This window comes from Microbacterium saccharophilum (assembly GCF_007992455.1).
Taxonomy (GTDB): Bacteria; Actinomycetota; Actinomycetes; order Actinomycetales; family Microbacteriaceae; genus Microbacterium; species Microbacterium saccharophilum.
Map to the genome: position 1 here is coordinate 1 of NZ_BKAH01000013.1, position 56885 is coordinate 56885.

At 71.7% G+C, this 56885-nt stretch carries 55 protein-coding genes and 1 tRNA gene (1 of these 56 running past the window's edge); 13 read left to right on the plus strand and 43 right to left on the minus strand.

Going from position 1 to position 56885, the window contains the following annotated elements; all coding sequences use genetic code 11:
* Positions 1 to 191 precede the first annotated feature (191 nt).
* Together adhE and MSA03_RS11765 are read right to left on the minus strand one after the other, a co-directional pair.
* Positions 192 to 2915 carry a bifunctional acetaldehyde-CoA/alcohol dehydrogenase gene (gene adhE, locus MSA03_RS11760; protein ID WP_147051141.1) on the minus strand — a complete coding sequence of 908 codons (2724 nt, stop codon included), beginning with the start codon at positions 2913 to 2915 and terminating at the stop codon, positions 192 to 194.
* Positions 2916 to 3105: 190 nt separating this feature from the next.
* Positions 3106 to 3480: a hypothetical protein gene (locus MSA03_RS11765; protein WP_170245498.1), complete on the minus strand. Its 375-nt coding sequence runs from the start codon at positions 3478 to 3480 to the stop codon at positions 3106 to 3108.
* A gap of 1 nt (position 3481) precedes the next feature.
* Between MSA03_RS11765 and MSA03_RS11770 the strand changes: the two genes are divergently transcribed.
* Positions 3482 to 4099 (plus strand): MFS transporter, encoded by a 618-nt coding sequence (locus tag MSA03_RS11770; RefSeq protein ID WP_170245500.1) that lies wholly within the window; start codon positions 3482 to 3484, stop codon positions 4097 to 4099.
* Positions 4100 to 4356: 257 nt separating this feature from the next.
* Here the strand turns inward: MSA03_RS11770 and MSA03_RS11775 are convergent, their stop codons facing one another.
* The 3 genes from MSA03_RS11775 to MSA03_RS11785 all read right to left on the minus strand — a co-directional run bounded on the left by MSA03_RS11775 (position 4357) and on the right by MSA03_RS11785 (position 7461).
* Positions 4357 to 5382, minus strand: coding sequence for an FUSC family protein (locus tag MSA03_RS11775; RefSeq protein WP_147051144.1), 1026 nt, complete (start codon positions 5380 to 5382; stop codon positions 4357 to 4359).
* Positions 5383 to 5623: 241 nt separating this feature from the next.
* On the minus strand, positions 5624 to 6406 hold the full coding sequence (locus MSA03_RS11780) for an ABC transporter permease (RefSeq protein WP_147051145.1): 783 nt from the start codon (positions 6404 to 6406) through the stop codon (positions 5624 to 5626).
* The gene (locus tag MSA03_RS11785; protein WP_174799882.1) at positions 6403 to 7461 is read right to left on the minus strand and encodes an ABC transporter ATP-binding protein; all 1059 of its coding nucleotides are present in this window, start codon (positions 7459 to 7461) and stop codon (positions 6403 to 6405) included. Before MSA03_RS11785 ends, MSA03_RS11780 begins: the two co-directional genes overlap by 4 nt.
* 62 nt (positions 7462 to 7523) lie before the next feature.
* Here MSA03_RS11785 and MSA03_RS11790 point away from each other — a divergent pair, with 62 nt between their 5' ends.
* Both MSA03_RS11790 and MSA03_RS11795 read left to right on the plus strand, forming a co-directional pair.
* Positions 7524 to 8513, plus strand: coding sequence for a helix-turn-helix transcriptional regulator (locus tag MSA03_RS11790; protein WP_147051146.1), 990 nt, complete (start codon positions 7524 to 7526; stop codon positions 8511 to 8513).
* A 36-nt stretch (positions 8514 to 8549) separates the two neighbouring features.
* Entirely contained in the window at positions 8550 to 9212 is a 663-nt protein-coding gene (locus tag MSA03_RS11795; protein WP_147051147.1) for a DNA alkylation repair protein, read from the plus strand.
* A 178-nt stretch (positions 9213 to 9390) separates the two neighbouring features.
* Here the strand turns inward: MSA03_RS11795 and MSA03_RS11800 are convergent, their stop codons facing one another.
* From MSA03_RS11800 to MSA03_RS11815, 4 genes are all read right to left on the minus strand, one after another.
* Positions 9391 to 10668 (minus strand): MFS transporter, encoded by a 1278-nt coding sequence (locus tag MSA03_RS11800; protein WP_147051148.1) that lies wholly within the window; start codon positions 10666 to 10668, stop codon positions 9391 to 9393.
* 276 nt (positions 10669 to 10944) lie between these two features.
* Positions 10945 to 12312, minus strand: coding sequence for an HNH endonuclease signature motif containing protein (locus MSA03_RS11805; RefSeq protein WP_147051149.1), 1368 nt, complete (start codon positions 12310 to 12312; stop codon positions 10945 to 10947).
* 75 nt (positions 12313 to 12387) lie between these two features.
* Positions 12388 to 12987, minus strand: coding sequence for a DUF305 domain-containing protein (locus MSA03_RS11810; RefSeq protein ID WP_147051150.1), 600 nt, complete (start codon positions 12985 to 12987; stop codon positions 12388 to 12390).
* Positions 12984 to 15134: a heavy metal translocating P-type ATPase gene (locus tag MSA03_RS11815; protein WP_147051151.1), complete on the minus strand. Its 2151-nt coding sequence runs from the start codon at positions 15132 to 15134 to the stop codon at positions 12984 to 12986. The genes MSA03_RS11810 and MSA03_RS11815 overlap by 4 nt, the downstream gene beginning before the upstream one ends.
* Before the next feature lie 562 nt (positions 15135 to 15696).
* Here MSA03_RS11815 and MSA03_RS11820 point away from each other — a divergent pair.
* Positions 15697 to 16212, plus strand: coding sequence for a hypothetical protein (locus MSA03_RS11820; RefSeq protein WP_147051152.1), 516 nt, complete (start codon positions 15697 to 15699; stop codon positions 16210 to 16212).
* A gap of 44 nt (positions 16213 to 16256) precedes the next feature.
* On the opposite strand, the gene MSA03_RS11825 is transcribed toward MSA03_RS11820, so the two are convergent.
* Positions 16257 to 16931, minus strand: a complete 675-nt coding sequence (locus MSA03_RS11825) for a phosphatase PAP2 family protein (RefSeq protein WP_147051153.1) — start codon at positions 16929 to 16931, stop codon at positions 16257 to 16259.
* Between the two features lie 114 nt (positions 16932 to 17045).
* On the opposite strand from MSA03_RS11825, the gene MSA03_RS11830 reads away from it, so the two are divergent.
* The 3 genes from MSA03_RS11830 (at position 17046) to MSA03_RS11845 (ending at position 18533) form a co-directional block, all read left to right on the plus strand.
* Entirely contained in the window at positions 17046 to 17444 is a 399-nt protein-coding gene (locus tag MSA03_RS11830; RefSeq protein ID WP_147051154.1) for a nuclear transport factor 2 family protein, read from the plus strand.
* Positions 17445 to 17852: 408 nt separating this feature from the next.
* Positions 17853 to 18056, plus strand: a complete 204-nt coding sequence (locus MSA03_RS11840) for a hypothetical protein (RefSeq protein WP_147051156.1) — start codon at positions 17853 to 17855, stop codon at positions 18054 to 18056.
* A gap of 27 nt (positions 18057 to 18083) precedes the next feature.
* Positions 18084 to 18533, plus strand: a complete 450-nt coding sequence (locus MSA03_RS11845; RefSeq protein WP_147051157.1) for a hypothetical protein — start codon at positions 18084 to 18086, stop codon at positions 18531 to 18533.
* Positions 18534 to 18828: 295 nt separating this feature from the next.
* On the opposite strand, the gene MSA03_RS11850 is transcribed toward MSA03_RS11845, so the two are convergent.
* Complete coding sequence (locus MSA03_RS11850) at positions 18829 to 19101, minus strand: DUF1905 domain-containing protein (RefSeq protein ID WP_147051158.1); 273 nt, start codon at positions 19099 to 19101, stop codon at positions 18829 to 18831.
* A 214-nt stretch (positions 19102 to 19315) separates the two neighbouring features.
* Between MSA03_RS11850 and MSA03_RS11855 the strand changes: the two genes are divergently transcribed.
* Complete coding sequence (locus MSA03_RS11855; protein ID WP_218028818.1) at positions 19316 to 19783, plus strand: tetratricopeptide repeat protein; 468 nt, start codon at positions 19316 to 19318, stop codon at positions 19781 to 19783.
* A 20-nt stretch (positions 19784 to 19803) separates the two neighbouring features.
* On the opposite strand, the gene MSA03_RS11860 is transcribed toward MSA03_RS11855, so the two are convergent.
* Entirely contained in the window at positions 19804 to 20031 is a 228-nt protein-coding gene (locus MSA03_RS11860; protein ID WP_147051159.1) for a hypothetical protein, read from the minus strand.
* A 175-nt stretch (positions 20032 to 20206) separates the two neighbouring features.
* A tRNA-Pro gene (locus MSA03_RS11865) sits at positions 20207 to 20280 on the minus strand.
* 113 nt (positions 20281 to 20393) lie between these two features.
* Between MSA03_RS11865 and MSA03_RS11870 the strand changes: the two genes are divergently transcribed.
* The 3 genes from MSA03_RS11870 to MSA03_RS11880 all read left to right on the plus strand — a co-directional run bounded on the left by MSA03_RS11870 (position 20394) and on the right by MSA03_RS11880 (position 22115).
* Entirely contained in the window at positions 20394 to 20978 is a 585-nt protein-coding gene (locus MSA03_RS11870; protein ID WP_147051160.1) for a GNAT family N-acetyltransferase, read from the plus strand.
* 67 nt (positions 20979 to 21045) lie between these two features.
* Positions 21046 to 21744 carry a lysoplasmalogenase gene (locus MSA03_RS11875; protein WP_231478590.1) on the plus strand — a complete coding sequence of 233 codons (699 nt, stop codon included), beginning with the start codon at positions 21046 to 21048 and terminating at the stop codon, positions 21742 to 21744.
* 2 nt (positions 21745 to 21746) lie between these two features.
* On the plus strand, positions 21747 to 22115 hold the full coding sequence (locus tag MSA03_RS11880; protein ID WP_174799884.1) for an RNA-binding S4 domain-containing protein: 369 nt from the start codon (positions 21747 to 21749) through the stop codon (positions 22113 to 22115).
* Positions 22116 to 22121: 6 nt separating this feature from the next.
* On the opposite strand, the gene MSA03_RS11885 is transcribed toward MSA03_RS11880, so the two are convergent.
* Both MSA03_RS11885 and MSA03_RS11890 read right to left on the minus strand, forming a co-directional pair.
* Positions 22122 to 22526, minus strand: coding sequence for a ribosomal maturation YjgA family protein (locus tag MSA03_RS11885; protein WP_244946410.1), 405 nt, complete (start codon positions 22524 to 22526; stop codon positions 22122 to 22124).
* A complete protein-coding gene (locus MSA03_RS11890; RefSeq protein WP_147051163.1) occupies positions 22523 to 23419 on the minus strand; it encodes an NUDIX domain-containing protein in 897 nt (298 codons plus the stop codon). Before MSA03_RS11890 ends, MSA03_RS11885 begins: the two co-directional genes overlap by 4 nt.
* A 173-nt stretch (positions 23420 to 23592) precedes the next feature.
* Here MSA03_RS11890 and MSA03_RS11895 point away from each other — a divergent pair, with 173 nt between their 5' ends.
* Both MSA03_RS11895 and MSA03_RS11900 read left to right on the plus strand, forming a co-directional pair.
* Positions 23593 to 25413: a ribonucleoside triphosphate reductase gene (locus MSA03_RS11895; protein WP_147051164.1), complete on the plus strand. Its 1821-nt coding sequence runs from the start codon at positions 23593 to 23595 to the stop codon at positions 25411 to 25413.
* The gene (locus tag MSA03_RS11900) at positions 25386 to 26114 is read left to right on the plus strand and encodes an anaerobic ribonucleoside-triphosphate reductase activating protein (protein WP_028495955.1); all 729 of its coding nucleotides are present in this window, start codon (positions 25386 to 25388) and stop codon (positions 26112 to 26114) included. The genes MSA03_RS11895 and MSA03_RS11900 overlap by 28 nt, the downstream gene beginning before the upstream one ends.
* Positions 26115 to 26120: 6 nt before the next feature.
* Here MSA03_RS11900 and der read toward each other — a convergent pair whose 3' ends face one another.
* The 28 genes from der to MSA03_RS12040 form a co-directional block, all read right to left on the minus strand.
* Complete coding sequence (gene der / locus MSA03_RS11905; protein WP_028495956.1) at positions 26121 to 27662, minus strand: ribosome biogenesis GTPase Der; 1542 nt, start codon at positions 27660 to 27662, stop codon at positions 26121 to 26123.
* Entirely contained in the window at positions 27659 to 28360 is a 702-nt protein-coding gene (gene cmk / locus MSA03_RS11910) for a (d)CMP kinase (RefSeq protein ID WP_028495957.1), read from the minus strand. Before cmk ends, der begins: the two co-directional genes overlap by 4 nt.
* Complete coding sequence (locus MSA03_RS11915; RefSeq protein ID WP_147051165.1) at positions 28353 to 29471, minus strand: prephenate dehydrogenase; 1119 nt, start codon at positions 29469 to 29471, stop codon at positions 28353 to 28355. The genes cmk and MSA03_RS11915 overlap by 8 nt, the downstream gene beginning before the upstream one ends.
* Positions 29472 to 29484: 13 nt before the next feature.
* A complete protein-coding gene (locus MSA03_RS11920) occupies positions 29485 to 30276 on the minus strand; it encodes a pseudouridine synthase (RefSeq protein ID WP_147051166.1) in 792 nt (263 codons plus the stop codon).
* Positions 30273 to 30896: an SMC-Scp complex subunit ScpB gene (scpB, locus tag MSA03_RS11925; RefSeq protein WP_147051167.1), complete on the minus strand. Its 624-nt coding sequence runs from the start codon at positions 30894 to 30896 to the stop codon at positions 30273 to 30275. Before scpB ends, MSA03_RS11920 begins: the two co-directional genes overlap by 4 nt.
* Positions 30886 to 31719, minus strand: a complete 834-nt coding sequence (locus tag MSA03_RS11930; RefSeq protein ID WP_147051168.1) for a segregation and condensation protein A — start codon at positions 31717 to 31719, stop codon at positions 30886 to 30888. Before MSA03_RS11930 ends, scpB begins: the two co-directional genes overlap by 11 nt.
* A complete protein-coding gene (locus tag MSA03_RS11935) occupies positions 31703 to 32536 on the minus strand; it encodes a ParA family protein (RefSeq protein WP_051526247.1) in 834 nt (277 codons plus the stop codon). The genes MSA03_RS11930 and MSA03_RS11935 overlap by 17 nt, the downstream gene beginning before the upstream one ends.
* 132 nt (positions 32537 to 32668) lie before the next feature.
* A complete protein-coding gene (locus tag MSA03_RS11940; protein ID WP_147051169.1) occupies positions 32669 to 33280 on the minus strand; it encodes a vitamin K epoxide reductase family protein in 612 nt (203 codons plus the stop codon).
* Between the two features lie 68 nt (positions 33281 to 33348).
* A complete protein-coding gene (xerD, locus tag MSA03_RS11945; protein WP_147051170.1) occupies positions 33349 to 34272 on the minus strand; it encodes a site-specific tyrosine recombinase XerD in 924 nt (307 codons plus the stop codon).
* Positions 34269 to 34907 carry an NUDIX domain-containing protein gene (locus MSA03_RS11950; protein ID WP_147051171.1) on the minus strand — a complete coding sequence of 213 codons (639 nt, stop codon included), beginning with the start codon at positions 34905 to 34907 and terminating at the stop codon, positions 34269 to 34271. Before MSA03_RS11950 ends, xerD begins: the two co-directional genes overlap by 4 nt.
* Complete coding sequence (gene pyrG / locus MSA03_RS11955; RefSeq protein ID WP_147051172.1) at positions 34900 to 36597, minus strand: CTP synthase; 1698 nt, start codon at positions 36595 to 36597, stop codon at positions 34900 to 34902. Before pyrG ends, MSA03_RS11950 begins: the two co-directional genes overlap by 8 nt.
* 6 nt (positions 36598 to 36603) lie before the next feature.
* Positions 36604 to 38307 carry a DNA repair protein RecN gene (gene recN / locus MSA03_RS11960; RefSeq protein ID WP_147051173.1) on the minus strand — a complete coding sequence of 568 codons (1704 nt, stop codon included), beginning with the start codon at positions 38305 to 38307 and terminating at the stop codon, positions 36604 to 36606.
* Positions 38304 to 39236 carry an NAD kinase gene (locus tag MSA03_RS11965; RefSeq protein WP_147051174.1) on the minus strand — a complete coding sequence of 311 codons (933 nt, stop codon included), beginning with the start codon at positions 39234 to 39236 and terminating at the stop codon, positions 38304 to 38306. The genes recN and MSA03_RS11965 overlap by 4 nt, the downstream gene beginning before the upstream one ends.
* Positions 39237 to 39332: 96 nt before the next feature.
* Positions 39333 to 40460 (minus strand): DUF418 domain-containing protein, encoded by a 1128-nt coding sequence (locus MSA03_RS11970; protein WP_244946411.1) that lies wholly within the window; start codon positions 40458 to 40460, stop codon positions 39333 to 39335.
* A complete protein-coding gene (gene argF, locus MSA03_RS11975) occupies positions 40439 to 41362 on the minus strand; it encodes an ornithine carbamoyltransferase (RefSeq protein ID WP_028495969.1) in 924 nt (307 codons plus the stop codon). The genes MSA03_RS11970 and argF overlap by 22 nt, the downstream gene beginning before the upstream one ends.
* On the minus strand, positions 41359 to 42609 hold the full coding sequence (locus MSA03_RS11980) for an acetylornithine transaminase (RefSeq protein WP_147051175.1): 1251 nt from the start codon (positions 42607 to 42609) through the stop codon (positions 41359 to 41361). Before MSA03_RS11980 ends, argF begins: the two co-directional genes overlap by 4 nt.
* Complete coding sequence (gene argB / locus MSA03_RS11985) at positions 42606 to 43505, minus strand: acetylglutamate kinase (RefSeq protein ID WP_147051176.1); 900 nt, start codon at positions 43503 to 43505, stop codon at positions 42606 to 42608. The genes MSA03_RS11980 and argB overlap by 4 nt, the downstream gene beginning before the upstream one ends.
* A complete protein-coding gene (gene argJ, locus MSA03_RS11990) occupies positions 43502 to 44659 on the minus strand; it encodes a bifunctional glutamate N-acetyltransferase/amino-acid acetyltransferase ArgJ (protein WP_147051177.1) in 1158 nt (385 codons plus the stop codon). The genes argB and argJ overlap by 4 nt, the downstream gene beginning before the upstream one ends.
* Positions 44656 to 45705, minus strand: a complete 1050-nt coding sequence (gene argC / locus MSA03_RS11995) for an N-acetyl-gamma-glutamyl-phosphate reductase (protein ID WP_147051178.1) — start codon at positions 45703 to 45705, stop codon at positions 44656 to 44658. The genes argJ and argC overlap by 4 nt, the downstream gene beginning before the upstream one ends.
* Positions 45706 to 46708: 1003 nt before the next feature.
* Complete coding sequence (locus MSA03_RS12000) at positions 46709 to 47683, minus strand: NAD-dependent epimerase/dehydratase family protein (RefSeq protein ID WP_147051179.1); 975 nt, start codon at positions 47681 to 47683, stop codon at positions 46709 to 46711.
* A 58-nt stretch (positions 47684 to 47741) separates the two neighbouring features.
* Positions 47742 to 49322 (minus strand): hypothetical protein, encoded by a 1581-nt coding sequence (locus MSA03_RS12005; protein WP_147051180.1) that lies wholly within the window; start codon positions 49320 to 49322, stop codon positions 47742 to 47744.
* Positions 49304 to 50074, minus strand: coding sequence for an ABC transporter ATP-binding protein (locus MSA03_RS12010; RefSeq protein WP_147051181.1), 771 nt, complete (start codon positions 50072 to 50074; stop codon positions 49304 to 49306). The genes MSA03_RS12005 and MSA03_RS12010 overlap by 19 nt, the downstream gene beginning before the upstream one ends.
* Before the next feature lie 76 nt (positions 50075 to 50150).
* Complete coding sequence (locus MSA03_RS12015; protein ID WP_147051182.1) at positions 50151 to 51224, minus strand: alpha/beta fold hydrolase; 1074 nt, start codon at positions 51222 to 51224, stop codon at positions 50151 to 50153.
* A complete protein-coding gene (locus MSA03_RS12020) occupies positions 51221 to 52066 on the minus strand; it encodes a hotdog fold domain-containing protein (RefSeq protein WP_147051183.1) in 846 nt (281 codons plus the stop codon). The genes MSA03_RS12015 and MSA03_RS12020 overlap by 4 nt, the downstream gene beginning before the upstream one ends.
* A gap of 163 nt (positions 52067 to 52229) precedes the next feature.
* Positions 52230 to 54740, minus strand: coding sequence for a phenylalanine--tRNA ligase subunit beta (pheT, locus tag MSA03_RS12025; RefSeq protein ID WP_147051184.1), 2511 nt, complete (start codon positions 54738 to 54740; stop codon positions 52230 to 52232).
* Positions 54740 to 55780: a phenylalanine--tRNA ligase subunit alpha gene (gene pheS / locus MSA03_RS12030; protein WP_028495980.1), complete on the minus strand. Its 1041-nt coding sequence runs from the start codon at positions 55778 to 55780 to the stop codon at positions 54740 to 54742. Before pheS ends, pheT begins: the two co-directional genes overlap by 1 nt.
* 40 nt (positions 55781 to 55820) lie before the next feature.
* A complete protein-coding gene (locus MSA03_RS12035) occupies positions 55821 to 56735 on the minus strand; it encodes an amino acid ABC transporter permease (protein ID WP_147051185.1) in 915 nt (304 codons plus the stop codon).
* A protein-coding gene (locus MSA03_RS12040; protein WP_028495982.1) for an amino acid ABC transporter permease crosses the window boundary here: on the minus strand, positions 56732 to 56885 show its 3' portion. 497 nt of this gene lie beyond the right edge of the window; only the last 154 of its 651 coding nucleotides appear in the window; the start codon falls outside the window, past its right edge — the gene reads right to left on this strand; its stop codon occupies positions 56732 to 56734. The genes MSA03_RS12035 and MSA03_RS12040 overlap by 4 nt, the downstream gene beginning before the upstream one ends.

Consider the following 56885-nt stretch of genomic DNA (forward strand, 5'->3'; position numbering starts at 1 on the left):
GATCCCTTCGATCGCCCCGCGCAAGGTTGTCGCATGCAGAACCCGTCGGAATGCCTTCATCGTCGTCGGGATCTCCTGTGCGGGTGGGGTGCTGTCATGCGCTCCTCGGAGCGTAGCGGAGGCTGGAGCCGCCGCCCGCGCGCGCACGCAGAAGGGCCGGGGATGCTCCCCCGGCCCTTCTGGCGCCTTGACTACGCGCGCTGCGTGTCGCGCTTGGCGGGCTTCACCGCGGCCTTCACCACGGCGATCGTGCCAGTGACGGCTTCGGCCTCCGTGTGCGTCGTCTTGCGCTGGGCGCGGACCTCGTCGAACGACGTGCCGTAGTACGCGGCCTCCATGAGAGTGCGCATGTCGGCGAGCATCGGCATCCGCGGGTTGGCGGGTGCGCACTGGTCCTCGTAGGCGGCCATGGCGACCTCGTCGAGGCGACCGATGAAGCTCGCCTCGTCGACGCCCTGCTGCTGGAACGACCGCTCGATGCCGACCTTGTCGCGCAGCTCCTCCACGGCGCGGGCGTAGCTTTCGACGCCCTCCTCCGGGGTGGATGCCGGCAGGCCCAGGTGTGCGGCGATCTCCTGGAAACGCTCCGGGGCGACGTAGCGCTCGTACTTCGGCCAGCTGGTGAGCTTCGTGGGGATGCGGCCGTTGTACCGGATGACGTGCGGCAGGTAGATCGCGTTGGTCCGGCCGTGCACGAGGTGGAACTTCGATCCCGTGACGTGGGCCATGGCGTGCACGATCCCGAGGAACGCGTTGCCGAAGGCCATGCCCGAGATCGACGCGGCGTTGTGCATCTTCTCGCGGGCCCGGATGTCGGCGGCATCCGTGCTGTTCGGCTTCGCCTTCGCGCTGCGCTCGATGTTCTCGAAGATCAGCTTGATGGCGTGCAGGCACAGGCCGTCGGTGTAGTCGTTCGCGTAGACCGACACGTACGCCTCGGTGGCGTGCGTGAGGGCGTCGAAGCCGGCGTCGGCGACGAGGAACCCGGGCAGCGCCGAGGTGAGCACGGGGTCGATGATCGCGACCGACGGGGTCAGGGCGTAGTCGGCGAGCGGGTACTTCATGCCCGTCACGTCGTCGGTGATCACCGCGAACGGCGTCATCTCGGAGCCCGTGCCCGACGTGGTCGGGATGCAGACGAGCTTGGCGAGCTTGCCGAGCTCGGGGAACTTGAACGCGCGCTTGCGCACGTCGAAGAACTTCTCCCGCATGTCGGAGAACTGCGTCTCCGGGTTCTCGTACAGCAGCCACATGACCTTCGCGGCATCCATCGGCGACCCGCCGCCGAGGGCGACGATCGTGTCGGGCTGGAAGGAGCGCATCTCGGCGGCGCCGGCCTGGACGCTCGAGACGGTCGGCTCGGGGAGCACCGTGTCGATGATCTGCAGGTGCACGCGGCCGGGGCGGCGGTTGAGCACGTCGATGATCTTGTCGACGTAGCCGAGGTTGGTCATCGTGGCATCCGTCACGATCGTGACGCGCTCGACGCCCTTCATGTCGATCAGGTAGCGGATGGCGTTCGGCTCGAAGTACGTCTTCGCCGGCACCTTGAACCACTGCAGGTTGTTGTTGCGCCGTCCGACGCGCTTGACGTTCAAGAGGTTCACCGCCGAGACGTTGTTGGAGACCGAGTTGTGACCGTACGAACCGCAGCCGAGCGTGAGCGAGGGCATGAACGCGTTGTAGATGTCGCCGATGCCGCCGAGCGCCGAGGGGCTGTTCTCGATGATGCGGACGGCCTTGACGACCGCCGCGAACTTCGCGATGACCGCCTGGTCGTTGGAGTGGATGGCGCCGGAGTGTCCGAGACCGTCGAAGTCGACCATCTGCTTGGACAGCTCGATGCCCTCATCGGGCGTCGCGGCGCGGAGCACGGCGAGGACGGGGGCGAGCTTCTCGCGCGTCAGCGGCTCGTGCGCACCGACGCCGGAGACGTCGGCGAGGAGGATCGAGGTGTCCTCCGGGACGGTGAAGCCGGCCTGCTCGGCGATCCAGACGGGCGACTGTCCGACGACCTTCGCGTTGAGCTTCGCCTCGGCGCAGTTGGCGCTGTCGGCGCTGACACCGAAGATGAACTCCTCCAGCATCCGCTTCTCATCGGCCGTGACGCGGTAGGCGTGCAGCCGGGCGAACTCGGCGAGGGCCTCCTCCGCGATCGGCTCGTCGAGGATGACGGCCTGCTCGGACGCGCACACCATGCCCATGTCGAAGGACTTCGACAGCACGATGTCGTTGACGGCGCGGCCGACCTTCGCGGTGCGCTCGATGAACGCGGGGACGTTGCCCGCGCCGACGCCGAGGGCGGGCTTGCCGCACGAGTACGCGGCGCGAACCATGGCGTTGCCGCCCGTGGCGAGGATGAGCGCGACGTCGGGGTGGTTCATCAGCTCGCCGGACGCCTCCATGGAGGGCTCCTCGATCCACTGCACGCAGTGCTCCGGGGCGCCGGCGGCGACGGCCGCGTCCCGCACGATGCGGGCGGCTTCGGACGAGCACTTCTGCGCGGACGGGTGGAAGCCGAAGATGATCGGGTTGCGGGTCTTCAGCGCGATGAGCGCCTTGAAGATCGCGGTCGACGTGGGGTTCGTCACGGGGGTGAGCGCGCAGATGACGCCGACCGGGTCGGCGATCTCGGTGATGCCGCTGATCTCGTCGTGCGAGATGACACCGACGGTGCGCTGCTTGATGATCGAGTGCGTCACGTGCTCGCACGCGAACATGTTCTTCACGGCCTTGTCTTCGAAGAGGCCGCGGCCGGTCTCTTCGACGGCCATGACGGCGAGGTCGCCGTGGTGGTGGAGCGCGGCGACCGACGCCTTGCGGACGATGTGGTCGACCTGCTCCTGCGTGAACGATGCGTACTCCGCGAGGGCCTGCTGGGCCTTGTCGACCAGAGCATTGATCGAGGTGGACATGATTCCTCTTCTCCTCCCGGCACGGGTGCCTTCACCCGCACCGTTGCTTTGCCAGGGGTTCGAGTCTCAGCCTCAGACCCTCTCGTGACTCCAGTATGCACCTTGTGGTCTGACCACACAAGTGGGTGCGCGAAATCGCGCCTCGAGGAGGGCGGGGAGGGGCGGGAGGGCGGGGAGGGGCGGGATGCCGTCAGCCGAGGGTGCGGGAGAACGCGGCGCGCGCGTCGCGGAAGACGTCGACGGGTTCGACGGCACGCTCGGCGAGCGCCTCCGCTCCCCAGCGGTCCCAGGTCACGCGCCAGAGCGCGGCAACGACCGCGCCGACGACCTGCGCATCGAGGCCATCGACGTCCGGCCGCGCCTCCCCGATCCGGGCGCGGACGGCGGCCGAGATCTCGGCATCCTGCGCGCCGACGTACGTCTCCAGCTCGGGCTCACGCGCGAGCAACTGCGCGATGCGCCGGTGCTCGTGCCGGTCGGGGTCGCCGGCATCCTGGATCGCGGAGTCGAGCGCGTCGGCGAAGGCGACCCGCGACGCGGCCCTGCTCGACCTGCGTCCGTTCACCGTGCGGAACTTCCGCCTCAGCGTCTTCATCGTCATGATCGCCTTCGGCACGATGCTCGGCACGGTCACGGTGCTGCCGATCTACCTGCAGAAGGGCCTCGGCATCAGCGCGCTGGCCACGGGGCTCGTGCTGCTGCCCGGTGGCGTCATCCAGGGCGTGCTCTCCCCCGTCATCGGGCGCGTGTACGACAAGATCGGCCCGCTGCCGCTCGTCATCCCCGGTGCGGTGCTCCTGGCCGCCGGCCAGTGGGCGCTGACGACGCTCGGGGATGCCACCCCGCTCGGCGTGGTCATCGCGATGCACCTCGTGTTCTGCGCCGGCATGGCGCTCATCATGACGCCGCTCATGACGCTCTCGCTGAGCGCGCTGAACCCGCGCCTGTATGCGCACGGCAGCGCGATCATGAACACGCTGCAGCAGCTCGCTGGCGCCGCCGGAACCGCCGCGCTCGTCGCCGCCCTGACAATCGGCGCCGCGGCAGCGGCCGGCGACGAGGTCGCGACGGGAATCGCCGAGGTCGTGGGCACGCAGCACGCGTTCGTCGTCGGGGCGATCATCGCCTCGGTCGCCGTCGTGGCCGCGCTCTTCGTGCGCCGGACGCCGGTTCAGCACCGCTGAGCCTCGGGGTTGTCGCGCCGCGGTCGGACTTCGGTCCGGCCGCGGCGTTCTGCGTTGCGGGCGGGGGTTTGGGGTCAGTCGAGGTCGCTTCGGGGGCCCTGTTGCGGCGCGAACTGACGCCAATGCGCGGGGCAGCCAGGGAGCCCGGGGTTTGTGGTCGCTCGAGGTCGGCGCGATGCGCCCCAGTCGGCGCGAACTGACCCCAAAACCCATGGGCACCCCGGGCGGCAGGAGGGCGCCGCGCACACCACCCCTGGTCAGCCCGGGTCAGCGCGGCGGCGCAGCGCGGCCGAGGCCACGGCCACGGCCGTGCCGATCGCGACCCCGATGAGCGTGTCGAGTGCGCGGTCGGCGAGAAGCATCCCCGGATCGGCAGGGGCCACGAGCTGGATCATGAGCAGCGCGAGCGGCGTCACGAAGAGCATCGCGATGCCGTAATTGCGGCCCACGTACAGCTCGGCGCCCACCTGGCACAGGACGGCCACGCCGATGGTCGCGAGCGGCGGCAGGTCGAGAGCGAGAAGCCCGGCCGCGATGAGCACGCCGAGCAGGGTGCCGGCGAGTCGCTGCAGCCCGCGGATGACCCGCGCCGTGAGCCGCGCGCCGCCGAGCGCGGCGACCGCGCCCACCATGGCCCAATACCAGTGGTCGCCGATCAGGGCGAGACCCGCGAGCCCGGCCAGCAGGGCGCCGATCCCGACGGTCACGGCCTGCGCGACGGCATCCCAGGATGACGGCGTCCGCCGCCGCTCGACGGGTCCCAGCCGTCCTCGGCGGCGCGAATACGCGATCGCGGCGGTGAGAGCGACGCTGAAGGCGGCCGACGCTCCGCCGACGACGAGCACGTCGAGGAAGGAGCGCGGATCGGCCGGCAGGCTTGCGCAGGCGCCGGTGGCGAAGACCGCGAAGAGAGCACCGGGCGGATGCCATCGCCACGCCGCCGCGAGGAGCGTCACGACCGTCGCGATGAACGCGACGACCATGACGCGGATCCCGGTCGACGCCTCGAGAACGGCCGCTGCCGTGCCGATGAGCATGACGACGATGAGCATCCCGCCGGCGGCGGCCTGCATCCGGATGCGGTCGGCGTATCCGTCGTGCCGGCCGTAGAGCGAGGCGAACGCGCCGAAGCTCGCGTAGATGCTGAGGTCGAGGCGTCCGATCGCCCAGAGGACCAGCAGCGGCACGGCCAGGGAGATCGCCGCCCGGATCGCGACGCGGTGGTCGCCGCGGTGCGGCGCCAGGGCGACGAACCCCGACCAGAACCCGCGCGCCGCACCCATCCCTCGATCGTAGGCGTGGCGCCAGTGCCTCCCGGGCCGCGTGCGCCGCGGATTGGTGTCAGTAGGCGTCGCCTCGGCCGCCGCCGCGCGGCGCGAAGTGACACCGATTCCCGTGCTCTCGACACGGCGCGAATACGCGCTCGACGCGGCGAATACGCGCTCGAGGTCGCCACGAGGGGCAAGGGGGCTGTTGTGGTCGCCTCGATGCCTCCGAGGCGACCACAACCGACCCGCATCCGCGTCAGCTGCTGCGGCGCATCGACCGGATGCCGACGGCGAGGCCCACGGCGGCGAGCGCGAGCGCCGCGACCCAGCCCCACAGCACGACGGAGCTGCCGAGGTCGCCGGCGAACAGGGCGCGCTCGGCCTGCACGACCCAGTTGATCGGGTTGACGGTCGCGACCGCCCGCATCCACGCCGGTCCGGCGTCGAGCGGCAGCAGCATCCCGGAGAGGATCAGCAGCGGGAAGATCAGCGTCTGCTGCACGCCCCAGAACAGCCACTCGCGGTCCTTCGTGGCGAGCGCGAGCGAGTACGAGAGCGAGCCGAGCCCGACGCCGAACACGGCGAGGAGCAGCAGGCCTATCACGAGGCCGCCGACGTGGATCGTGAAGCCGAACGGCCACGCGATGAGGACGATGATGAGGCCCTGCACCATGATGGGCGCTACCTCCTTGAGCGCCCGGCCGACGAGGAGCGATGAGCGGGCGAGCGGCGCGACGAGGGTCCGCTCGTGCGAGCCGGTCATCATCTCGTACTGCAGGTTGGATCCGACGGCCCCGGTGCCGAAGAGCACGATCATGACGAGGACGCCCGGGACGAACCATTGCAGTGTCTCCCCCGCCGGCGCGCCGGACTGCCCGATGAGCAGGGGTGCGAAGAGCCCGAGGAAGACGAGGGGCTGCAGCAGGCTGAAGATCAGCGTGAAGGGGTCGCGCATGACGGGCTTGAGCTCGCGTGTCAGGACGTTCCAGGTGTCCCGGGCGGCGTTCTCCCGCACCGGGGTCGAGGTTGTCGTGGTCATCGGACTGCTCCTGTCTGGTGCGCCGACGCGGCCGGCTCGTCGGATGCTTCGGATGCTGTGGCATCCGTCTCTTCTTCGGCCGGCTCCCCTTCGCCGGCCTCACGCAGGGTGCGACCGGTGAGCGCGAGGAAGACGTCGTCGAGGGTGGGCGGGACACCGGTGGCCCGCTCGACGCGGAGCCCCTCGGCATCCAGCGCGCGCACCGCCGCGGGCAGCAGCCGGTCGCCGTCGGGGGCGGTCATCGTGACGGAGGCGCCCTCCCGCGCGACGTCCCGTTCGGCGAGGCGCCGCACGATGTCGATGGCCCGCTCGGCGTCGCCGTCGGAGCCGAAGCCGAGGGTCACGACGTCGCCCGCGAGCTCCGCCTTCAGCCGCGTCGCGGTGTCATCGGCGATGACGCGACCGCGGTCCATCACCATGACGCGCTCGGCGTACCGGTCGGCTTCCTCGAGGTAGTGCGTCGTGAGGAACACCGTCGTGCCGTGCTCGGCGCGCAGGCGCAGGATGTGCTCCCACAGGTTCGCCCGGCTCTGCGGGTCGAGGCCCGTCGACGGTTCGTCGAGGAACAGCAGCGGCGGCGCGTGCATGAGCCCGAGGGCGATGTCGAGGCGTCGCTTCTGCCCGCCGGAGAGCTGCTGCACCGTGCGCGTCGCGAACGAGGCGAGGTCGAGCGATTCGATGAGCTCGTCCGCGCGGGTGCGGGCGGCGGGGGTCGGCATCCCGTAGAACGCACCCTGGCTGAGCAGCTCGTCGCGGACGCGCTGCGAGAAGCTGCCGCTCGTGAGCTGCCCGACGTACCCGATGCGCGCCCGCACGGCGGCCGGACTGCGGAGGATGTCGTGACCCACGACGCGCGCCGTGCCGGCCGTCGGCGGGAGGAGGGTGGTCAGCATCCGGAGGCTCGTCGACTTGCCGGCGCCGTTGGGCCCCAGGAAGGCGACGAGTTCACCGCGCGTGACGGTGAACGTGAGGTCGGTGACGGCCTCGACGGTCTTCTTCTTGACGGTGAAGCGCTTGGTGAGTCCCTGCGCCTCGATGATCGGTTCGTTCGTCATGCCGCGAGCGTAGGATCGTATGCGGACAGATCCTGTCCTGATCGTCGAGGAAGATGGTCCACATGTCCGACACCACGTCGCGTGCCCTCTCGCTGCTGAATCTCCTGCAGACGCACCGGCACTGGCCCGGTTCCGAGCTCGCCGATCGGCTGGGCGTCACCGAGCGGACGGTGCGGCGCGACGTCGAGCGCCTGCGCGAGCTCGGGTATCGCATCGAATCCTCCCCCGGTGCCGCGGGCGGCTACCGACTGGAGGCCGGCAGCGCCCTCCCGCCGCTCCTCCTCACCGACGACGAGGCCGTCGCAATGGCGATCGGGCTGCGGGTCGCGGCATCCCAGCGACTCGTGTCGGGGCCGGAGACGACACTGACGGCGCTCGCGAAGCTCGAGCAGGTCCTACCCGCGCCGCTGCGCCGACGGGTGACCGCGCTGGCCGAGGCCCTGCAGCCGGCGGGCCTGAACGCCGGCGCGGCGGTCTCCGGCGAGGTGCTCGGCGAGCTGGCGCTCGCGTGCCGCGACCACGAGCGGGTGCGCTTCACCTACACGTCGGCCGCCGGCGAGGTGACGCGCCGCCGCGTCGAGCCGCACGCCCTCGCTCCCGCCGACCGGCACTGGTACCTCCTGTGCTGGGATCTCGACAAGGTCCATTGGCGGACCTTCCGGGTGGACCGGCTCGCGGATGTCGAGCACACGAGGGTGCTGTTCGCACCGAAGCCGCTGACCGCCGAGGAGATCGAGGAGTTCGTGCTCGTCGCGCGGAGCTGGGTGCGGCAGGCCGTCGAGGCGGATGCCGTCATGGAGCTGCCGATCGACGAGATGCGCGCGTACTTCGGCCAATGGGGGCAGGGCGCCGAGCCGGAGGACGAATCGCACACGCGCTGGCCCGTCGGCGGTTCGGACTTCCGCGAGACGATGTACGGCCTCACCTGGATTCCCGCGGGCGTCGAATACGCACTCGACCTCGCCGAGCCGGCCCGCGGTGAGTTGCGCGAGGCGCTCGAGCGGATGCTGCGCGCCCTCGACGCGCCTCCCCCGGTGCCACGGGAGCGATGACCGGCCTACCCTGGGTTCAGCGGACGAGGAGGAGTCATGGCGACGGTCGACGAGGTGCGGGCGGAGCTGGCGGCACTCGAGGATCCCCGGATGCGGGAGGTCAACGAGCGGCACGGCGACGATCACGGCGTGAATCTCACGAAACTGCGGGCGGTCGCGAAGCGGCTCGGCACCGATCCCGACTTCTCGCGCGACCTGTGGGCGACCGGTGAGACGCCGCTGCGACTCGTCGCGCTGCTCATCACGAAGCCGCGCCACTTCACGCCCGACGAGCTGGATGCCATGCTGCGCGAGGCGCGCGCACCCAAGGTCGTGGACTGGCTCGTCAACTACATCGTCAAGCCCGGCCCGCATGTCGAGGAACTGCGGCGCCGATGGATCGACGATGAGGATGCCACCGTGTCCGGCGCCGGCTGGGCGCTGACGGCGCACACGGTCACGAAGAAGCCCCAGCTGCTCGACCTGCCGGCGGTGCTCGACACCATCGAGGCGGAGATGAAGGACGCGCCCGACCGCCGGCAATGGGAGATGAACACGACGCTCGCGATGATCGGCATCCATCACCCGGGCCTCCGGCCGCGGGCGCTCGACATCGGCGAGCGCCTCGAGGTGCTCAAGGACTACCCGACCCCGCCGAACTGCACGTCACCCTTCGCGCCGGCGTGGATCGGCGAGATGGTCGGCCGGCAGGGGCGTTAGCGGGGTCGCGGACCTCGCCCGCCGGCTCGGGGCGCGTACGCCTGTCGATCAAACCGCAGGACCGGGCGTGACTGCTGTGGCGGGTGTGGGCCACCGGCCCCACGGGTAACGGCCGATCCTGCGCATTGCGCCGCGCAGCCCGGCAATGAGCCCGCGCGGCGGTGACCGACGCGCCCGGTCACTCCTCCGGCGGGGAGTCCTTCGCGTCGAGAACCGGCGGGGCGGCGGCGATGTGCGAGATCGAACGCCAGACCAGCACGAGCGTGATGGCCGATCCGGCGAACGCGAACCACCACGGCGCCGTGAGGCCCCACGCCTGCGCGATGAGCCCGCCGAGGAACTGCCCGATGACGAGGCCGCCGAACACCCCGACCATGTTGACGGAGGCGATGCGGCCCTGCAGCGGGAGGGGCACCAGGCGCTGTCGCACGGTCGTCGATATCGTGCCCCACACGAACGCGTAGGCGCCGAACCCGAACATGATGACGAAGGCGACGACACCGGAGGTCGTGAGCGCGAAGGAGAGGTGCATGAGCACCTCGAGCGAAAGGCACACGCGCATGAGCGTCGCGAACGACACGTGCCGCTCGAGCCAGCCGAAGCATCCCGTGCCGATCAGTCCGCCGACCGCCGATGCCGTCGTCAGCGCCCCGAACCCGACGGCGCCCATGCCCAGGTGCTCCGTGGCGTAGAGCACGAGGATGCCCCACGGCGCCGCCCACGTGACGTTGAACACCAGGATGATGACCACGAGCGTCCGGACGGGCGCGTTGCCGCGCAGCCAGCGCAGACCCTCCCGGATGCGGTGGCCTGTCCCCGCGGGAGCGGCGTCGGCAGCGACATCCGGGGCAGGGATCTGCGTCCGCGCGATCCGGGAGATGAGGATGACGGCGAGGCTCACGCACAGGATCTGGACCAGGAACGGCCAGAACGAACCGAGGGCGAAGAGGAAGGCGCCGAGCGGCGGGCCGGCGAGCTGGTTGCCGACGAGGAACCCGGCCTGCAGTCGCGCGTTGCCGATCCCGAGGTCGGCGGGGCGCACCATCATCGGCAGCAGCGTGCTGCCCGCGGTGTCGGCGAACACCTCGGCGGTGCCGTAGAGGAACGACGTGACGAGCACGATCCACACCGTGACCTGGCCCGTCGCGAGGAAGACGACGAGGCCGAGCACGATCACCGCCCGCGACGCGTTGGCCAGCATGACGAGCCTGCGCCGGTCGTGGTGATCGGCGATGGACCCGGCGAGCAGCCCGAACAGGAGCCACGGCAGGAACTGCATCATCGCGCCGGCCGCGACCAGCAGCGGCGACGAGGTGAGCGAGGCGATGAGGAGCGGAGCGGCCGACAGGGCGATGCCGTCGCCGATGTTGCTGGTCCAGGAGGACGCGAGAAGCCAGCGGAAGTCGCCGCCGAGCCGGCGGGGCGCGATGAGCTCGCCGAGCGAGCGCCGCGACATGCGCCTCTGTTCGCCGTCCTCGCCCTCCGCCGCCCCCGCTCCGCTACTCGGCATCGGACGGCGTCGTAGCGAAGGCGGGGTGGGGCTCGAGACGCATGGATTCGAGGGTACCCCGCGGCTCTCACCGGCCGGCGGTGCCGCCGGGTCAGGTTCTCCTGTTCGTGGCGTTGCGCCGGATGAGTCCGAAGAGGATGGTGCCGACGAACAGCGATATGACGGACAGGATAGGGCTCTGCCGCGGCGCCGCCCGGCCGGTCGTGCGCAGCGGAATGCGGATCAGAAGGGTGCGTCTTCCGCGCCCGGAGGGACGTGCTCGGCGAGGGAGAAGGCGACGGCCGGTGTCGGTGCGTCTTCGCGGTAGATGATGCCGAGGGGTGACGTCCACTCGAGGACCCCACCCCCCAGTTGTCGGACCCTCCAGGCGGTGAACTGCTTCATCGAGTGATGCCGCTGACACAGGCACCCCAGATTTCGCGTCTCGGTCTTTCCGCCCTTCGCGGCGTCGCGCGTGTGGTCGATCTCGCAGCGGATGGCCGCCAGCCGGCATCCCGGGAAACGGCAGTGCTGGTCACGGGCCTGCAGGTATCGCCTCATCGGCATCGGCACGCGGTAGCTGTCGACGGCGAGCACCGTTCCCCTCACGGGGTCGGTCACGAGCCGCTCCCACGTGGGGGCGTCACCGGCGAGCCGCCGTGCGGTGCCGGCATCGATCGGGGACCGGCCGACGAGGTCGCACGGCTCATCCGCCCCGCCGATCGCGACCGCGGGGACCACGACCTGCACCCGAGCGCGGATCGCACCCAGCGGACCCGCGGTGGTGTCGTGCGTGTCGTCGAGCGCCGGAGTCCCCGCGAGGAGCAGGTCGGCGAAAACGTCGGCGCGCACCTGGTCGGTGGTCCGTGCGTCGGTGCTGATGACCTCGAGTCGGTCGTCCGCCGACGGCACGGCATCCTGACCATCGGCGGGCCCGTCCGCGCCGGCACGCTCGTCGCGCGTGTCGATGATCGCCCGCGCTTGCCGGGTGAGCCGGTCGTGGATGCCTTCGGCGATCACGGTGGGGAGGGTCGCGATCAGATCCGACATGCCGTTCTGACCGGGCATCAGCCGCACGCAGCGCTGAGCGGCGGCCGCTTCGTGCCGCTCGCTGAACGACCGCGGATGCATGCGCTGCGCGAGGATCTCCAGCTCCGCGCGCACGCGGTTCGGCGTGTCCTTCCGGCAACGTTCGATCGCGACGGCTTCGAACGCCGGTCGCACCTCCGCGGGGAGCACCACCCCGGCATCCACGATGACCATCACATGCGCCCGCGTGATGGCTCCCTGCTCCCACGCGCCGAGCGCGGCCGGGTAGTCCTCGACGATCGTGCGCGCCTCATCGATCCGGCGCTGCACCGTGCGGTCGGCGACGCGCATCGCGCCGCCCAGTTCCGCCGCGATGGAGCGGACCGCCATCTCATGGGCCTGCACCCGGGCGGGCGCCCCGGCGGCCTGCTTCTCGGCCAGGCGACCGGCGCGGGCGAGCAGGCGCAGCTGCGCGATCTGGACCAGGGACAGCCGACGCTCGACGCCTGCGACCTCGTAGACGAGGTCGGCGAGCGCAGCGAGATCTGCGTCCGATCCGAGGGCCTCGGCTGTGCTGGTCATGCCTCCATTGTGGTGAGGGCCTCCGACATTGCGGCGCCCGGCGCGACTCCCCCACGGGCGCCGAGGAGCGCCCGGTCAGAGGCTCGCGAGGATGTCCTCCATGGTGGCGATCTCCGCGGTCTGCGACACGATGATCCGCTCCGCGACGGCCACCACGTCGCGGTTGCGCCCGTCGTCGACCTCGTCCTCCGCCATCTCGATGCCGCCCCGGTGGTGATCGATCATCTCCTCGAGGAACAGCCGGGATGCTTCGACCCCGGTCGCGTCCTCGAGGGCGCGCATGTCCGTGTCCGACATCATGCCTCCGTGGCCCATGTCGCCCATGTCGCCCATGTCGCCGATCGGCAGATCCCACCCGCCGAGCCAGGACTCCATCAGCTCGATCTCGGCGCTCTGGTCGGCTTTGATCTGATCGGCGAGGCGGACGACACGGGGGTCGATCCCGTCCGCCGCGATGACGAGATCGGCCATCTCCACGGCTTGCTCATGGTGCGGGATCATCATCATCGTGAACCGCAGGTCCGCCGTGTTCACGTCCTCGGCGACCGACCCGGATGACGGTCCCATCCCCGGCATGTCGTCCGACCCGCGGCCCCCGGTGATGTACGTGCACCCGGCGAGGGCGAGGACAGCGGTCAGGGTGATCGCGGCGATCGCCGCAGCTCGGCTCTTCATCCGGTGCCTCCCCGGTCATGCCCCGTGACGGTGTCCGGGCTCAGGTCCAGACGGCGCAGCAGCTGCGCGTTGAGCGCGACGACGACGGTGGACAGCGACATCAGAAGCGCACCGATCGACATCGGCAGGACGAAGCCGATCGGGGCGAGCACACCGGCCGCCAGCGGGACCGAGATCAGGTTGTAGCCGGCCGCCCACCAGAGGTTCTGCTTCATCTTCCGGTAGCTCGCACGCGACAGCTCGATCACCGACACGACGGAGCGGGGATCGTCGCTCGCGAGGATCACTCCAGCGGATGCGATGGCGACGTCGGTGCCCGCGCCGATCGCGATGCCGACGTCGGCCTGAGCGAGCGCGGGGGCATCGTTCACGCCGTCGCCGACCATCGCGACCATGCGACCCTCGCCCTGCAGCTCTTTCACGGTGGATGCCTTGTGCTCCGGCCGGACACCGGCGAAGTACCGGTCGATCCCCACGTCCCGGGCGACGGCCGCGGCGACGGCTTCGGCATCCCCGGTGATCATGACCACCTGCACGCCGCGCTCCTGCAGCGCGCGGACGGCGGCGCGGGACTCGGGGCGGATCTCGTCGGCCAGTCGCAGCGCGCCGGCCACCGCCCCATCCCGCAGAACGTGCAGGATGATCGCCCCCTCCTCCCGCCATGCGTCGGCGATGGGCAGCTCGACGACGCCCTCCTGCTCGAGCAGGTACGGTCCCCCGACCTGCACCGTCCGCCCGGCGACTCGCGCCCGGACTCCCACCGCCGGCGACGACGCGAAGTCCGTCGCGGCGGGCACGGCGAGCCGCTTCTCCGTCGCGGCGTTCACGATCGCGCGGGCGAGGGGATGCTCCGAATCGGCCTCGGCCGCCGCGGCGAGCGCCAGCAGCTCATCGGCTCCGATCGCCTCGCCGGCGGGCTCGACGGCCGTGACGGCGGGGGCGCCTCGCGTGAGCGTCCCGGTCTTGTCGAACAGGATGGTGTCGACCGTGCGCATGCTCTCCAGCGCGAGCCGGTCCTTCACCAGCACCCCGCCGCGCGCGGCGCGCTCGGTCGCGATCGACACGACGAGCGGGATCGCCAAGCCGAGCGCGTGCGGGCAGGCGATGACCAGGACCGTGATGGTGCGGACCACCGCGTCATCCGGCAACCCCACGATCGTCCACACCGCGGCGGTGATCACGGCGGAACCGAGCGCGAACCAGAACAGCCAGGCCGCGGCGCGGTCGGCGATGCGCTGCGCCCGTGAGGAGGAGTTCTGCGCGTCGGTGACGAGCTTCTGGATGCCGGCGAGCGCGGTGTCGTCGCCGACCGCGGTGATCTCGACACGCACTCCGGAATCGGTGGCGACCGTGCCGGCCACGACGGGGTCGCCGTCGCCGCGCCGCACCGGGCGGGATTCACCGGTGATCATCGATTCGTCCATGCTCGCCGAACCCTGCACGATCCGGCCATCCGCGGGGACCCGCCCGCCCGGACGCACGACGACGAGGTCACCGACCCGCAGGTCCGACGGCGCGACCGTGACGGTCGCATCCCCCTCCACTCGTTCGGCCTCGTCCGGCAGCAGGGCGGCGAGCGAATCCAGCGCGGACGTGGTCTGGGCGAGCGAGCGCATCTCGATCCAGTGGCCGAGCAGCATGATGACGATCAGCAGCGCCAGCTCCCACCAGAAGTCGAGCCCGTGGTCGACGAGACCGAGACTCGCGCCCCACGACGCGAGGAACGCGACGGTGATCGCCATGCCGATCAGCAGCATCATGCCGGGCGTGCGGGCCTTGAGCTCGGCGACGGCGCCCGTGAGGAACGGCGCGCCGCCCCAGACGTACATCACCGTTCCCAGCACGGGTGAGATCCATCCGACCCACGCCGCATCCGGCAGCGGATAGCCGAGGACCATGGCGAACATCGTCGAGAAACCCACGACCGGCACGGCGAGGATCAGCATGATCCAGAACAGGCGCCGGAACGTCGCGACGTGGTCGCCGTGACCGGCGTGGTCGCCGTGCCCCGCGTGACCCGCGTGACCGGCCGGGTCGTGCTCGGCGTGGTCGGCCGCCGGGGCGTGTCGCATCGCCGCGTGGTCGTGCTCGGCGGTCCCCGCGTGCCCGTGACTCGGCATGTGGTCGTGGCGATCGTCCTGGCTCATCGAGCCTCCTTCGCGACGTGCAGGCGCTGCCCTTCGCACGATACCCCCCTGGGGTATTCGCACAACCCCCCTGACCGCACCGGTTCCTAGCCGAAGAGGCCCACGTATCCCTCCATCAGCGACTGCTGTGCCGCCCGAGAACCGACCAGTCTTCGAAGACGAGCAGATGCGAGCCGGTCGCGGCACACGGGGTCGGCATCCGGCATGACGTGCAGCAGTTCGGTCATCTCGATCGAGAAGTCGATGCGCTGCCACGCGCGTTGCAGGGCGACCCGGGAGTAGCCGCTGAGCAGGTCTTCGTCACCGTGCGAGTAGTACCGGGCGAACGCCTCGCCGAGCCACGGCCTTCTGCCGCCGCGAACACGATGGTGTCGCCGTCCTCAAGGCGCGCCTCAGAGAATGCTCTGCTGCTGACCGGGCGTCAACCGGCAGAAAAGCGTGTGGCTCCACTCTCCCGCCGTGCGGTCCTCGGGAGGGAGCCCGACCCACCGGCCTATCGCCTCGCGTGCCATGCCGGTAGCCTCGGCGGAAACGCCCGTCCGGAACAGTGAGGCGAGGTGCGATGAGAAGCCCATCACGGCGGATGCGGGCCCTTGCCGTCGCCGTCTGCATCGCCGCCGTCGGCGTCCTTTCCGGATGCTCGCAGTCCAGTTCGGGCAGTCGGCACAGCCTGTACGAGAGCATCGACGAACTCGCCGCGGACAGCTCCTCCATCGTCATCGGTACCGTGATGGCGCAGTCCATGCAGGACGGGACGACCGTCTCCTCCGTCGAGGTGACGAACGCACCGGCGAACCCGCAGCTCGGCGCGAACCTCGCCGAGGACGTGGACCCCGCCCCGGTGGGCGCGACCGTCGAGGTCCGGCAGGACGCCCCGCCGTTCCTCGAGGCTCAGGAGCAGTACCTGCTGTTCCTGACTCCGACGGGGTTGTCCGGGTCGCAGGCGACTCAGTTCTTCATCACAGGATCCGTCGCGGGCCTCTACGTCCGGGACGGGCAGGAGTTCCGCCGGGTGGTCGACGACAGCGGCGACACCCTCCCCGACACGATCGCCACCGCAGGGGACGAAAGCGGATAGCGGCTCGGTACCTGGGGAACCTTCGCCGCAGGCGCACCCGCCGTCTACGGCAGAAGCTCTGCCCGCACCACGGCAGCGCTCCACCGTCCCAGCGCGGCGCCCGCGACCGTGTCCGAGATGTGGTGCTGACCGCGGTACACCCGCGAGAACGCGATTGCCGAGGGAACCCCGTACCGAAGGAGGGGTCCGAGCAGCCGCGCGCGACGGGCACCGTGGCGCTCGAGCAGGTCGGCAAGCGTGCCGTGCAGCGCAAAGGCTGCCGCGGTGTGCCCCGACGGGAAGGACGACGTCGCGTGCGGCGGCTCCGGGCGCCACACGCCCTCGGGCCGTGGCCGGCCCACCAGCGCCGCGGATGCGACGAAGCACGCGGTCTCGAGGGCGAGCACCGCGGCAGGGGCGATCGCGGAGCGCCGGTCGCGCGCCAACAGCCACGTGACACCGCACCAGACCGCCCCGTTCGCGATGGTCTGCGGCACGCCGGAGTACCACGAGAGCGGCTCGGTGACCCGGTCGATCACCTCGCGCGGCCTGGTCGGCTCCGCGGAATCGGTCGCGCCTGCGTGTTCATCCGATCGGTGGCCGAACGCGTTCTGGAATGCCCGCACGGTCCGGTCCTCACGGGGGTCGTCGCCGCCGAGGAGCCGCACCGCCCAGCCCGCCGCGGCGAGCAGGGCGATCGCGCCGAGCCCCGGCAGGACGACGGCTCGAAGCAACCGCATGCCCGTAGCCTAGTGGCGCTGTGGAGGCGCGGACCGAGTCCCGCGTCGATCCTCACACCGCCGCAGGCCAGGGGGCCAGTCGAGCTGAGTCGCTCGTCGGCGTAGGGTGCCGTCATGGCGGACCGCACCGTTCTCGGCAAGCTCCGTGTGATGTTCGGCACACCGGGCGGGGACGTGGAGCACGCTGAGGAGCTGTATCACGAGGATGCTGTCCTGGAGTTCCCACAGTCTGGTGAGCGATACGACGGGCGTGAGGTGTTCACGTCGTGGCGGAGCCAGTACCCCGCCCGCGTCGCCTTTGAGGTCCTTCGTGTCACCGTCCGAGACAACGTGGCCGTGGTCGAGCTGACCGCGAGCTACGACGGCGGGGCGCCGATGTTCGGTGTGAGCATTCTCGAGTTCCGCGGGGAGAAGATCGCGCGCGAGCGCGTCTATGTCGCCGAGGGATGGGAAGTCCCGGAGTGGCGCAGACCTTGGTTGTCGACGGTGCCGGTCGACAACCCCGGATTGTGAACTACGTCGTCCATCTCACCGACGGCGGGCAAGCCGCTCGGCGTCACGGCAATGTATGTTCCTGACTCGGCCGCTGGATCGAACGGGGAGTTCGTGCCGGGCGCCGCGTGAACCCTCTGCCTGGAAGGGTCACCGATGCGCCGGTCTCGGTGTTGGTCACCACATAGGTCGAGCCTTTGCCGGCCAGCCTCACCACGGAGTTGCCGTCTCTGTCGACCCGTTCCCGGGTCACCGTGTTCGCCTCCGTCACTGCTTGCAGGCTCACCTCGAAATCGCAGGCCAGACCCGCCGGGAGCACGATCGGGTCCGCCGCGATCGCCGGGGCCGGCACCGCGAGAGCCGTAAGTGTGATTCCCAGGACCGCCGCTCGCCGGTTTTCCGCCTGCCGCACTGATCGCGGGGATCGGGGTGGCGCCGTCGCTCGGTTGGCTGCCGGCGACAGCATCCGTCGTTGCGTTCGCCGGCCTGGTGTGGTTCGTGCGTGCCGCCGCTCCCGCCCGCGGGCAGGGCGGCTCGCCGCAGATCCGAATCGGGTGGCCGGACAGGTTCTGCCTCCTCGCTTACCTGGCGTGGGTGGTCGTCGCCGCGATGGGCGTGCTGCGTGCCGCGTGACCCAATGGCGCTCGCTAGCCTGATGCCGTGCCGACCCTCCTCGAGGACTTCCTCTCCCGCGACACATCGCGTGTGCTCCACGCCACGTGGGAGATCATCCGCAGTCGCGACGAAGCGCAATTGGATGCGCTCCTCCCCCACATCGCGCAGATTCGCACTGCGACTGAAGGCCTCGATATGGGCGGGATGCTGCGATCCAATGCGGGCAACGTCGACCACGCGATCGCGAAGCTCGAGAGCTACCGGGGCCGCGAGTGCTGGTGCGCGAGCTATCCAGGCATGGATCAATACGAGCCCGCGAAGGAGCAGGACCGCGGTCACATTCGGATCATCTCCGCCAGCGAACCAGGCTGGTCGATGAGCTACGTGTGCGAGTGCACCGTCTGCGGGGGGGTTTTCAACGTCGAACAGGGCGACCACCACGTCATGTGGTGGAAATGGGTGCCGCGCGGGGAGAAACGTCGTCGGGCCCATTAGTTCCTCTACCGGCTGGCTGCCCGCAGGGACTCCCACGTCAGTCAGTGGGTGTCGCCGAAGCCACAGCGATCTCAACCGGCTTGGCGTCCCGCCGAGTGGAGCAGTCATACCCGGTCGGCCGATGCCGAGCCGCCTCCCAGGTGGGGGCGGTACGCTGTTCGGGATAGGCGGACTTCTCATTCGTCTCGCCCCGGCTGTGTGGTAACAGTCGGGGCTTCTTCTTTGCGTGGGCGGCTTGTGCGTCCGCGCGTCGGTCGGCGGCAGCGAGCGGGGTTCAACGCACTCACCGCTGCGGTCACCTCTTGGTAACGGTAACCTCGACCTCGTCACCGATGTCCTTTGCAAGCTGAGCGCGAACCTTGGCGTTGAGCGACACCATGTGGCCGCCAGTGCCGGTGGGCATGGCACTGACGTTCGTGAGGACGACATCGTCGACCCGCGCGTCAACCCGGACGGTCTTGCCGGTGCCGAACCGGTCCGCCGAACCGGGAATCTCGACACAGCTCCAGGTCTCGCCCTTGACCTCGACACCAATCGTGGCGGTGAACGTCAGATCCTCTGCACTCATGCGCGCCAGCCTACGTGCGGACGACGCCAGTGTTGATATGAGTCTGCGCGCTACCGCGACAAGCTTCGCTGCGCCACCCGAGAACCGGTCGCTGACCTTGCCGAATCGGGGCGGCTAGGGTTGCGGGGTGAGTAGTCGCACTGATTGGCAGTCCCGTGTTGCGGCATTCTGGGACTCCTTTGACGACAGCGATCCTGAGCGGATGTTGACTGGCATGCGAACGCTCATCGGCGAGCGACCCCAGGGAGATGGGCTGGCACTGGCGGAGTGGGGCGGCGTGCACGACGCACTCGACCGTGGGGCCGAGGCCGTCGAACCCTACCGCCTTGCCCTAGCCGCTGGCCTCGACGCCGAGCACGAACATCAGATCACTCTCCAACTCGCGAGCACTCTGCGAAACCTGGGCCAGCACGACCAGGCGATCGAGCTTCTCGAACACCTCGACGCCCCAGAGCTGGGTGACGCACCAGCCGTCTTCCTTGCGCTTGCGCTGCACAGCGCCGGTCGACCGAATGATGCGCTTCGCGTCGCATTGACGTCCCTGGCGCCACACCTTCCGATGTACCGCCGCGCCGCAACTGACTACGCAGCGGAACTCGCGCCGGACGACGAGTCGACCGGCGGGCGCCAGTCGATAAGTCCTTCCGCGGTGCCACGCCGTGCGTCGCCGAGTAGTCAATGAACGGTCCTCCGCCGCGCGAATCAGCCGGGTTCGTCGTTCGCGGCGGTCTCAATCCTGTCGACTGCTTCGTCGGAGAGAAAGAAGCCGTTGGGTCCGGACTCGCCGACCCACCACGCGTTCGAGGTCACAGATCCGCCGGCCGACGCGATCCTGCTGACCACCTCCGGCGACACCGCTTCACCATTGTGCGCGATCAGCCACGCTTTGGTGTCGGAGTCCAGCTTCGCCCACCACTCGATGATCTCCATGCGGCCACCATGGCACCTCATCGGGCCGGCCGGAACCCGGTCCGTCTCATATAGCCCGCGCGCCAGGATGGGTCGCTCCCCGTCGGCACGACACCCGGAACCAACAGACGCCCAGAATCAACAGAGGCCCGGAACCTCGCGATCTCCGCGTGATTCCGAGCCTCTTGTCTGTCCGTCGGGATGACAGGATTTGAACCTGCGACCCCTTGACCCCCAGTCAAGTGCGCTACCAAGCTGCGCCACATCCCGGACGTCGTCCGCGCGCGGACAACTCCCCCATCCTACCCGCTCGTCCACGCCCCCGCGAACCGAGACACGGTGAGCGCCTTTCGCGTGTCGGGGCCCGTCGCTAGCGTCGGGGAATGGCCGAGATCACGATCCTTCCAGCGACCCCCGACCGGTTCGCCGACGTCGAGCAGGCGATGACCGGTGGCGGTGACGGCGGGTCGTGCTGGTGCCAGTGGTGGATGCTGTCGGCGTCGCAGTTCGACGCGACATCACGCGAGGAGCGGCACGAGATGCTGCGCGCGCAGACCGATCAGCCCCTGCCGCCTGGGCTCATCGGGTACCTCGACGGCGCCGCCGCGGGCTGGGTCAAGGTCGCTCCGCGCCCGGCGCAGCCCCGACTCGCCCGCACCCGCGACTTCCGTGCCTCCCCCACCCCGATGGACGACGAGACCGCCTGGGCCGTCAGCTGCTTCGTCGTGCGCCGCGAGCACCGCGGGCAGGGGCTCAGCAAGGCGCTCCTGGACGCCGCCGTCGACCACGCCCGCGCGCACGGGGCGCTCCTCGTCGAGGGTTACCCGCTCGACACCGCCGTGAAGAGCGCGACGACGAACGAGCTCTACCACGGGTCGCTCTCCACGTTCCTCGCCGCCGGATTCACCGAAGTCGCGCGCCCGAAGCCGAACCGGCCGATCGTGTCGCTGTCGCTCGCGGAGCCCTGACCCGCCACGCCCTACGATGGAGCGCAGCCGCCACCCGAGGCGGCCGGAACCGGTACGAAGGAGCACCGTGTCGCAGACCCACGCCGCCGCATCACCCGCGCCCGCCCGCATCCGCGACACGCGATGGTGGGGCTTCGGCCTGTACGCCCTCATCTCCCTCGTGCACGTCGCCGCGCTGACGTTCGACCTCGAACCGATCTCGTACCCGACGAAGCTCCTCCTCATGCCCGCCCTCGCCCTCGCCGTCATCTGGGCGCTGCGCGGCTCCCTTCGCTCCACACCCGCCACCCTGCTGCTCGCCGCCATCGCGTTCTCCTGGCTCGGCGACGGCGCGGCGTTCTTCTTCCCGTTCCTGGCCGACGAGCTCCCGGCCATGCTGCTGTGCTTCGGCATCGCGCACGTCCTCTACATCTGGCTGTTCCTGCGCCCCGTCGCTCGGCGCCCGTTCGCGCCGTGGTCGCTCGTCTACGCGGCGTGGTGGATCGGCATGATGCTGCTCCTATGGCCGAGCCTCGGCGCCCTCGCCATCCCCGTCGCCGTGTACGGGCTCGTCCTCGGCGGCACCGCCGCAGCATCCACCCGCGGCAGCGCCCTCACCGCGGTCGGCGGCGCGTTCTTCCTCGCGTCGGACTCGATCCTCGCAGTGCGCCTGTTCCTCGACGGCGGTTTCTCCGAGATGCTAGCCGGCCCGTGGATCATGATCACGTACACGATCGGGCAGGGCCTGCTCGCGCTCGGAATCGTGCGGCTCCTGCGTCATCGGTGATGATGGATGCCGTGTCCCCCACTGTGCGCGTCGATTCCTGGCTGTGGGCCGTCCGCGTCTACAAGACGCGCTCGGCGGCGACGACGGCATGCCGTGCCGGACACGTGCGGGTCAACGGCGAGAAGGCGAAGGCCGCGCAGCCGGTGCGGATCGGCGATGAGCTGCGGATCCGCATCGCCGGGTTCGACCGCATCCTCATCGTCCGGCAGCTGCTGACCAAGCGCGTCGGGGCGCCGCTTGCGGCCATGGCCGCCGACGACCGCACGCCCGTCCGCGAGCCCACCGCGATGCTCGCCGTGCGCGACCGCGGCGCCGGGCGCCCGACGAAGCGGGAGCGGCGCGAGATCGACCGGCTGCAGGGCCGCGACTGACGCAGGTCAGCGCGCCCCGCTGACGACCCGCGACACCCCGAGGTCGACGGCGAGCAGCACCACCGTCGCCACGGCGTAGATCAGCAGGTCCCGCGGATCGAAGACGGTGCCGAGCACGAGCATGATCGGCGTGAACGCCGCGCCCCACGCATCCGGCAGCCCGGTGAGCTGGAACAGCTCGACCGCGGTGCACCAGACCAGCACGATCCCCGCGACGGCGAGCGCCGGCAGTCGCGGCGCCAGGATGACGACGAGCGCCCACACCACGACGACGTACAGCGCGTCACCGGCGACATCGGTCGCCACGGTGTCGGGCAGCACGCCGCTGACGAACAGTCCGGCCGCGACCGTCACCACCAGGACCACGGCGGCGACGACGCGACGCACCGACCCGGCGCGCGCCGGCGTCACAGCCGGTCGCGCAGCCACGACACGGGTTGCACGGCGCCGCCCACGGCGGTGACCCGCTCCCCCAGGGCCCGGTCGCTCGTCACGACGGTCACGGCGCGCCCCGCCGACGCGAGCTCGCGCGCGCGGTCCACGATCGCGTCGTCCCCGTGTCCCGCGGCGCGGACGAGGTCGATCCCCGCGACATCATCGGCCGCACGGGCAGCGCCCTCGAGCACGACGTGGAACTCGGGGAACCACGTGTCGGCGGCAAGACCGAGGCCTGCGGCATCCAGCCCGCCGGCGGCGAGCGCGGCCACCTCGCCGAGCAGCCGCCCGGCGGCACCGGCGCGGTCGCGCCACCATCCGTCCGGCACCGCGCCGACGACGTTCGCGGCGTCGACGACCACGGCCGGGCGGACGGGCAGCAACGATCGCAGCATCGGCCAGGAGTCGGCGAACGCGGGGTGCAGCGGGTAGTCGTCGACGGCATCCACCGGCACCCACGCGAGCTCATGGCTCTCCGGGTCGCTGATCACGGGCTCGAAGGGCCGGATCACATCGGCGACGAGCGTCGCGTACGACCAGACGTCGAGGTCGAGCACGCTGAGCAGCCGCGGCCGCACGGCGGATGCCGGGACGCCGGCCTCCTCCGCCGATTCGCGCAGGGCGGCATCGCACGCCGACTCGCCCTCGTGCCGGGCACCGCCGGGCAGCGCCCACGTGTCGCCGTGGTGGCTCCACGACACCCGGTGCTGCAGCAGCACGCCGCGCTCCGGATCGACGGCGAGCAGCCCCGCGGCTCCGAAGCGCCCCCAGTACCGGGAGCCGTCGCCGGCCACGACCCAGGCGTCTCCGGGGTTGCGCGGGCCCAGCGGGCGGGGCGGCTCACCGGGGGCGGGCGGCTGGATGGTCACCGTCCCAGACTGTCACATCGCGCGGAGCCTGGCCCGCCGGCGGACACGGGCGGACACACACCCACGGCTGTGGTCTGTCCATATTCGCGACACGCCACATCTGGACTTCCTGCGGCACTTCACCCCCACATATTGTGGTCAGACAACATAGCCCTTCCCCGAGAGGAACTCCCATGCCCCGTGCCGTGTCCGTCGCCGAGACGATCGACGAATATCTCGCCCGCTCGGACTGGCGCGTCAACGCCAACGCGAACCAGGGCTACTCCCTCGGCGGGATGATCCTGAACGCGGCGGGCAAGCTCGTCGCGAATTACTGGCTCGACGAGGTGTACGCCCCCGCCGCCGGCGCGGCGCACCGGGACGGCAGCATCCACATCCACGATCTCGATGTCTTCGCCGGATACTGCGCCGGCTGGTCGCTGCGGATGGTGCTCGAACAGGGGTTCAACGGCGTCCCCGGGAAGATCGCCTCCGCGCCGCCGCGGCACTTCTCCAGCGCACTCGGTCAGCTCGTGAACTTCCTCGGGACGCTGCAGAACGAATGGGCCGGAGCGCAGGCGTTCAGCTCCTTCGACACCTACCTCGCCCCGTACGTGCGGCGCGACGGCCTCGACTACGCCGCGGTGCACCAGGCACTGCAGGAATTCGTCTTCAACCTCAACATCCCCTCCCGCTGGGGCACGCAGACCCCGTTCACCAACCTGACGTTCGACTGGGTCTGCCCCGACGACCTCCGCGACCAGCGCCCGCTCATCGGCGGCGAGGTGTGCGACTTCGCGTACGGCGACCTGGCTCCGGAGATGGCGCTCATCAACCGCGCGTTCATCGAGGTGCTGACGACCGGCGACGCCGACGGGCGCGCGTTCACCTTCCCGATCCCCACCTACAACATCACCCGCGACTTCGACTGGGACGGCCCCAACGTCGAGGCCCTGTTCGCCATGACGGCGAAGTACGGGCTCCCCTACTTCCAGAACTTCGTGAACTCCGACCTCGACCCGCACATGATCCGCTCGATGTGCTGCCGTCTGCAGCTCGACCTCACCGAGCTGCTCAAGCGCGGGAACGGCCTCTTCGGCTCGGCGGAGCAGACCGGCTCGATCGGCGTCGTCACCGTCAACTGCGCGCGCCTCGGCTTCCTGCACTCCGGCGACGAGGACGCGGCGCTGACCCGCCTCGACGAGCTGCTGGTCATCGCGCGCGACAGCCTCGAAGCCAAGCGCGAGACCATCGGGCGCCACCTCGACGCTGGCCTCTTCCCGTACACGAAGCGGTACCTCGGCACCCTCGACAACCACTTCTCCACGATCGGCGTCAACGGCGTCAACGAGTATGTGCGGAACCTCACGCGGGACGCCGACGACATCACGACGGATGCCGGTGCGGCCCTCGCCACCCGGCTCCTCGACCGCGTCCGGGAGCGCATGGTGCAGTTCCAGGAGGAGACCGGGCACATGTACAACCTCGAGGCGAGCCCCGCCGAGGGGGCCACGTACCGGTTCGCGAAGGAGGACATCGCGCGGCTGCCCGGCATCCGGCATGCCGGCACCGACGCGAACCCGTACTACACGAACTCCTCGCAGCTGCCGGTCGGGTACACGGCCGACCCGTTCCTCGCGATGGCGATGCAGGAGCCGCTGCAGCAGAAGTACACCGGCGGCACCGTGCTGCACCTCTACCTCGGCGAGGCACTGCCCACCGCCGCGGCGTGCCGGGAGCTCGTGCGCCGGTCGCTGGAGCGCTTCCGGCTCCCCTACATCACCGTGACGCCCACGTTCTCGATCTGCCCGCAGCACGGCTACCGCTCCGGCGAGCACGCGACCTGCCCGGAGTGCGGCGCGACCTGCGAGGTGTGGACCCGCGTCATGGGTTACTTCCGGCCCATCGCGTCGTTCAACATCGGCAAGAAGGGCGAGGCTGAGGAGCGGCAGTACTTCATCGCTGAGACGACCGGCCAGGAGACGACGTGCACACCGCTGGCGCACACGAGCTGAGGATCGCGGGCATCACCGCGTTCTCGACGGTGGACTGGCCCGGGATGCTGACGGCGACGCTGTTCCTGCAGGGATGCCCGTGGGACTGCTTCTACTGCCACAACCCGGGCCTCATCGACCGGCGCGCGGAGACGCCGTTCTCCTGGAGCGACGTGACCGACCTGCTGTGCGAGCGGATCGGGCTGCTCGACGGCGTGGTCTTCAGCGGCGGCGAGCCGACGATGCAGCGCGCGCTGATCCCGGCGATGCAGGTCGTCCGCGCGCTCGGGTTCCGGGTCGGGCTGCACAGCGCCGGCCCCTACCCCGGCCTGCTGGCCGCGGCGCTGCCCTACGTCGACTGGATCGGCCTGGACGTCAAGGCCGCCCCCGAGGGCTACGAAGCTGTGACCGGCCGCGGGCCCAGCGGCGCGCACGCGTGGCGGTCGCTGGAGATCGTGCTGGGGGAACGGCTGCTGCGCGCCGGCTCTCCCCACCCCCTGGAGGTCGAGGTGCGGACGACCGTGCATCCCGCGGCGATCGACGACGACGGCGTCCGGGCGCTCGGCCGGCGACTCGCCGACGCGGGCGTGGAGTCCTGGGCCGTGCAGCGGTTCCGCGACGTCGGCACCCGGCATCCGCTCCCCCGCGCGGAAGAGGCGGTCGGCGCGCTCGCGCTCGACCGCCTCCCCGCGGAACGGTTCCGCACCCTCACGGTGCGGTGACGCCGCTCAGCGCTGGCGCTTCTCCCGGACCCGCATGTTGACGACGATCGGGGTGCCCGCGAAGCCGAAGATCTCGCGAAGGCGCCGCTGGATGAACCGGCGGTAGCCCGGGTCGAGGAACCCGGTCGTGAACAGCACGAACGTCGGCGGGCGCGTGGAGGCCTGCGTGCCGAACAGGATGCGGGGCTGCTTGCCGCCGCGGAGCGGGTGCGGGTGCTCCGCGATGAGCTCGGCGAGGAAGGCGTTGAACTTGCCGGTCGGGATGCGCTGATCCCACGACTCCAGCGCCGTCTCCAGCGCGGGGACGAGCTTGTCCAGGTGCCGGCCGGTGCGGGCGGAGAGGTTCACGCGCGGCGCCCAGGCGACGTGCGCGAGGTCCTTCTCGATCTCCCGCTCGAGGTACCGGCGCCGGTCGATGTTCTCCATGTCGTCGTCGTTCAGGCGGTCCCACTTGTTGAACGCGAGGACGAGCGCGCGGCCCGACTCGAGCACGAGGTCGATGATCCGGACGTCCTGCTCGCTGATCGGCTCGGTGATGTCGAGGACGACGACGGCGACCTCAGCCTTCTCGAGCGCCGCGGAGGTGCGCAGCGACGCGTAGAAGTCCGCGCCCTGCTGCAGGTGCACGCGACGACGGATGCCGGCGGTGTCCACGAGGCGCCAGAGCTTGCCGCCCAGCTCGACGATCTCGTCGACCGGGTCGCGGGTCGTCCCGGCGAGGTCGTTGACGACGACGCGCTCCTCACCGGCGGCCTTGTTCAGCAGCGACGACTTGCCGACGTTCGGGCGGCCGAGGATCGCGACGCGGCGCGGCCCGCCGAGCTCGTTCTTCGCGACGGCGGAGACGCTCGGGAGCACCTTCATCATCTCGTCCAGGAGGTCGGCGACCCCGCGGCCGTGGATGGCGGAGACGGGGTGCGGCTCGCCGAGCCCGAGGTTCCAGAGCGCGGCGGCCTCGGGCTCGTGGCGCTGGTCGTCGATCTTGTTGGCGACGAGGAAGACGGGCTTCCCGCTCTTGCGGAGGAGGCGGACGACCTGCTCGTCGGTCGAGGTCGCGCCGACCATCGCGTCGACGACGAACAGCACGACGTCGCAGAGGTCGATGGCGATCTCGGCCTGCGCGGCGACGGAGCGGTCGATGCCGCGGGCGTCGGGCTCCCAGCCGCCGGTGTCGACGATCGTGAACTTCCGGTCCATCCACTCGGCCTTGTAGGTCACGCGGTCGCGGGTGACACCGGGGGTGTCCTCGACGACGGCCTCGCGACGGCCGAGGATGCGGTTGACGAGCGCCGACTTGCCGACGTTCGGGCGGCCCACGATGGCGACGACGGGAAGCGCGGGCAGCACCTCGACGACCTCGCCGCCGGCGGTGAAGCCGCCGAGGAGGTCGGCATCCTCGTCATCCAGGTCGTAGTCGGACAGCGAGGCGCGCAGCGCCGCCGCCCGCTGGTCGGCGAGCTCCTCGTCGAGGTTCGCGAGCTTCTCCTCGAGCCGGTCGGGACCGCCCTCGTACTCGTCGCCGTCGTGCTGCGATCGCAGATCGCTCATCGCTGGTCCCCTGTCCCTGCCCGGACGACGTCGAGAACGGCGTCCACTGTCTGTGTGAAGTCGAGGTCGGTGGAGTCCACGACGGTGACGCCGGGCGCCGCCGTGAGGAAGTCCACGACCTTCGAGTCGGATGCGTCGCGCTTGTGCAGCGCGGCGGCGACCGCCGCGGCGTCGTGCGACGTCAGCTCGGCGCTGCGCCGGGCGGCGCGCACCTCGGGCGCCGCGGTCAGCAGGATGCGCACGGGCGCGTCCGGAGCGACGACGGTCGTGATGTCGCGGCCCTCGACGATGACGCCGGGCCGGCCGGAGTCGGCGACGAGACCGCGGAAGATCCCGTTGACGGTCTCCCGGACCACGGGCACGCGGGCCACGCCGCTGACCGCCTCGGAGATGCGCGGTTCGCGGATGGCGTCGGTGACGTCACGCGCGCCGACCCGCACCCAGTACTCGTCCGGGTCGAGGGAGATGGCGTATTCGAAGTCGCCGGAGGCCTCGAGGACCGCGACGGCGTCGGACGTGTCGGCGCCGTGCTCGAGGACGTGCCAGGCGAGCGCCCGGTACGCGGCGCCGGTGTCGAGATAGCCGTAGCCGAGGCGACGGGCCACCTCCTTCGACACGCTCGACTTGCCGCTGCCGGCGGGGCCGTCGATCGCGACGGTGACCGGCTCGCTGCCGGAATCCATCGTGGGGTCAGTCATTCGTGGTGCTCGCAATCTTCCATCCGCGCGCCTGCAGGCCGTCGACGGCCTGCCGGACGGCGCCCGGGACGACGCTGATCTCGGCGAGACCGAACTGGGCTCCCGGGGAGTGCTCGAGGCGGAGATCTTCGACGTTGACCTGCAGCTCGCCCAGTTCGCCGAAGAGGCGGCCGAGCTGGCCGGGCGTGTCGTCGACCATGACGACGACGGTCTCGAACCGGCGGTTCTGGCCGTGCTTGCCGGGGAGGCGCTCGACGCCGTCGTTGCCGCGGCGGATCGTGTCGGCGACGGTGCGGCGCGCACCGGGGGTCTCCGGGTCGCGCAGGGCGTCGGCGACGCCGCGCAGGTCGTCTGCGAGGGCATCCAGCACATCGACGACGGGGCGCGCGTTGGCTCCGAGGATCTGGACCCAGAGCTCGGGCGCCGACGCGGCGATGCGGGTCGTGTCGCGGACCCCCTGACCGGCCAGGCGCATCGACCCGTCCGGCGCGTCGACGAACCGTCCGGCGAGGAGGCTCGCGACGAGCTGCGGCACGTGGGAGATGAGCGCGACGGCGGCGTCGTGCTCCTCCGGCGTCATCTCGATGGGGGTGGCGCCGAGGTCGAGTGCGAGGCCCTCGACGAGGGCCAGGTCGGATGCGGGGGTCTCCGCGTCGCGGCAGACGACCCAGGGACGCCCGACGAAGATGTCGGCGCGGGCCGAGATGGCTCCGCCGCGCTCCCGCCCGGCCATCGGGTGCGAGCCGATGTAGTGGGTCAGGTCGACGCCGCGCGCGCGCAGCGTGCGCAGCGGGTCGAGCTTGACGCTCGCCACATCGGTGACGACGGCCTCCGGGAAGAGGATCAGTTCGCGCTCGATGACGTCGGCGGTCACATCCGGCGGCACGGCGACGACGATGAGCACGGGGCGGTCGTCGACCCGTGCGGCCCGGCCCGCGCCGTAGTCGATCGCGAGGCGCAGCTGGGCGGGCGACGCGTCGGCGAGCGCGACGTCGACGCCGAGGGCACGCAGCGCGTGGCCGATGCTCGACCCGAGCAGACCGGCGCCGACGATGCGCACCATCCCGCTCACCCGCGCGGCGCGCGCGGGAACGCTGGTGGAATCGGTCACGGGGTTCTCCGGATCAGGAATCGGGGGACGCCGTGTCTCGAGGAGCCGTGGGCTCCGGCGCGTCCCGGCGCGCGAGGGTGAGCAGCGCGCCGCGTTCCACTGTAGTCAACTCGCGTGCCTTCCCCGCCGGGAGGGTTCCCAGGTGGAGCGGCCCGAACTGGCGGCGGACCAGCTCGATGACGGGGTGGCCGACCTCGGCCATCATGCGCCGGACGATGCGGTTGCGTCCGGAGTGCAGCGTGAGCTCGACGAGGCTCGTCGTGCCACTGGCATCCAGCAGTCGTGCCTTGTCGGCGGCGATGGGCCCGTCCTCCAGCTCGACGCCCTTCGTGAGGCGCGCGATGACCTGGGGCGTCACGCGGCCGTCGACCTTCGCGATGTACACCTTCGTCACGCCGAACGACGGGTGCGCGAGGACGTGCGCGAGGTCGCCGTCGTTCGTGAGGACGAGGAGGCCGCTCGTGTCGGCATCCAGGCGGCCGACGTTGTACAGCCGCTCCGCGAAGTCCTGCGTGTAGCGGCGCAGGTCGGGCCGGCCCTGCTCGTCCTTCATCGTGGAGACGACCCCGGTCGGCTTGTTGAGCATGACGTACCGCTTCGTGCTGTCGAGCTGGATGGCGGTGCCGTCGACGTCGACGATGTCCACGGCCGGGTCGATGCGCCGGCCGAGCTCGGTCACGACGACGCCGTTGACGCGGATGCGGCCCTCCACGATGTACTGCTCGCACACGCGCCGTGAGGCCACGCCGGCGTTCGCCAGCACCTTCTGCAGGCGGACGCCCTCGGTGTCCCGTTCTTCCGTCATCTCAGTACCTCGCTGTCGAAGCCGTCCGACCCGTCATCGAGCAGGGGGGCGATGTGGGGCAGCTCGTCGAGCGAGTTGATGCCCAGGTTGACCAGGAGAGCGTCGGTGGTCTCGTAGTGGATGGCGCCGGTCTCGGGGTCGGTGAACGCCTCCGTGATGAGCCCGCGGCCGAGCAGGGTGCGGACGACGGAGTCGACGTTGACGGCGCGGATGGAGGCGACCTGGCCGCGGGTCACGGGCTGCTTGTAGGCGATGACGGCGAGGGTCTCCAGCGCCGCCTGCGACAGGCGCGACGGCGCCTGCGCGTTGACGAACTCCGACACGAGGGCGTCGTGCTCCTCGCGCACGTAGAGGCGCCACCCGCCGCCGACCTCGCGCAGCTCGAAGCCGCGGCGCGGACCGCCGGTCTCGCCGTCGTAGTCGGCGACGAGGCCCTCGACGGCCTGGCGCACGGCGGCGACGGGCGCGGCGACCGCCGCGGCGAGCGCGACGAGGGGCTGCGGCTCGTCGACGACCAGCAGGATCGCCTCCAGGCGGCGGGCCACCTCGACGGGTGTCGCCGGGGCGGGCGCGTCCTCCGTCCCGGTCCCGGGATCGGCGGGCACGTGGTCAGCGGTCATAGTCGGCTCCCAGGGTGGCGAGGTTCTCTTCGGACCAGCGTTCGGCGGTCCAGCGCAGCGTGAGCTCGCCCAGCGGCTCGAGCTGCTCGAACGAGATGGCGGCGTGACGGTAGAGCTCGAGCACGGCGATGAACCGCGCCACGACGATGCCCGGCTGGGTGACCCCGGCGATGAGCTCGCGGAAGTTGAGCGTCCCGGCGCCCTTGAGCGCCGAGACGACGACGGCGGCCTGCTCGCGGATCGACACGAGCGGCGCGTGCAGGTGGTCGAGCCCGACGTGCGGGATCTCCTTCGGGGTGAAGGCGAGGAGCGCGATGGCCGCGAAGTCGTCGGCGGACAGCGTCCAGACGAGCTCGGGGGCGGCGCGACGGTATTTCTCGTCCAGTCGCACCGAGCGGGCGTGCCGGCGGTCCTCCCGCTCGAGGCAGCGCGCGAACCAGGCGGAGACCTCCTTGAACGCGCGGTACTGCAGGAGACGGGCGAACAGCAGGTCGCGCGCCTCCAGGAGCGCGACAGCCTCCGCGTCGACGAGCTCCCCCTGCGGCAGGAGACCGGCGACCTTCATGTCGAGCAGGGTCGCCGCGACGACGAGGAACTCGGACGCCTGCTCCAGCTCCTCCCCCGCGTCGAGGCCCCGCAGGTACGAGATGAACTCGTCGGTGACCCGGCTGAGCGAGATCTCGGTGATGTCCAGCTCGTGCTTGGACAGCAGCGTGAGCAGCAGATCGAAGGGACCGTCGAAGACGCCGAGCGTCACGCGGAAGCCCGCGGCATCCGGTGTCGTCTCCTGTGCCGCGGAATCCTCGTCAGGCGACGGCGCCACGGGCGACCAGCTCCCGCGCCAGTCGCAGGTAGGCCTGGGCGGCCGGGTGCTCGGGCGCGAACTTGGTGATCGGGACGCCGGACACCGAGGCGTCCGGGAACTTCACGGTGCGGCCGATGACGGTCTCCAGCACGTCGTCGCCGAACGCCTCGACGACGCGCTCGAGCACCTCGCGGGAGTGCAGCGTGCGCGGGTCGTACATCGTGGCGAGGACGCCGTCGAGCGTGATCGAGGGGTTCAGCCGGTCGCGCACCTTGTCGATCGTCTCGATGAGCAGCGCGACACCGCGCAGCGCGAAGAACTCGCACTCCAGCGGGATGAGCACGCCGTGGCTCGCGGTCAGGGCGTTGACGGTGAGGATGCCGAGCGACGGCTGGCAGTCGACGAGGATGACGTCGTACTCGCCGGAGACCTTCCGGAGCACGCGGGCGAGGATCGTCTCGCGGGCGACCTCGTTGACGAGGTGCACCTCCGCGGCGGACAGGTCGATGTTCGCGGGGATGACGTCGAGGTTCTCCACCGACGTGGAGACGATGACATCGTGCGGGTCGCGCTTGGTGTCCAGCAGCAGGTCGTAGATGGTAGGGACGTCGTGGGTCGCGATGCCGAGACCTGCCGACAGGGCGCCCTGCGGGTCGAAGTCGACGGCCAGCACACGACGGCCGTACTGGGCGAGGGAGGCGGCCAGGTTGATGGTCGTCGTCGTCTTGCCGACGCCGCCCTTCTGGTTGCACAGCGCGATGATGCGCGCCGGACCGTGGCCGTCGAGCTTGGGCGGCGTGGCGAAGCCGTGGTACGGGCGACCGGTGGGACCCATCGGGGTGTCATCCGTGGAAGCCTTCTTCTTGCTCCCTCGCGCCTTCTCCGTCGTCACCGACACTCCTGCCTCCTGTTGCGTGCCCCTGATTCTCGCACAGACACGCGCGCGAACCCGGCCCCCACGCCCGTGTCAGAGGCTCCCGAGCACATCCAGACGCAGCTGGGCGGCGACGGCGATGACGACGTAGTCGAGCAGCACGATGAGGGGCAGCCAGGACAGCACGAAGGCGCCGACGCGGCGCGCACCGGCACCCCACAGCCCCTCCCGCAGCGACCACCCGAGGACGGTCCAGAACAGCGGGATCGTCATGAGCCAGACGACCATGCACCAGGGGCACAGCGACCCGTACTCGAAGACGCTGCGGTAGGCGAAGAAGTGCACGAGCAGGAACCCGCCGAGCACGAAGACCCCGAACACCCGCCAGTACCAGGCGCGCATGCCCTGCGGCGAGGCCAGCGCGCTCACCCCGGCGTAGATCGGTCCGACGAAGAGGACGATCCCGATGATCGAGTTGCTGAAGCCGAGGAGGTTGCCGCCGGGCGAGAGGAGGTTGGGACCGCACGTGACGATGGGGCTGATGTCGCACGTGATGAGCGCGTCCTCGCCCATCAGCTGTCCGGTGTACTCGCGGTACAGCAGGAACGAGACGATCCAGGCGATGAGCCCGGCCACGATCCAGAAGACCGCGAGCCCGGGGCCGGGGCGGTAGGTCGGGGCGTCCAGGCGCTCGGGTGTGCTCACGCGCCCATCATGGCCGCTCGCCCGCCCGGACGCGGGCGCCCCCGCCGTGACAAACCGAGCCGGCCCGGTCACCGCGCGCGGGGGTGGGAGGTGACGTAGACGTCGCGGAGCGCGTCGACGGTCACGTGGGTGTAGATCTGGGTCGTCGCGACCGAGGCATGCCCGAGGAGCTCCTGCACGACGCGCACGTCGGCGCCGCCCTGCAGCAGGTGCGTCGCGAACGAATGGCGGAGGGTGTGCGGCGACACGTGCGCCGTGAGGCCGGCGCGCTCGGCGGCCTGCTGGATGACGAGCCACGCGCTCTGCCGGGACAGCGGGGCGCCGCGGGCGCCGAGGAACAGTCGCGGCGTCGCGCGGCCGCGGCGGGACAGCTCGGGGCGGGCGCGCGCGAGGTAGGCGTCGACGGCGGCCCGCGCGTACGAGCCGACCGGGACGATGCGCTCCTTCGCCCCCTTGCCGCGCACGCGCAGCACGTCGCCGTGCGCGAGGTCGTCCACGTCGAGCTGCACGATCTCGGTGACCCGGGCCCCGGTCGCGTAGAGCAGCTCGAGCAGCGCGCGGTCGCGCAGCCGGACGAGGTCGCCGTCGCTCGCCGTGCCCGGCGCGGGCCCCGCCGCGTCCAGGAGCGACTCGACCTGGTCGATCGTGAGCGCCTTCGGAAGCCGCTGCGGGGTCTTCGGCGGGCGCAGCCGGCCGGTCGGGTCTTCCGCGGCGATCCCCTCGCGCACGAGGAACCGGTGCAGCCCGCGGACGGAGGACTGCAGCCGGGCGAGGGAGGTCGCGGCCGGGGGCGGCTCTGCCGACGCCCGTTCCGCGGCGAACTCGGCGACGGTCGCCGCCGTCACGTCCTCGGTCGTCGCGATCCCCCGCTGGGTCAGCCACGTCGTGTAGACGGCGAGGTCACGGCGGTACGCGCCGACGGTGTGCTCGGAGAGACCGCGCTCGATCGAGATGTGCCTGAGGTAGGCGTCGACGGCGCGTTCGAGCTTCACGTCGTGGCTGCCCCGATCGCGCGCGACCGGCGCGGCCACGGGGCGTCTGCCGGCGCGAGCGTCTCCCACCCGCGGCCCCGCGACACGTGCGCGGCGAGCACGCCGACCACGAGCGACGGGTTCTGCACGCGACGGTCGAGGACGGCATCCACGACCTCGTCGAGCGGCACCCAGCGCACCTCGATGTCGGCCTCCTCGGCGGAACGCGCGAACACCTCCGGGGCGGGGGCGAGATCGCGCGCCAGGTAGATGCGGATGGCCTCGTCGCTGCCGCCGGGGGTCGTGTAAAACTCCCCCAGCACGTCCCACCGCCCCGCGACGAGGTCGGCCTCCTCCGTCAACTCCCGCTGCGCGGCGAGCAGCGGGTGCTCCTCGGCGATGTCGAGCAGGCCGGCGGGGATCTCCCATTCGCGCATCCGCACGGGATGCCGGTACTGCTTGATCAGGAGCACCCGTTCCTCGTCGTCGAGCGCGAGGATCGCGACGGCGCCGGTGTGGTCCATGTACTCCCGGACGATGCTCTCCCCGCCGTACGAGACCTCGTCGCGGCGGATGTTCCAGACGCGACCCTCGTAGACCGTCTCGCTGCGGGTGACGTCGACCTCGGCGGGGTCGTCCTGCAGCGGCTCAGGCATTCTCGTCGTCGTCGAACAGCTCGCTGGCGCGGTGCCGCTCCAGCGCCGCCGCGATCAGACCCCGGAACAGGGGGTTCGCCTCGGTCGGGCGCGAACGCAGCTCGGGGTGGGCCTGCGTGGCGATGTAGTACGGGTGCACGTCACGGGGCAGCTCGACGTACTCGACGAGGTTGCGGTTCGGCTCCAGGCCGGAGAACACGAGGCCGGCGTCGGCGATCTGCTGCCGGTACGCGTTGTTGACCTCGTAGCGGTGCCGGTGACGCTCCGACGCGACGGTCGAGCCGTACAGCTCGGCGGCCAGCGACCCCTCCGCGAGCGCGGCCTCCGACAGGCCGAGGCGCATGGTGCCGCCCATGTCGCCGCTCTCGATGATGTCGACCTGCTCGGCCATCGTCGCGATGACGGGGAAGGCCGTCTCGGGGTCGAACTCGCTGGAGGACGCGCCCTCGAGCCCCGCCATGTTGCGGGCGTACTCGATGACCATGCACTGCAGGCCCAGGCAGATCCCGAGCGTCGGGATGCCCTGCTCGCGCGCGAACTTCAGCGCGCCGAGCTTGCCCTCGATGCCGCGGATGCCGAAGCCGCCCGGGATGACGATGCCGTCGACCGGCGCGAGCGCCTTCTCGGCGCCCTCGGGTGTCTCGCACGTGTCGGAGGGGATCCAGGTGATCTTGACCTTCGTCTCCTGCGCGAAGCCGCCGGCCTTGAGCGCCTCCGTGACCGACAGGTACGCGTCGGGGAGATCGATGTACTTGCCGACGAGGCCGATCGTGACCTCGTGCTTGGGGTTGTGCACCGCCTGGAGCACCTTCTGCCAGCGCGTCCAGTCGACGTCGTCGGCCTTGCCGAGCCCGAGCGCGCGGACGATGTAGTCGTCGAGGCCCTGCTCGTTGAGCATGCTGGGGATGTCGTAGATCGACGGCACGTCCACGGCATTGACGACGGCATCCTCGTCGACGTCGCACATGAGCGCGATCTTGCGCTTGTTGGACTCGGTGACGGGACGGTCGCTGCGCAGGACGAGCGCGTCGGGCTGGATGCCGATGGAGCGCAGCGTCGCGACGGAGTGCTGCGTCGGCTTGGTCTTCTGCTCGCCGGACGCGCCCATGAACGGTACGAGCGACACGTGCACGAAGAACACGTTGCCGCGGCCGAGCTCGTGACGGATCTGACGCGCCGACTCGATGAACGGCTGCGACTCGATGTCGCCGACCGTGCCTCCGATCTCCGTGATGATGACGTCGGGCTTGGGCGTCTCGTCGGCCTGCAGCCGCATGCGGCGCTTGATCTCGTCGGTGATGTGCGGGATGACCTGCACGGTGTCGCCGAGGTACTCGCCGCGTCGCTCGCGCGCGATGACCTGGGAGTAGATCTGACCGGTGGTGACGTTGGCGGCCTGGCTCAGCTCGATGTCGAGGAAGCGCTCGTAGTGCCCGATGTCGAGGTCGGTCTCGGCGCCGTCATCGGTGACGAAGACCTCGCCGTGCTGGAACGGGTTCATCGTTCCCGGGTCGACGTTGAGGTAGGGGTCGAGCTTCTGCATCACGACCCGGAGGCCCCGCGCGGTGAGCAGATTGCCGAGACTGGCGGCCGTCAGACCCTTGCCCAACGAGGAAACGACACCGCCCGTCACGAAAATGTGCCTGGTGGTGTCGTTCGAAATGATGCCCGAGTCTGAAGTGTCCGTCACGGGCTTTCATCCTATCAGTCGTGGTGAGCCGAGGCTGAGCAGCTCCCGTGCGTGTTCCAGCGCGGCGTCCGAATCGGGCAGGCCGGAGAGGAGACGCGCCATCTCCGCCTCACGGTCGGCGCCGGTGAGGACGCGGACGCTCGAGGCGGTGACCGAGCCGTCGCTGGCCTTGACGACGCTGAGGTGGTTGTTCGCGAAGGCGGCGACCTGCGCGAGGTGGGTCACGGCGATCACCTGGCTGGTCTGCGCGAGCTTCGCGAGGCGCCGGCCGACCTCGATGGCCGCGGCGCCGCCGATGCCGGCATCCACTTCGTCGAACACGAACGTCCGGACGGGGTCGGTCGCCGCGATGACGACCTCGATCGCGAGCATGACGCGGCTGAGCTCGCCGCCGGACGCGCCGCGTGCGACGGGGCGCGGATCGGCGCCGGGGTGCGGGGAGAGGAGGATCGTCACATCGTCCCGGCCGTGCGCCGTCTCCGCGCCGGGCGCCACCGTCACGACGATGCGCGCGTCGGGCAGAGCGAGGTCGCGGAGCTCGGCGGTGACCGCCTCGCCCAGCTTCTCCGCCGCGGCCGTGCGGGCGGCGGTCAGCGTCGCGGCGTGCGCGTCGACGAGCGCCGCGGCCTCCTGCGTCTGGGCGGTGAGGCGCTGCACCCGGTCACCGTCGTCGTCGAGCTCGGCCAGCCGCGCCGCGCCGCTCTCCCGGAGCGCGAGGACCTCCTCGAGCGTCCCGTGGGCGCGGAGCAGGGCACCCAGGGCCGCGCGGCGCTCTTCGACGGCGGCGAGCTCGTGCGGGCCGGATTCGTCGAGGTCGGCGAGGTAGCTGCTGAGCTCGCCGGCGACGTCGGCGACGCGGTAGCCGAGCTCGCCGAGCGTGTCGGAGACGGTGGCGAGGGCGGGGTCGCTGTGCGAGACGCGATCGAGGATGCGGCGGGCTTCGCCCAGCAGCGCCTGCGCGTCGGGCTGGTCGTCGTCGCTGGAGAGCGCGGCGTGCGCCGTCGCGGCGGCGAGGCGGAGATCCTCCGCGTTCGCGAGGCGCTCGGCGCGCTGCGACAGCTCGACGTCCTCGCCCGCATGCGGGTCGACCTGTCCGATCTGCTCGAGCGCGGCACGCAGGTCGTCGGCTTCGCGGGCGCGGCTGTCACGCTCGGCGGTCAGCGTCGCGAGCTCGTCGGTGACGGCGCGCCAGTGCGTCCACGCGTCGCGGTACGCGGCCAGGGCTGCGGCGACCTCGTCTCCCCCGAACCGGTCGAGCGCGTCGCGCTGCGCGGCGGCGCTGCGCAGCCGCAGCTGGTCGGACTGGCCGTGCACGACGACGAGCTGGTCGGCGAGGTCGGCGAGCACGCCCGCGGGCGCCGTGCGGCCGCCCACCGTGGCGCGGCTGCGGCCCTCGCTGGAGAGCGTCCGCCCGAGGTACAGCTCCGCACGCCCGTCGCCGATCGGCTCGACCTCGCCGCCGGCGTCATGCACCCTCTCCACGACGGGCCCGTCCTCCGGCACGATCCAGACACCCTCGACCCACGCCTGGGCGGCGCCGGAGCGGACGGCGCCGGAGTCGGCACGCTGGCCGAGGAGCAGCCCGAGCCCCGTGACGACCATGGTCTTGCCGGCGCCGGTCTCACCCGTGATGGCGGTGAACCCGGTGCCCATCGGCAGGGTCGCCTGCGCGATCACACCGAGATCGCGCAGACGCATCTGCTCGATCACTCGGCCACCCGCGTGGCGGCGCGTGTCGGCCCCCGCCATCCCGTGACGGGGAGCTGGAACTTCCGCACCAACCGGTCGGTGAACGGCGCCGGATGCAGGCGTGCGAGCCGCACCGGGATGTCGGAGCGGCGCACCACGACGCGGGCGCCGGGGGGCAGGTCGTGCGAGCGGCGCCCGTCGGCCCAGAGGATGCCGATGCCGTCGGTGCGCGCCAGGACCTCGATCGCGACGGCGGCCTCGGGCCCGACGACGAGCGGGCGGGCGAACAGCGCGTGCGCGGACAGCGGCACGACGGCGAGGGCCTCCACGCTCGGCCAGATCACGGGGCCGCCGGCGGAGAAGTTGTAGGCGGTTGAGCCCGTCGGCGTCGAGACGACGACGCCGTCGCAGCCGAAGGTCGACAGGGGCCGGCCGTCGATCTCCATGACGACCTCCATCATCCGCTCGCGGGAGGCCTTCTCGACGGTCACCTCGTTGAGCGCCCACGTCTCGTAGATGACGGTGCCGCCGGCGTCCTTGACCCGCGCGGACAGGGTCATCCGCTCTTCCACCTCGTAGTCGCGCGCGATGACCCGCTGCATGGCGTCGTCGATGACGTCCGCCTCGATCTCCGCGAGGAACCCGACGTGGCCCATGTTGATGCCGAGGATCGGCGCGGTGCCGTCGCGGACGAGCTCGGCGGCACGCAGGATCGTGCCGTCGCCGCCCAGCACGATCGCGATCTCCACGTCCGCGACGGGAACGTCGAAGCCGAGCAGTGCGATGGGTGCGAGATCGGAGAGCGCCGCCACGAGGGCGTCGTCGTCCGCGGCGAGGACCGGGCGGGCGCCGGCCGCGATGAGCGCGGCGATGACGCGGCGAGCGGCGGCGACGCTGTCTTCCCGGTGGGCGTGCGCGACGACGAGGATGTCACGAGGCGCGTTCGTCATCAGGCTCCCGCCGGTCGGTTCACGGTGCTCCACCATTCTGTCTGTCGCGGGCGCTGAGGCGAAACGGCGCGCGTGCCCCTCCCGGCATCCACGCCGTCACGCCCGTCCGGGCACGGCCAGGCGGGCCGCGGCGGCGACGAAGCGCTCCATGGGGCCGCGGCCCAGCAGCAGGGCCCAGGCCGTGCACGCCGCGATGGTCGTCAGCGCGAACGGCCAGAACGGCTCGAGGGCGCGGAAGCCGCCGAGGTCGCCGACGTCGCCGATCGTCGCGGCGGCGAGGACCGCCCACGCGAACACCTGGCCGACATAGGCGGTGAGCGGCATCGTCCCGACGGCGCGCAGCGGCAGCAGGACCCAGGTGAGCGGCGTGCGGCAGACGAGGAGGCAGAGACCGAGGACGGCGAGCGCGAACCCGCCGGACCCCACGACCTCGAGGATGCCGCCGGAGTGCGCGGCGGCGGTCCACGCGTGGCTGAGGTATTCGCCGTCCTCGGGCGCGCGCGAGACGGCATCCGCCGTGTACGCGATCACGGCCGCCGCGGCGCCGCCGGCGGTCAGCACGACCTGCGTGCGCGCGGCGCGCAGGTCGGAGCGTCCCGCCGCGAGCCCCGCGCCGAGGAAGGCCGTCCAGAGCGGGAACGGGTAGCCCCAGCCGAGCGCGAGCCCCAGGGTCTCGCCCGCGACGCCCGCCCACACCGGCAGCGCGTCGAGCGCGGGCTGCACCCACGGCATGACGAGCGCGAGCCCCCCGGCGATGATCCAGAGGACACCCGCCCGGAGGCGGAGGAGCGGGAGCGCGAGCAGGAACAGCAGGGCGTAGGCGGGCAGGATGATCAGCAGCGGGACACCGGTGATGATGAGCGCGAGGCCGATGAGCCAGAGGACCCCGGCGCGCACCGCGAGACGGCGACGCACGAGCGCGAGCGCGGCGCCGGCGACCGGGCTCGGCCCGCCGGAGACGAGCGCGATCGACACGCCCGCGAGCACGGCGAACAGGATGGACGAGCGGCCGTTGGCGACGTCCGCCCAGGTCGCCGGGTCACCCCAGGAGAACTCCTCCTCGGTCGTGAGCATGTGCGCCGCGAACATCCCCAGCACGGCGAGGGCGCGCGCGAGGTCGACGCCGTGCAGGCGTCCCGCCCGGTTCCACGCCCGCGGGTCTTCGCGATGCGGCCTGCGACTGTCCGGCCGGCCGCCGGGGGTCACTGCTGACGCAGCAGCCACACGAGCAGGGCCTTCTGGGCGTGCAGACGGTTCTCCGCCTCGTCCCACACGACGCTCTGCGGGCCGTCGATGACCTCGGCGTCCACCTCGTAGCCGCGGTCGGCGGGGAGGCAGTGGATGAAGATCGCGTCGTCCTGCGCGAGCGCCATGGTCGCCGTCGTCACCTTGTAGCCGCCGAGGTCCTGCAGGCGTGCGGCCTTCTCCTCCTCCTTGCCCATCGACACCCACGTGTCCGTGACGATGACGTCGGCACCGGCGGCCGCTGCGGCGGGGTCGGTGCTGAGCGTGACGGAGCCGCCGGTCTGCGCCGCGATCGCGCGCGCGTCGGCGACGACGTCGGCGCGGGGCGCGTACGCCTCCGGCGAGGCGACGCGCACGTGCATGCCCGCCGTGACGCCGGCGAGGAGGTAGGAGTGGCCCATGTTCGACTTGCCGTCGCCGAAGAACGTGAGGGTGAGACCGGCGAGATCGCCCTTGTGCTCCCGGATCGTCAGGAGGTCGGCGAGGAGCTGGCAGGGGTGGAAGTCGTCGCTCAGGGCGTTGACGACCGGCACGCGGGTGCCGCGTGCCATCTCCTCCAGCCCCGCCTGCGCGTAGGTGCGCCAGACGATCGCGGCGACCTGGCGCTCGAGGACCCGCGCCGTGTCGGACGGCGTCTCCTTGCCGCCGAGCTGGCTGTTGGCCGTCGAGATGATCAGCGGCGACCCGCCGAGGTCGGCGATGCCCACCGCGAACGATACCCGCGTGCGCGTGGAGGACTTGTCGAAGATGACCGCGACGGTCTGCGGACCGGCGAGCGGCTTGACCTTCCAGCGGTCCTTCTTCAGGTCGAGGGCGAGGTCGAGGATCTCCGCCTGCTCGGCGGGGCTCAGGTCGTCGTCGCGGAGCAGATGGCGGGTCATGCGGACACCTCCGGGGTCGGGTGGTTCTCATCGAGCAGCAGCGCGTCCTCGACGGTGCGCAGGGCCTTGCCGAACAGGTCCTGGAACTCGTCGATCTCGACGTCGCCGATCGTGAGCGGGGGCGCGAGGCGGATGGTGGAGTCGTTGGCCGCGTTGACGATGAGGCCGTGCTCCTGTGCGGCGGCGACGACGGCCTTGGCGACGGGATGCCGCAGCGCGACACCGACGAGGAGGCCCTGACCGCGGCATCCCTCGACGAGGTCCGACCCGGTCGCGGTGACGGCCTCCCGCACCTGCGCGCCGCGGACGGCGGCGTTCTCGACGAGCCCGGCGCGCTCGATCTCGCTGAGGACGGCGGAGGACACCGCGGTGGCCAGGGCGTTGCCGCCGAACGTCGAGCCGTGGGTGCCCGGGTAGAACAGCTCCCCCGCCGCGCCGAACGTGATGAGCGCGCCGATCGGGATGCCGTTGCCGATGCCCTTGGCGACCGTGATCGCATCCGGCGTGATGCCGGCGTGCTGGAACGCGAACCAGGCGCCGGTGCGTCCCGCGCCGGTCTGGATCTCGTCGACGATCAGCAGGGCGCCGTGCCGTGCGGTGATCTCGCGCGCGGCGGCGAGGTAGCCCTCCGGCAGCTCGATGACGCCGGCCTCGCCCTTGATGGGCTCGACGAACAGGGCGGCGACCCGGTCGTCCATCGCGGCCTCGAGCGCCTCGACGGTGGAGTCGAGGAACTCGACGCCGGGCACCATCGGCTCGAACGGCGCCTGCATGTAGGGCTTCCCGGTGAGGGCGAGGGTGCCCATCGTGCGACCGTGGAAGGCGTCCTTCAGGGCGAGGATGCGGGGCCGGTCGGCGCCGGCGTGCAGGCGGGCGAGCTTGAACGCCGCCTCGTTGGCCTCGGCGCCGCTGTTGCCGAAGTACACCCGGCCCTCCGGCCCGGTGCCGGCGAGCCGCTTCAGCTGGGCCGCGAGGGCCAGCTGCGGCGGGGTCGCGAAGTAGTTCGACACGTGCGTGAGGGTCGCGGCCTGCGTCGCGGCCGCCTCGACGAACGCGGGATGGGCGTGCCCCAGCGAGACGACCGCGATGCCGCCGAGGAAGTCGAGGTAGCGCCGCCCCTCGTCATCCCACAGGTACGCGCCTTCGCCGCGCACGAACAGCGCGTAGCGGTCGCCCGAGTTCAGGACGAGATCGCGCGAGGCGGCGTCCTTCCAGCTCGGCTTGTCCGTCGTCGATGCGCCGGTCACTGCGCCACCACCTCTGTTCCGATTCCCTGTTCCGTGAAGATCTCCACCAGCACCGAGTGCGGCTGGCGGCCGTCGATGATCGCCGCCGTGTCGACGCCGCCGTCGACGGCGTCGAGGCAGGCCTGCATCTTCGGGATCATGCCCGACTCCAGCCGCGGCAGCATCGCGCGCAGCTCGGAGGCCGTCAGGTGCGACACGAGCGAGTCCCGGTCGGGCCAGTCGGCGTAGAGCCCCGGCACGTCGGTGAGGACGACGAGCTTCGTGGCCCCGAGCGCGACGGCGAGGGCCGCGGCGGCGGCATCCGCGTTGACGTTCAGCGAATGGCCCGGGTTGTCCAGGTCGGGCGCGATCGACGAGACGATCGGGATGCGGCCGGCGGCGAGCTGGTCGAGGACGGGCTGCGGGCTGACCTCGACGACATCGCCGACGTGACCGAGGTCATGCTCCTCGCCGTCGATCACGACGCCGCGGCGGCGGCCGCCGAACAGGCCGGCATCCTCACCGGAGAGTCCCGTCGCGAACGGGCCGTACGCGTTGATCTTGGCGACGAGCTGCGGGTTGATCTGGCCGGTCAGCACCATCCGGACGACGCTGATCGCCTCCATGCTCGTGACGCGGTACCCGCCCTTGAACTCGCTCGGAATGGAGAGCCGGTCGAGCATCTTCGAGATCTGCGGGCCGCCGCCGTGCACGACGACCGGCTTGACGCCCACGAACCGGAGGTAGGCGATGTCCTGCGCGAACGACTCCTGCAGTTCCTCGGAGATCATGGCGTTGCCGCCGTACTTGATGACGATGATCTGGTCACGGAAGCGCTGCAGCCACGGGAGCGACTCGATGAGGACGCCGGCCTTGACGGCGGCCTCCTCGGGGGTGGTCTGCTGGATGTCGGTCATGAGGAGTACGCGCTGTTCTCGTGGACGTAGTCGTGCGTAAGGTCGTTCGTGAGGATCGTGGCCTCCGCGTCGCCGGTGCGCAGGTCGATGAGGATCGACGTGGCGCGCGGGGTGAGGTCGACCTCCTCGCGGGGGCGGTCGGGGCCGCCCTGCGTGCAGACGCGGACGCCGTTGAACCACACGTCGACGTCGTACGGGTCGAACGCGGCGTCCGTGGTGCCGATGGCGGCGAGCACGCGGCCCCAGTTGGGGTCGTTGCCGAAGATGGCCGCCTTGAAGAGGTTGTTGCGCGCCACGGAGCGGCCGACGGTGACGGCGTCCGCTTCGGATGCCGCGTTCACGACCCGGATCGCGATGGCGTGGCTCGCGCCCTCCGCGTCGGCCTGCAGCTGCTCCGCGAGGTCCTGGCAGACCTCGGTCAGCGCCGTGGCGAACTCGTCGAGGTCGGGCCGCAGCTCGGCGGCGCCGCTGGCGAGCAGCGTCACCTGGTCGTTGGTCGACATGCAGCCGTCGGAGTCGAGCCGGTCGAACGTGCGCGCCGTGGCGCGGCGCAGCGCCGCATCGGCCTCGGCCGGCTCGAGTCGGGCGTCGGTGGTGATGACGACGAGCATTGTGGCAAGACCGGGCGCCAGCATCCCGGCGCCCTTCGCCATGCCGCCGATGGTCCAGCCGTCGCGGCTGACGACGGAGCGCTTGGGCTTGGTGTCGGTCGTCATGATCGCGAGCGACGCGTCGTCGCCGCCGTCGGCGCTGAGCGCGGCGATCGCCTCGGTGGTGCCGGCGAGGACCTTGCCGCGGAAGACCTCGTCGCCGGTGCCGATGAGGCCCGTCGAGCAGACCAGGATGTCGCCGGCACTGACGCCGAGCAGCTCCGCGGCCTTCTCGGCCGTCTGGTGCGTCGTCTGGAAGCCGAACGACCCGGTGAAGCAATTCGCGCCGCCGGAGTTCAGCACGACGGCCTCGACGACGCCGTCCGCGATGACCTGCTGCGACCAGATGATGGGGTTCGCCTTGGCGCGGTTGCTCGTGAAGACGGCGGCGCCGGTCTTGTGCGGCCCGCGGTTCACGACGACGGCGAGGTCCTTCCCGCCGCTGCTCTTCAGGCCGGCGGTGACGCCCGCGGCTTCGAATCCCTGCGCTGCCGTGACACTCACGGGGCGACTCCGTTCACGCTCAGGCCCGTGGCCTCGGGGAGGCCGAGGGCGATGTTCATCGACTGGATGGCGGCGCCGGCGGTGCCCTTGACGAGGTTGTCCACGGCCGTGACGACGACGACGCGGTTCGCGGCGCGGTCGATCGCGAGGCCGATGAGCGCCGTGTTCGCGCCGAGGACGTCGGCGGTGCGGGGGAACTGGCCGGCGGGAAGGAGCTGCACGAACGTCTCGTCGCCGTACGCGTCCTCCCACGCGGCGCGGATGTCGGCATCCGTCGCTCCCGCCGCGATCGGTGCCGTGGAGGTCGCCAGAATGCCGCGCGACATGGGCACGAGCACGGGCGTGAACGAGATGCCGATGCGGCCTGTGGCGCCGGCATCCGTCAGCGCCTGCTGGATCTCCGGGATGTGCCGGTGCGTGCCGCCCACGGCATACGGGTTCGCTGAGCCGAGAATCTCGGATGCGAGGAGGTTGGTCTTGAGGCTCTTCCCGGCGCCGGACGGGCCGACGGCGAGGACGGTGACGATGTCGGCAGCGTCGATGACGCCCGCCGCGACGCCGGGCACGAGGCTCAGGGAGACCGTCGACGCGTTGCAGCCGGGGGCGGCGATGCGCGTCGCGCCGAGGAGGTTCTCGCGCTGCTTGCGGCCGCCGGTGACCAGGAGTTCGGGCACGCCGTAGGTCCACGGCTCGTGGAAGGCGCCGCCGTAAAAGGCATCCCACGCGTCCGGGGAGGTCAGCCGGTGGTCGGCGCCGGCGTCGATCACGAGCGGGGTGTCGACCAGCGCGTCGGTGTACTGACCGGACTGCCCGTGCGGCAGCGCGAGGAAGACGACGTCGTGGCCCGCGAGGGTCTCCGGCGTCGTGTCCTGCAGGGTCAGGTGCGCGAGGGAGCGCAGGTGGGGCTGATGCTCGATGAGCGGCTGCCCGGCGTTGGAGTGCGCGGTGACCGTGCGGATCTGGACGTCGGGGTGGGCGGCGAGCAGGCGCAGGATCTCGCCGCCCGCGTAGCCGGAGGCGCCGGAGACGGCGACCGAGATGGTCATGCTTCAACCTTATTGTCTGAGAGGGCGTCGCCTCGGACGGCGACCGGGACCGGAGACCGGCGACACCTGCGCTCGACCCGTTCGGGGAGCACGTGGGGTCGCCTAGAGTCGGCGGCCGCTCAGACGCCGGCGCGCGCGGAGGACCGTCGAGACGGTGCGGTTCGCGGGCGCGGGCATGCCGAGACGATAGCGCCGCGGCGCGGCATCCGCCAAATCGCGGCGCCGGAGCGGCCCGTCGCGCGTCGCGCGGTCGAAAGCAGCACCCGCGGTCGAACATTCCGCAGCGCGTGCCGCTTTCGACAGCGCGAGCCTCGGGCCCACCGTCGGGTGGGCGATCCGGCGCGGGGCGGGGGGCTGCGCGGGGTCGGAGTCCTGCGCGGGATCGGGGCTGCGCGGGGTCGGAGTCCTGCGCGCGGCCGGGGCCCTGCGCGCGGCCGGGGCCCTGCGCGCGGCCGGGGTCCTGCGCGCACTGGAGGAGATGTCCGCGCGGGAGGATCAATGCGCCGAAAGGGACCTCCCGAGGCGTCATCTCCTCCCCTGGCGTACGGCCGGGGTTACAGTCCGTCGCGTCGAGGCAGCGCACCGCGCCGGCGATCGGCCGCGCACGGGAGGAGATGACCGCGCGGGAGGATCAATGCGCCGGAAAGGACCTCCCGAGGCGTCATCTCCTCCCCAGGCGTACGCCCGGGCGCGCAGCGCGGCCGGGCGGGCAGTCCGCGTCGGGGGCCGGGAATCCGTCGCGCCGAGGCAGTGCACCGCGCCGGTGAGCGGGAGCGCGCCCGGGAGGAGATGTCCGTGCGGGAGGATCAGGGCGCCGGACAGGACCTCCCGAGGCGTCATCTCCTCCCCAGGCGTACGGCCGGGGGCCAGACAGAGGCCTGATGGGCAGAGAGCACCCGGGCGGGCAGAGAGCACCCGGGCGGGCAGAGAGCACCCGGGCGCGCAGCGCGGCCGGGCGGGCGGTCGGCGCCGGGCGCCGGGCGCCCGGGCGCCGGGCGGCCGCTCAGGCCAGGGCGGCGATGAGGTCGATCTCCTCGGCGCGGCTGAGGCCGCTGGCGCGCGCCCGGTCGAGACCGCGTTCCCGCTCGTCGGCGAGGACGCGCGCGACGGTCTCCTCGAGAGGGCGGATGCTGCCGCCGGCGGCGCGGTACGCGTCGCCCCGGCGCGTCGCGAAGCCCGGCATGTCGCCCGGCAGCCACAGCGGGAGGGAGCGGGGCCCCGCCCACGGCGCCACGCCCTGCTCGACGAGCCAGTCGGGTGAAGCCGCGCGGAGGGCGCCGGTGTGGCCGGCGACGGCGCGCGCGACCCCGAGCATGTCGCCGAGCGGCATCGAGGGGCCGATCGCGTTGACGGTGCCGGTCCACCCGCGCCCGCCGGCGGCGACGATGAACTCGGCGAGGTCGTCGACGTCGATCACCTGCGCCGTGAGCCCCTCGGCGTCCGGCACGAGCACGGGCCCGGAGCCGGCGAGGGCGAACCGCGACGGCCAGTACCCGAACCGGTCGGTGGGGTCGCCGGGGCCCACGATGAGGCCCGGGCGCGTGATCGCGGCGCGGTCGCCGAGCGTCCCGACGGCCCGCTCGCCGGCGGACTTCGCTCGCGAGTAGTCGTACTCGTCCCCGTGCTCTGCGGGCACGGCGAGCGCGGCGGATTCGTCGGCGTCGACCTCGGTGTTCTCGGCGTAGACCGACAGGCTCGACACGTAGCTCCAGTGCGCCGCCTGCCCGCCGAGGGCGTCGACCGCCGCGGCCACGGCGACGGGATCGGAGGAGATGTCGACGACCTCGTCCCACTCCTCCCCCGCGACCTCCGCATAGGCGTCCGCGGTGGCGCGGTCGGCGACGACGAGCGCGGCGCCCGCAGGGGCGGGCCGGCCGCCTCGGGCCAGGCAGGTGACGGCGGCGCCGGCATCCACCCATCGCCGCGCGAGGCGACCGCTCAGCCATCCGGTGCCGCCGAGGACGAGTACCCGTGTCATCCCGCCATCCCAGCAAACCGGCCCGCCGCCCGCCACCCGGTCCGCTGAGAGCGCAACCTCAGACCGGGAACGCCTTGATCCGCGCGAGGAGGTCGGGGCCGGTGCGGTCGAGCGTGCGCCCGCCGACGATCACCCCGGCGACGACGACGCCCGCGCCGACCGCCAGCCCGACGGCGAGCGCGAGCCCGCCGGTCAGGGCCGAGCCGGTCGCCACACCGATCGCCGCGAGCACGAGCGCGGGTGTCGCGAGGGCGGCGCAGGCCAGCCACACGACGAACACGAGGAGGCCGCTGACGAAGGTCTGGCCGGGCACGCTCTTGAACGGGCTGTCCCCCGCCGCGGCGACCGGCGTCACGATGAGCGCGGACGACACCGCGGTGACCCCGTACCCGACCAGCAGCAACCCCCATGCGCCGCCGAGGACGGCGGGCAGGTGCTCCAGCCGCCCGGCGACCGCGAGGGTCACAACCGCGATGACGAGCGTCAGCGGCACGCCGATGCACGCCGCCGCGAGGAGCCGCCCGAGCCGATCCTCCCGCCCCCGCACGCCGCTCGCGAGCACCGTCGCGAACGCCGTGCCGTCGTAGGAGATGTCGGAGTAGCCGGCCACGGACAGGACGAAGGCGGCGGCGAGCGCCGACGCCGTGAACAGGGCGCTGTCGACGCCCGCGGAGAAGGCGAAGAGCACCGGGAACAGCGGCACGACGAGCAGCTGTCGGAGGTAGCGCGGGTCGCGGACCCACGCGGTGAGCGCGCGCGCCCACGTCGCACCGACGCCGCCCGTCGGCATCCGCCCGAACAGGCCCAGCGTGCCGCGCCGGACGGCGCGTGCCGCCGTCTGCGGCGGGGAGGTCAGCGACGCCTCGAGCGCGCGCGACCAGAGCAGCCAGATGACGGCGAGCGTGGCCACGGCGATCGCGAACTTCACCGCCGCCGTCAGCCACGATCCCGCGGCGATGTCGCCGGGCACGGCCCAGGCGGCGCCGAACGGGGTCCAGCCGAGGATCTCCCCGGCCTGCGTGAAGCGCGCCATCAGGTCTCCCGTGCTGTCGAGGAGCGCCAGGATGCCGGCGACGATCGGCCCCGACATGATCAGCAGCGTCAGCACGACGGTGCCGACGACCTCGCGGCTGCGCCGGTTGCCGCCGAGCCCCGTGGAGAGCGTCCCCATGAAGCGCGTCGCGACGACGCAGGTCAGCACGGCCAGCGCGGATGCCGGGACGGAGGCGATCGCCGCGGCAGGCCAGCGCACCCACAGCGCGACGGTCGCGAACGCACCGAGGGCCGTCACGATGCCGGGGATGCCGGTGAGCCCCGTCGCGGTGAGGGCGGCCATGACCTGCCGCGTCGTGAGCGGGAAGGGCGCGAGCCGCGCGCCGTCGATCGTGGTCTCCATGCCGGCGATCAGCAGCGGACCGACGATCCAGCCCACCAGCAGCGCCGAGCCGCCGACGACGGCCACCGTCCGGGCGACGTCGAGCCCCTGGAGGAGACCGACCGCGATGAGCCCGGCCACGACGGCGACGAGCACCCACAGGGCGGAGAGCACCCCGAAGCAGAAGCCCACGAGCTGCCAGGGCCGGCGGGCGAGGGTGTTGCCGAGGATGCGGAAGCGCAGCCTCAGGACTGTCGCAACCACTGCGGCCCCTCGGAGATGTGCCGTCCGCCGACGAGCGCGACGAAGCGGTCCTGCAGGCTCTCCCCCGCGCGGACGTCGTCCACCGTCCCGGCAGCCAGGACCCGGCCCGCGGCGATGACGGCGACGTGGTCGCACATCCGCTGCACGAGGTCCATCGAATGGCTGGAGACGATGACGGTGCCGCCGGAGGCGGTGTAGCTGCGCAGCACGTCCTCGATGTTGGCCGCCGAGACCGGGTCGACGGCTTCGAACGGCTCGTCGAGCACGAGGAGGCGGGGAGCGTGGACGAGCGCGCACGCGAGCGCGACCTTCTTGGTCATGCCGGCGGAGTAGTCGGCCACGATCGTGCCCGCCGCCTCGCCGAGGTCCATCATCTCCAGCAGGTCGGCGACGCGCGGGGCGATGTCGGGGCGCGGGATGCCGAACAGCATGGCCGTGTAGGTGATGAGCTGCTCGCCGGTGAGCCGGTCGAAGAGGCGGACCCCATCGGCGAGGTTGCCGATCATGGCCTTCGCGGCGACCGGATCGGCCCACACGTCCACGCCGTGCACCCGCACGCCGCCGGCGTCGGGGCGCAGCAGTCCCGTGGCCATCGACAGCGTCGTGGTCTTGCCGGCCCCGTTGGGCCCGACGAGGGCGTAGAACGATCCGGCGGGCACGACGAGGTCGATCCCCGCGACGGCGACGTTGTCGCCGAACCGCTTCACGAGCCCGGTCAGCTGCAGGGCCGGCACGGCGGGTGACTCGCTCATCGCCCGAGCCTATCGCCGGGGCCGCGGGACCCGTCCAGCAGCTGTGCCGCGCTCGAGGGCGAGGGCACGGATGCGTTCACATCCCCCGTGCGAGGACCCAGGCCGCCGCGGCGGCACGGGAGGGGGCGCCGAGCTTCGCACGGGCGTTGGCGACGTGCCGGTGCACGGTGTGGATACTGAGGAAGAGCCGGTCGGCGATCTGCGCATCCGTCATGCCGCGGGCGACGAGGAGGAGGATCTCGCGTTCGCGCTCGGTGAGGGGCGACAGGAGGGATGCCGTCGGCGACGCGTCGACGGCGGCGGCCGGATCCCCGGCGTCGTCCCCGTCGAAGGCGAGCGCATGCCGGATGATCGCCGCGCTGTCGCCATGCCAGGGGTGGTGCGCGGTGCCGTCGAGCACCTCGAGCCGCGCGTGCGGGATGGCATCGGCGGTCTCCGCGCCGAGGGCGAGCGGGATCGCCCGGTCGCCGCGGCGGTGCAGGACGAGGGTCGGCGCGGAGACGGCGGCCGCGTCGTCGCGGGCGTCGAAGGAGTACACGGCGGCGAGCGCGGCGGCCGCCGCGGCCGCGGTCCCCGTCGCGCGCTGGTGCTGCAGGAACGCGCGTTGCTCCTCCGGTGTCGCATCGGGGTAGAAGATCTCCGCCATGACGCGGGAGCTGACGCCCCAGCTGCGGCGGACGAGGTCGACGAGGGCCGCCCGGTCGGCGGCGCTCGCGATCGCGTCGCCGTGCAGGTACGAGCCGCAGAGGATCAGGCGGCGGACGCGATCGGGATGCCGTGCGGCGAAGGCCACGGCGATGGGACAGCCCGAGGATCCCGCGAGCAGCGTCACCTGCGGAGCCCCGGCGGCGTCGAGGACGGCGAGGAGGGCGTCGGCGTGCGGCCCGAGCTCGGCGGGGGTCTCCCGGCGCGAGCGCGACAGCCCGCTGCCGGGAGCGTCCATGCGGATCACCCGGCGCCTGCTCTCGAGCGTCGCGAGGAAGCTCCGCAGCGGCGGATAGTCGGCATCCCGTTCGAGGTGGCTCATCCACCAGCCGCCGAGGAGCAGGGGCGCACCCGTCCCGCGCTCGGTCCAGGCGACATCGTCCGATCCCGACCGCGCATACCGGATCGGCGGGGCGGCGGCCTCCACGACATCAGTATGGATCATGCCCGCCCCGCGGGGACGGGGAGTGCGCGGCGCTGGCGGCGGAGGGCGATCCAGGTCGCGTCCGCGCGTGCCACCGTGTCTCCGCCCGCGTCGACGAGACGCACGGACGTCTCGTAGCGGCGACCGTGGTGCTCGCGGGTCCAGCTGTAGACGACGAGTTCTTCGCCGACGTGCGGGCGGCGCTCGACGGATGCCGTCATGGTGCCGAGCAGGCACAGTTCCCGGGAGCGCAGCGCGGCGGCCGGGTAGCTCGTGCAGTCCATCGCCCCCCAGACGGCCGGGAAGTGCGCGAGGCCGGCGGTGGCGGTCTCCGCGCCGACGACCCACGGTGCCGCGAGGAGGTCGGGGCGGCCGGGGACCGGGCCCGGGGTGACGCCCATCCCGTCGGATCGGGCGGGACCGCACACGACGCAGTCGGACAGCGGATGCCGGATGCCCACGAGCGGATGCGCGGCGCGTGCGGCCACGGCGTCGGCGAACGTCGGCGGCACGGGGGCGGGTCCGTCGTCCAGGACTCCGGGCGCGGCCTCGGCCACGACGCGGCGGCCGCGGATCACCTCGATGCCGCCGCGGCCGGCGGTGACGACGTCGAGGGCGCGGCCGAGCGGGACGGGGCGCCGGAGGGCGACCGTCACGACGTCGGCGTCGACGTGGCGCGCGATGGTGCCGGCTGCGAAGCCGCCGTTGGCGGCACGCCGCGGGCCGTTCAGCCGCCGGTCGATCGTGACCGTGTCGACGGCGAACCGGTCGGGGCCGCCCGCGCGGGCGCGGCCGGTCGGGAGGGGCGCCAGCCGGCCGAGGAGGGCGGGCTGGTCGATGACGTGGAACGTGAGTGCTGACATGCCCGGCAGTCAACGCCGCGGGCATGCCTCGCCGCGTCGCGCGGATCGGCCATCCGGATGGCCCGAAAGCGCCATCCGCCGTCGCCCCGCCGACCGCGCGTCGGGACGTCCGTTCCTCGACGTCCCGGCGTGGAACCGGAGCGGCCGGTAGGCGCGCCTCGGGCTACTCGCGCAGCGCGGCGCCGAACCGCTCCGCCGCGACGGCGACGCCGGCGAGCTTCGCGTCGGTCGCCTCCGCGGCCGTCAGCGTCCGGTCGTCGGCGCGGAAGCGCAGGGCGAACGTCAGGCTCTTCGAGCCCTCCGGCAGGCCCGGCCCGCGGTAGTCGTCGACGAGCCGCAGCGACTCGAGGAGCTCCCCGGCTCCCTCGCGCAGCGCCGCACGCACCGCCGCGGCCGGCACACCGGCGTCCACGACGAGCGAGACGTCCTGCGTCGCCGCGGGGTAACCGGACAGCGAGCCGGCGACGACGCGCTCCCCCGCGAGCTCCAGCAGCGCGTCGAGATCGAGTTCGGCGACGACGACGCGACCCGGCAGATCCGCGGCTTCGGCGACGGCCGGGAGCAGTTCGCCGGCGTAGCCGATCTCGGTCCCGCGGACGGAGAGCACGGCGGTACGGCCCGGGTGCAGCGCGGCGCGCTGCCCCTGGGCGACCTCGATCTCGACACCCGCGGCGGCGGCGATCGTGCGTGCTGCGTCGAGCGCGTCGCCCACATCGAACGGCTCGGCCGGCTGGCCGGGCTGCTTCGCGACCCGGTTGCCGGTCAGGAGCACGGCGACATGCCGCGGCTGCGGCGGGATGGCGGCATCCAGCGCGGCGAGGGTGTCGGCATCCGGTCGTGCGGTCGCGGCGGGCACGACGTCGGTGCCGTACGCGACGCCTGACTCGGGCAGGAACACCGAGCCGGTCTCGAAGAGGCTCAGATCGGTGAACCCGCGGGAGACGTTGCGGTGCGCGACCTGCAGGAGCCCGGGCACGAGCGAGCGGCGCAGGAAGGGCGCCTGCCCGTCGAGCGGGTTCGCGATCCTGATCGAGGGCAGGTGCGCGCCCGACGCGGAGCCGTGCAGGTCGTTCTGCTCCTCCGTCGTGAAGCCGAAGGACGGCGTCTCGACGTAGCCGGCGGCGGCGAGGGTGTTCGCGACGCGGCGACGGCCGTGCTGCGACGGGGTGAAGCCGCGGCCCGAGGGCGGCACCGGGAGCACCGACGGGATGCGGTCGTACCCCGTGATGCGGGCGACCTCCTCCGCGAGGGTCCACTTGTCGGTGAGGTCGGGGCGCCACGTCGGCGGGATCACGTCCCAGCCGTCGTCCGTGGCGGCGACCTCGCAGCCGATCATCTCGAGGGCGCCGGTGATCTCCGCCTCGGCGTAGTCGACGCCGATGAGCCCCGACACGAAGCCGCGCGGAAGCGGGACGGACGCGACGAAGACCTCGGCGAAGAGGGCCCCGCCGGTCTCGGTGTCGAGGGTGCCACCGGCCAGCTGCACCATCAGGTCGGCGACGCGGCGCGCGGCGACGAACGGGATGAGCGGGTCGACGCCGCGCTCGAAGCGCTTGGACGCCTCGGAGGGCAGCTTGTGGCGACGGGCGGTGCGCGCGATCGAGACGGTGTCGAAGATCGCCGCCTCGATGAGGACGTTGCGCGTGGCATCGCTCATCTCGGTCGTGCCGCCGCCCATGACCCCGGCGAGGCCGATGGGCCCGGATTCGTCGGTGATGAGCAGGTCCTCGGCGCTGAGCGTGCGCTCCTTGCCGTCGAGGGTCGTGAGCTTCTCCCCCTCAGCCGCCCGGCGGACGGTGATGCCGCCCTGCAGCTTGTCCAGGTCGTAGCCGTGGATCGGGTTGCCGAGCTCGAGCATGACGTAGTTCGTGATGTCGATGAGGACGCCGAGGGAGCGGATGCCGGCGAGCGTCAGCCGCGCCACCATCCACGGCGGCGTCGGCCGGCTGGGGTCGACGTCGCGCACGATGCGCACGACGAACTCGCTCGCGCCGACGTTCCCGCGGATCGGGTTCTCGTCCGCGACGGCGACGGGGAACCCGCCGGTGGGCTGCTCGAGCTCATCGAAGTCCCGGAGGCCCGGGTCGCGGAGCGCTCCGCCGGTGGCGTGCGCGTACTCGCGCGCGACGCCGCGCAGGCTCAGCGCGTAGCCGCGGTCGGGCGTCACGTTGATCTCGACCGCGACGTCGTCGAGGCCGAGGAGCGCGATGGCGTCGGTGCCGACCTCGGGGTCGAGTCCGAGCTCGGCCAGGCGCAGGATGCCGGAGTGCTCGTCGCCGAGGCCCAGCTCCTTCGCGGAGGCGATCATGCCGTCCGAGACGTGGCCGTAGGTCTTGCGCGCCGCGATCGGGAAGGGTCCGGGCAGCACGGCGCCCGGGAGCGTCACGACGACCTTGTCGCCCTCGAAGAAGTTCCGCGCGCCGCAGACGATGCCGCGGACGCCGCCGTGGGCATCGCCCACGTCGACCTGGCACCAGCGGATGGTCTTGCCGTTGGACTGCGGCTCCTCGACGAACTCGACGACCCGGCCGACGACGATCGGGCCGGTCAGGTCGAAGCCGTGGACGTCCTCCTCCTCGAAGCCGACCGAGACGAGGGAGGCGAGGACGTCCTCGGGGGTCGCATCGGCTGCGACATCGACGTACTCACGCAGCCAGGAGAGCGGGACGCGCATCAGACCACCATTCCGAACTGCTCGCTGAAGCGGACATCGCCTTCGGCCATGTCGCGCATGTCCTTCACATCCGAGCGGAACATCAGGGTCCGCTCGATCCCCATCCCGAACGCGAACCCCGAGTAGACCTCCGGGTCGATCCCGGCCGCGCGCAGCACATTGGGGTTGACCATGCCGCATCCGCCCCACTCGATCCAGCGGGCGCCGCCCTTGAAGGTGGGATGCCAGAGGTCGAGCTCCGCGCTCGGCTCGGTGAACGGGAAGTAGTTGGCGCGCAGGCGCGTCTTCGCCTCGGCGCCGAAGAGGGCACGCGCGACGTGGTCGAGGGTGCCGCGCAGGTGCGCCATCGTGATGCCCTTGTCGATGACGAGGCCCTCGAACTGGCTGAACACGGGCAGGTGGGTGGCGTCGAACTCGTCGGTGCGGAACACGCGGCCAGGCGAGACGATGTAGATCGGCAGGTCGCGGGTGAGCATCGTGCGCATCTGCACCGGGCTCGTCTGCGTGCGCAGCAGCAGGTGCCGCGCGACCGGGTCGACGTAGAACGTGTCCTGCATCTGCCGCGCCGGGTGGTCGGCGTCGAGGTTCAGCGCGTCGAAGTTGTACCACTCGTGCTCGAGCTCGGGGCCTTCCGCGATCTCCCATCCCATACCGACGAAGATGTCGCCGACCTGGTCCTGCAGGAGGGTGAGCGGATGCCGTGCGCCGACGCGCGCGCGCTGCGGCAGGGCCGTGACGTCGATGCGCTCCGCCTCGAGCTTCGCGGCCGTCTCGGCCTCGGCGAGCTCGGCCTCGCGCGCGGCGAGCGCCTGGGTCACGCGTCCGCGCGCCCCGCCGACGAGCTTGCCGACCTCGGCCTTGCGCTCGTTCGGCACGTTCCGCAGCTGCGCGTTCAGGCGCGCGAGCGGCGAACCCTCTGCGGTGTGGGCGGAGCGGGCCGCCTTCAGAGCGGCGGTGTCGCCGGCCGCGGCGATCGCGGCGAGCGCGTCCGCGACGGCGGCGTCGACCGCTTCGGGCGTGATTTCGGGTGCGTCAGACACGAAGAACGAGTCTACCGGCGGCGTGTCCCCACGCCGTGCGTCACACCGAGCCCCCGGCCTGGCCCGTGCGGTTGTCGGTACGGGCCTGCGTCGCGATGAGCTGCGTGTCGGTGGTCTCCTGCAGCGGCGCGATCGTCAGCTGCACCTTGGGCGAGCGCTTCGTGCGCTCCTGGACGCGGTGCGCGACGTAGCTGAGCGCCAGGCACATGGCGATGTAGATCGTGCCGGCGATGATCGCCGACGGGATCAGCGGCGAGCCGAAGTTCGCGTTCGAGCCCAGCAGCTTCGCCGTGTACAGCAGCTCGGGGTAGGTGATGATGAAGCCGAGCGCGGTGTCCTTCAGCGTCACGACGAGCTGGGCGATGATGACCGGCATCATGGCGCGGATCGCCTGCGGCAGCAGGATGAGCCGCATGACACCCGCCTTGCGGAGCCCGACGGCGTAGCCCGCCTCCTGCTGGCCGCGCGGCAGTGACTCGACACCCGCGCGGATGACCTCCGAGAGCACCGAGCCGTTGTACAGGACGAGTGCGAGGACGACCGCCCAGTAGCTGGACATCCGGATGTCGATGACGGGCAGGCCGTAGTACAGCAGCAGCATGAACACGAGGACGGGGACGGCGCGCAGGAGTTCCACGATCGCCATCACCGGCCGACGCACCCACGCGTGATCGGACAGGCGGCCGATGCCGAGGATGAACCCCAGCACGATGGCACCGACGCCTGCCGCCGCGAACGCGGTCATGGTGGCGAGTGTCGCCTGGCCGATCATCTGCCAGACGCGGGTGTAGCCGAAGAGCTCCCACTTCTGCGCGGAGAACTGACCCGTCGCGAAGAGGCGCCAGATCACGAAGCCGATGATCGCGAGGACGACGACGATCGTGACCGCGCCGATGATCCGGTTCCGCGCCTGCGCGCGGGGACCGGGGACGTCGTAGAGGACGGAGCCGCTCATCGCGCCACCCGCCACTTGTTCTCGAGCGTCCGCTGCAGCCACGCCAGCAGCAGGACGAGAGCCACGAACACGGCCATCACGAGCAGGATCGTCACCATCTGGTTCTCACCGTTCTCGCTCATGTTGGCGCGGATGTTGCCGAGGTTGACG

Coding starts and splice junctions, on each gene's coding strand:
- adhE (WP_147051141.1), bottom strand. CDS start 2,915: ATGTCCACCTCGATCAATGCTCTGGTCGACAAGGCCCAGCAGGCCCTC.
- MSA03_RS11775 (WP_147051144.1), bottom strand. CDS start 5,382: ATGGGTGCGGCGCGCGGGTTCTGGTCGGGGTTCGTCGCCCTGGCGCCG.
- MSA03_RS11780 (WP_147051145.1), bottom strand. CDS start 6,406: ATGACCACGACAACCTCGACCCCGGTGCGGGAGAACGCCGCCCGGGAC.
- MSA03_RS11785 (WP_174799882.1), bottom strand. CDS start 7,461: ATGACGAACGAACCGATCATCGAGGCGCAGGGACTCACCAAGCGCTTC.
- MSA03_RS11790 (WP_147051146.1), top strand. CDS start 7,524: ATGTCCGACACCACGTCGCGTGCCCTCTCGCTGCTGAATCTCCTGCAG.
- MSA03_RS11795 (WP_147051147.1), top strand. CDS start 8,550: ATGGCGACGGTCGACGAGGTGCGGGCGGAGCTGGCGGCACTCGAGGAT.
- MSA03_RS11800 (WP_147051148.1), bottom strand. CDS start 10,668: ATGTCGCGGCGCTCGCTCGGCGAGCTCATCGCGCCCCGCCGGCTCGGC.
- MSA03_RS11805 (WP_147051149.1), bottom strand. CDS start 12,312: ATGACCAGCACAGCCGAGGCCCTCGGATCGGACGCAGATCTCGCTGCG.
- MSA03_RS11810 (WP_147051150.1), bottom strand. CDS start 12,987: ATGAAGAGCCGAGCTGCGGCGATCGCCGCGATCACCCTGACCGCTGTC.
- MSA03_RS11815 (WP_147051151.1), bottom strand. CDS start 15,134: ATGAGCCAGGACGATCGCCACGACCACATGCCGAGTCACGGGCACGCG.
- MSA03_RS11820 (WP_147051152.1), top strand. CDS start 15,697: ATGAGAAGCCCATCACGGCGGATGCGGGCCCTTGCCGTCGCCGTCTGC.
- MSA03_RS11825 (WP_147051153.1), bottom strand. CDS start 16,931: ATGCGGTTGCTTCGAGCCGTCGTCCTGCCGGGGCTCGGCGCGATCGCC.
- MSA03_RS11830 (WP_147051154.1), top strand. CDS start 17,046: ATGGCGGACCGCACCGTTCTCGGCAAGCTCCGTGTGATGTTCGGCACA.
- MSA03_RS11850 (WP_147051158.1), bottom strand. CDS start 19,101: ATGAGTGCAGAGGATCTGACGTTCACCGCCACGATTGGTGTCGAGGTC.
- MSA03_RS11855 (WP_218028818.1), top strand. CDS start 19,316: ATGCGAACGCTCATCGGCGAGCGACCCCAGGGAGATGGGCTGGCACTG.
- MSA03_RS11860 (WP_147051159.1), bottom strand. CDS start 20,031: ATGGAGATCATCGAGTGGTGGGCGAAGCTGGACTCCGACACCAAAGCG.
- MSA03_RS11870 (WP_147051160.1), top strand. CDS start 20,394: ATGGCCGAGATCACGATCCTTCCAGCGACCCCCGACCGGTTCGCCGAC.
- MSA03_RS11880 (WP_174799884.1), top strand. CDS start 21,747: ATGGATGCCGTGTCCCCCACTGTGCGCGTCGATTCCTGGCTGTGGGCC.
- MSA03_RS11895 (WP_147051164.1), top strand. CDS start 23,593: ATGCCCCGTGCCGTGTCCGTCGCCGAGACGATCGACGAATATCTCGCC.
- der (WP_028495956.1), bottom strand. CDS start 27,662: ATGAGCGATCTGCGATCGCAGCACGACGGCGACGAGTACGAGGGCGGT.
- cmk (WP_028495957.1), bottom strand. CDS start 28,360: ATGACTGACCCCACGATGGATTCCGGCAGCGAGCCGGTCACCGTCGCG.
- MSA03_RS11920 (WP_147051166.1), bottom strand. CDS start 30,276: ATGACGGAAGAACGGGACACCGAGGGCGTCCGCCTGCAGAAGGTGCTG.
- scpB (WP_147051167.1), bottom strand. CDS start 30,896: ATGACCGCTGACCACGTGCCCGCCGATCCCGGGACCGGGACGGAGGAC.
- MSA03_RS11935 (WP_051526247.1), bottom strand. CDS start 32,536: ATGGGTCCCACCGGTCGCCCGTACCACGGCTTCGCCACGCCGCCCAAG.
- MSA03_RS11950 (WP_147051171.1), bottom strand. CDS start 34,907: ATGCCTGAGCCGCTGCAGGACGACCCCGCCGAGGTCGACGTCACCCGC.
- MSA03_RS11965 (WP_147051174.1), bottom strand. CDS start 39,236: ATGACGAACGCGCCTCGTGACATCCTCGTCGTCGCGCACGCCCACCGG.
- argF (WP_028495969.1), bottom strand. CDS start 41,362: ATGACCCGCCATCTGCTCCGCGACGACGACCTGAGCCCCGCCGAGCAG.
- argB (WP_147051176.1), bottom strand. CDS start 43,505: ATGACCGACATCCAGCAGACCACCCCCGAGGAGGCCGCCGTCAAGGCC.
- argC (WP_147051178.1), bottom strand. CDS start 45,705: ATGACCATCTCGGTCGCCGTCTCCGGCGCCTCCGGCTACGCGGGCGGC.
- MSA03_RS12000 (WP_147051179.1), bottom strand. CDS start 47,683: ATGACACGGGTACTCGTCCTCGGCGGCACCGGATGGCTGAGCGGTCGC.
- MSA03_RS12010 (WP_147051181.1), bottom strand. CDS start 50,074: ATGAGCGAGTCACCCGCCGTGCCGGCCCTGCAGCTGACCGGGCTCGTG.
- MSA03_RS12015 (WP_147051182.1), bottom strand. CDS start 51,224: ATGATCCATACTGATGTCGTGGAGGCCGCCGCCCCGCCGATCCGGTAT.
- MSA03_RS12020 (WP_147051183.1), bottom strand. CDS start 52,066: ATGTCAGCACTCACGTTCCACGTCATCGACCAGCCCGCCCTCCTCGGC.
- pheT (WP_147051184.1), bottom strand. CDS start 54,740: ATGCGCGTCCCGCTCTCCTGGCTGCGTGAGTACGTCGATGTCGCAGCC.
- MSA03_RS12035 (WP_147051185.1), bottom strand. CDS start 56,735: ATGAGCGGCTCCGTCCTCTACGACGTCCCCGGTCCCCGCGCGCAGGCG.